Below are 56,681 nucleotides of genomic sequence, written 5' to 3'. Positions count from 1 at the left end.
GCTGCCATTGATCAAACGCCTGGGTATCCAGCTGATCAGCGTCACCGGCAATCCACAGTCGCCATTGGCGAAGGCTGCGGAGGTCAATCTCAATGTGCATGTCGAGCACGAAGCCTGTCCGTTGAATCTGGCGCCGACTTCTTCTACTACTGCAGCGCTGGTCATGGGCGATGCCCTCGCCGTGGCCTTGCTGGAAGCGCGCGGTTTCACTGCTGAAGATTTTGCCTTCTCGCATCCCGGCGGCGCCCTTGGCCGTCGCCTGCTGCTGAAAGTCGAAAACGTCATGCACGCCGGACAGGAGCTGCCGCAGGTACAACGCGGCACCCTGCTCAAAGACGCGCTGATGGAAATGACCCGCAAGGGTCTGGGCATGACCGCTATTATTGAAGCCGATGGCAAGCTCGCCGGGATCTTCACCGACGGTGATTTGCGCCGCACCCTGGATCGCGCCATCGACATCCGCAGCGCCACCATCGACCAGGTAATGACTGCACACGGCAAGACCGCCCGGCCCGACATGCTCGCCGCCGAAGCCCTGAAAATCATGGAAGACCATCGAATCAACGCTCTGGTAGTCGTCGACGAGGAGGATCGCCCGATCGGCGCCTTCAACCTCTCCGATCTGCTGCGCGCAGGAGTCATGTAATGAGCAACGATCTGCTGCAACGCGGCAAAGCAATCAAACTGGCTGTGTTCGACGTCGACGGTGTGCTCACCGACGGGCGCCTGTACTTCCTTGAAGACGGCAGCGAGTTCAAGACCTTCAACACGCTCGACGGCCAGGGCATCAAGATGTTGATGAATGCCGGCGTGCAGACGGCGATCATCAGTGGTCGCAAGACCCCGGTGGTTGAGCGCCGCGCGAAGAACCTCGGCATCCCGCATCTGTTTCAGGGGCGCGAGGACAAACTGGTGGTACTCGACGGTCTGCTCGCGCAACTGGGCCTAAGCTATGAAGAAGTCGCCTATCTCGGTGACGATCTGCCAGACTTGCCGGTGATCCGCCGTGTAGGGCTGGGCATGGCGGTGGCCAACGCTGCCGATTTCGTCCGCGAACACGCCCACGGCGTTACCCGCGCCCGTGGCGGCGAAGGTGCCGCCCGCGAATTCTGCGAATTGATCCTGCGCGCCCAGGGCCGCCTCGAAGCGGCCAACGCCGCGTACCTGTGAGCCTGACCATGTTTAGCAAAAAGTTTCGCAACTTCCTGCTGTTCGGCTGCATCGCGGCGATTTTCGCTGCGGTCGGCTATTGGAACATCAGCCCGGAACGCTTCCTCGACAAGCCACCGGTTTCGGCTGCCGAGAATCCGATCGACTGGTACGCGACCAACACGCATACCATTCAGTACCTGCCGGACGGCAAGGTGCAGTACGAGATGACTTCCGACAAGGCCGAGCACGTCAAGGCTACCGATGTCACCCTGGTGACCAAGCCTGATTTGAACATGTACCGCGGCACCGACTTCCCGTGGCACGTGACCAGTGAGCGCGGCGAGGTGAATTCCGGCGGTACCGAAGTGGAATTGATCGACTCGGTACGCGTACAGCGCACCGACGAGAAACAGCGCGGCACCCTGATCACCAGCACCCGCATGACCGTGTTCCCGCAGCAGGAATATGCGCAGACTGCGCAACCCGTTAGAATCGAGGGCGCTGGCGGTGTATCGACTGGCGTCGGAATGAAAGCGTACTTGAAGGACAGCAGGATACACCTGCAATCGAACGTAAGAGGACAGTATGAGGCTCGTTAAAACCCTCCCTATTTTGCTCAGTCTGGGCGCAGCACTGGGAAGCGCGAGCGCCTGGTCCCTGCCGAACGATCAGGAGCAGCCGATCCGCATTCAGGCCGACGACGCCCAACTGGACGACAAGAATGGCATCGCCACCTATAAAGGTGACGTGGTCATTACCCAGGGTTCGATGATCGTCAAAGGCAACACCGTGACCATGACTCGCGCGCCCAATGGCGACATCGATGTGGTGACCTCGGTGGGCAACCTGGCCTACTTCGAGCAGTTGCAGACCCAGGGCGACGCCAAACCGGTTCAAGGCTGGGGCGTGACGATTCAATATCACGCTCAGCAGAATCGCGTCGTGCTGATCGACAAGGCCAAGGTTGTCGACAAGGACAACAACACCACCCAAGGCGAGAAAATCGTCTACGACACCGTGAAGAAACTGGCCAGCGCCGGTCGCGCCACGGGCAGCAAGGTCACCGAAGCGCGTCCGCGCATCGACATGGTGATCCAGCCGAAGAAGAAAACCGAAGAGAAATCCCAGTAATGGCAACTCTGAAAGCTCAGCACCTGGCCAAGGCCTATAAAAGCCGCCAGGTCGTGCGTGACGTCAGCCTGTCGATCGACAGTGGGCAGATCGTCGGCTTGCTCGGCCCGAACGGCGCCGGCAAGACCACGTGCTTCTACATGATCGTCGGCCTGGTGCAGGCGGATCAGGGTCGTGTGCTGATCGATGATCTGGACGTCAGCCACCAGCCGATGCACGGCCGCGCCAAGGCCGGTATCGGCTATCTGCCGCAAGAAGCGTCGATCTTCCGCAAACTGTCGGTCGCCGACAACATCATGGCGATCCTCGAGACTCGCCCTGAACTCGACAAGGCCGGTCGGCGCAAGGAGCTGGAAAGCCTGCTGCAGGAATTCCACATCAGCCACATCCGCGACAACCTCGGCATGAGCCTGTCCGGTGGTGAGCGCCGCCGGGTGGAAATCGCTCGTGCCCTGGCCACTGCGCCGAAATTCATCCTGCTCGACGAACCGTTCGCCGGTGTCGACCCGATCTCGGTCGGCGACATCAAGCAGATCATTCACCACCTCAAGGCCAAGGGCATCGGTGTGCTGATCACCGACCACAACGTCCGTGAGACCCTGGATATCTGCGAAACCGCTTACATCGTCAACGACGGTCAACTGATCGCCGAAGGTGATGCCGAGACCATCCTGGCCAACGATCTGGTCAAGGAAGTGTATCTGGGTCACGAGTTCCGCCTGTAAGCGCGACAGCGCTGTATCGATTCAAGGCGCATTTATCCGCTTTAATTGTTACAGCGCTCTAGGCAAACACTTCAGTTTCAGGCATATAATTTGCTTAAGTTTGGCGCTTCGGCGCCCTGTAGTGGATGGCGCAAAGCGCCGGCGAATAAGGTGTTAAGCCCCTGCCATGAAACCATCGCTAGTCTTGAGAATGGGCCAGCAGCTGACGATGACACCGCAGCTGCAACAGGCCATCCGCCTGCTCCAATTGTCGACCCTGGACCTGCAACAGGAGATCCAGGAGGCTCTGGAATCCAATCCGATGCTCGAACGCCAGGAAGAAGGCGACGACTTCGACAACGCCGATCCTCTGGCCGACAACGCCGAACAGAAGCCCGCCGAAATCCAGGAACCCTCCTACCAGGAAACCGCCCCGACGGTGGACAACCTCGAGGATGGCGAATGGAACGAGCGCATCCCCAACGAATTGCCGGTGGATACCGCGTGGGAAGACGTCTACCAGACCAGCGCCAGCAGCCTGCCCAGCAGCGATGATGATGAGTGGGATTTCACCACCCGCACGTCCGCCGGCGAGAGCCTGCAGAGCCATCTGCTCTGGCAACTGAACCTGGCGCCGATGTCCGACACCGATCGCCTGATCGCCGTGACCCTGATCGACTGCATCAACAATCAGGGCTATCTGGACGAAACCCTCGAAGAAATTCTTGAAGCGTTCGATCCGGAACTGGACATCGAGCTCGACGAGATCGAGGCCGTCCTGCATCGCATCCAGCAATTCGAGCCCGCCGGGATCGGCGCCCGCAACCTCAGCGAATGCCTGCTGCTGCAATTGCGCCAGCTGCCCGCGAAGACGCCGTGGCTGACCGAGGCCAAGCGTCTGGTCGCCGATTACATCGACCTGCTCGGCAGTCGCGATTACAGCCAGTTGATGCGCCGGATGAAGCTCAAGGAAGACGAGCTGCGCCAGGTCATCGAACTGGTGCAGAGTCTCAATCCGCGTCCCGGTTCGCAGATCGAGTCGACCGAAGCCGAATATGTCATTCCCGATGTGATCGTGCGCAAGGACAACGAGCGCTGGCTGGTCGAGCTGAACCAGGAATCGGTGCCACGTCTGCGCGTCAATGCCCAGTACGCCGGGTTTGTGAAACGTGCCGACACCAGCGCCGACAACACTTTCATGCGCAACCAGTTGCAGGAAGCCCGCTGGTTCATCAAGAGCCTGCAGAGCCGCAACGAAACCCTGATGAAAGTGGCCACGCAGATCGTCGAACATCAGCGCGGTTTCCTCGAATACGGCGACGAAGCGATGAAGCCATTGGTATTGCATGACATCGCCGAAGCGGTCGGCATGCACGAATCGACGATTTCCCGGGTGACCACGCAGAAATTCATGCATACCCCGCGCGGTATTTATGAGCTGAAATACTTTTTCTCCAGCCACGTCAGCACCTCCGAAGGCGGCGAATGCTCGTCCACGGCGATCCGCGCGATCATCAAAAAACTGGTCGCCGCGGAAAATCAGAAAAAGCCGTTGAGTGACAGCAAGATCGCTGGTTTACTGGAGGCACAAGGCATTCAGGTGGCTCGCCGCACCGTCGCCAAGTACCGCGAATCCCTCGGAATCGCGCCTTCGAGCGAACGCAAGCGGTTGATGTAAGCCACGTTACAGCGTTCCAGTGGCAGGCTTTTCGGCCTGCCGCTTTATGCACTGGCAACGAAGGAGAAGCTGTATGCAAGTCAACATCAGTGGACACCAACTGGAAGTGACCGAACCTCTGCGTTCCTACATCGAGGAAAAACTCGACCGATTGGAGAGGCATTTCGACAAAATCACTAACGTGCAAGTCACGATGTGCGTCGAAAAACTGCAGCAGAAGATCGAAGCCACACTGCATATACCCGGCGGAGAAGTAGTTGCCAACGCAGAAAATACCGACATGTACGCTGCGATCGACTCACTTACCGACAAGCTGGATCGCCAACTCAAAAAGCATAAGGAAAAGACCCAGAGCCTCCTCCAGGGCGCGACCGGTCGTTAACACCCCTATCCCATGATCCGACTTGAAACCATCCTGACCCCCGGCCGTTCCAAAGTGAACGCGCCGGGCGGCAGCAAGAAAAAAGCCCTCGAAGAGATTGCCAACCTGATCCACCGCGAAGTGCCGGATCTGGAGATGCAGGATGTCTTCGACGCGCTGATCGCCCGTGAAAAACTCGGTTCCACCGGTTTTGGCAACGGCATCGCCATTCCCCACTGCCGCCTCAAGGGCTGCACGGCACCAGTCAGTGCCCTGCTGCATCTTAAAGCCCCAATCGATTTCGACGCCATCGACGGCGCTCCGGTGGACCTGCTGTTCGTACTGCTTGTCCCGGAAGCCGCAACCGACGCGCATCTGGAGTTGTTGCGCCAGATCGCCAGCATGCTCGACCGCAAGGAAGTTCGTAAAAAACTGCGCAGCGCCGCGAGCAACGAAGCCTTGTACCAGGTTGTACTGGACGAGCAGAACGGGCACTAATCATGCGCTTGATCATTGTCAGTGGCCGTTCGGGCTCGGGTAAAAGTACCGCCCTGAATGTCCTTGAGGACAACGGCTACTACTGCATCGACAATCTGCCGGCCGGTTTGCTGCCGGAACTGGCCGAGCGTGCGCTGATTCACACGGAACTGGCGCAGCCGCTGGTCGCCGTGTCGATTGATGCGCGCAACCTGCCCAGCCATCTGTCACGCTTTCCCGAATTGCTCGAAGACGTGCGTGCCAAACACATCAAGTGCGATGTGCTGTACCTGGACGCCGATGAAGAAACCCTGCTCAAGCGTTTTTCCGAGACCCGTCGTCGTCACCCGCTGAGCAACGCCAATCGCTCGCTGGCCGAGGCGATTCACGATGAAACCGCCCTGCTCGGCCCGATCGCCGACCTGGCTGACCTGAAAATCAACACCACCAGCCTGAATCTGTATCAACTGCGCGATACCCTGAAGTTGCGTCTGTTGAATCAGCCTGAGCCCGGCACGGCGTTTCTGGTTGAATCATTTGGCTTCAAGCGCGGCATGCCGGTCGATGCCGATCTGGTCTTCGATGTGCGCTGCCTGCCCAATCCGTACTGGAAACCCGAATTGCGCGCTCAGTCCGGCCTTGATGCCCCTGTGGCCGAGTATCTGGCGCAGCAGCCGGATGTCGAAGAAATGTATCAGGACATCTACGCCTACCTGAACAAGTGGCTGCCACGTTTCGCCGCCAGCAACCGCGCCTACGTGACCATTGCCATTGGCTGCACCGGCGGGCACCACCGCTCCGTCTACCTGACCGAACGTCTGGGTCAGGCCCTGCAGAAAACCCTGAAGAACGTCCAGGTTCGCCACCGCGACCTCACCTAAAGGATTCACACCGCGATGCCTGCTCGTGAAATTGAAATCATCAATAAGCTGGGTCTGCATGCTCGGGCATCGGCCAAATTCGTCGGCGTGGCCGGTCAGTACCCAGACTGCACGATCCGGGTGGGACGCAGCCCTGAAACGACTGTCGACGGCAAGAGCATCATGGCAATGATGATGCTCGCGGCGGGTAAAGGCACCAAAATCCATTTGAGCACCGAAGGCGAACAGGCTCAGGAAGCCATGGACGCATTGGTCGATCTGATCGAAAGATATTTCGACGAAGGTGAATAATCCTTGAGGCGGGGACACTGTTCCTCGCCTCCATTCACCCCAACGCCGTATCCATCACCATCATCAGACAAAACCCGATCAGAAGGCCCAGACTCGCCAGCTTGTCATGCCCATGACGGCGCGACTCCGGAATCACTTCGTGGGTCACCACCAGCAACATCGCCCCGGCCGCCAATGCCAGTCCCAGCGGCAACAGCACTTGAGCCAGACTCACCAGCCACGCGCATAACAGTGCAAATACCGGTTCGACCAGCCCAGACGCCGCGCCGATCAGAAACGCCCTGAACCGTGACATTCCCGCCCCGGCCAGCACCAACGCAATCACCAGGCCTTCCGGCACATCCTGCAACGCAATGCCCATCGCCAGACTGTCGGCGTCCGCCATCCCACCGCCGGCAGACACGCCGACCGCCATGCCTTCCGGAATGTTGTGCGCGATGATGGCGAACACGAACAGCCAGATTCGTGGTGGAATCACCGGATGCTCCAGCGTGCCGACGAGCATCTCCGGCGAGGCACCCGAAACGCGCCGATCCACCAGATACAGACCGAACGCGCCGAGCAGGATGCCGAAGCAGATCAGGCCACTGGCGGCCCACGGCGTAAGACCAAGACTCTCCGCCGCAGCAATGCCCGGCACGATCAGCGAAAACGCCGTCGCCGCCAGCATCACCCCGGCACCAAATCCCAGCAAGGTGTCGCTGAGTGCCTGCGGCATGCGCCGGATTACCAGCACCGGCACCGCGCCAAGCGCCGTGCCCAATGCGCAGATGGCACCGCCGTGCAAGGCGCGCAACAGCTTCGATTCCAGATTCAGCCACTGCAAACCGTGGGCGACCAGCAAAGCCATCCCCGCCAGCAGCAACAGCGAGCCCACCGCGTAACGAAACATGCGTCCGCTGCCAATCGCCAGTGTTTCCGTGCCCATAGTCAGCCCTGGATTGTTTTTATTGAAGGCTTAAACCAGTGCGGCGTGATAGCGCGCAGCAACTTCCGGCCAGTTGATCACGTTGTAGAACGCGTTGATGTATTCCGGGCGACGGTTCTGGTAGCGCAGGTAGTAGGCGTGCTCCCAGACGTCGAGACCGAGGATTGGGGTATTGCCGTTCATCAACGGGCTGTCCTGATTGCCGCTGCTTTCCACGACCAGTTTTTTCTCCGGTGTCACGCAGAGCCAGGCCCAACCGCTGCCGAAACGGGTCAGCGCGGCCTTGGTGAAGGCTTCCTTGAAACTGTCGAGTCCGCCCAGTTGCTCATCAATAGCCGTGGCCAGCGCGCCGTCGGGCTTGCCGCCTCCGTTGGGCACCATCACTTCCCAGAACAGCGAGTGATTGGCGTGACCGCCGCCCTGATTGATCACCGCCGCGCGAAGCTTTTCCGGCAGTTGCTGGACGCTGGCGACAAGTTTTTCCACCGGCCACTCGGCGAATTCGGTGCCTTCCACGGCGGCATTGAGGTTGTTAATGTAGGTCTGGTGATGCTTGGTGTAATGGATTTCCATGGTCTGCGCATCGATGTGCGGCTCGAGGGCATCGTAGGCGTAAGGCAAGGCAGGCAAGGTAAAAGCCATTTCAATGGACTCCATACTGATGAGAAGTTGAGGCGCGGCGGGCATTGCCGGTGTCCGGATGCAGCAGGCGCTGGGTGCGCGGGTACTCGCCGTGCTCGCTGATGAAATTCAACAGTTCGACATAGGTCTTGCTGCTCTGGCGCAACGCCGCCTCACGCAGGGCCGGACGCAGGCGTTCGTCCTGAATGGTCTGCAACAAACGCTGATGGATAGCGCACAGGTATTCGGCGCTCTCCTCCGGTTGGTTCAGGCGCAAATGCAGGTCGGCGAGGTTGTGATGAGAGACGACGCAGGCCGCCACCGCTTCGTCGGCATCTGCCCAGCGTTCGAACAACACTTGCGCCAGAGCCAGGGCTTGCAGGTAAGCCTCACGGGCGTCGATCAGTTCGCCCAGCATGAAGCAGCGATTGGCCCGTTCGATCGTGCGTTTCCAGTGCTCCATGGTGAGCCTCCAAAGCGGTTGCGGGGTTTACACGCCGCCGGCGGTGAGTTTCTCGGGGTTGAGCAACTCTTCCAGCTGGCTGCGCGACAGGTCGGTGTGTTCCAGAGCGACGTCGATCACCGCGCGGCCTTCCTTGTAGGCCTGCTTGGCGATTTCGGCGGCTTTCTGGTAACCGATGATGGGATTGAGCGCGGTGACCAGAATCGGATTGCGCGACAACGCTTCTTGCAAGCGCGATTCGTTGACCTTGAAAGTAGCGATTGCCTTGTCACCGAGCAGGCGACTGGAATTGGCCAGCAGTTCGATGCTGCTCAGCAGGTTCTGCGCGATGATCGGCAACATCACGTTCAGTTCGAAGTTGCCGGATTGACCGGCGACGGTGATCACCGAGTCGTTGCCGATCACTTGCGCAGCGACCATCGCGGTGGCTTCCGGGATCACCGGGTTGACCTTGCCGGGCATGATCGATGAACCCGGTTGCAGTGCTTGCAGTTCAATTTCGCCGAGGCCGGCCAGGGGACCTGAGTTCATCCAGCGCAGGTCGTTGGCGATTTTCATCAGCGACACCGCAGTAGCTTTGAGCTGGCCGGAGACAGAGACCGCAGTGTCCTGCGAGCTAATCAGCGCGAACAGATCCTTGCCCGGGGTGAACTGCACATCGGTCAGTTGGCTCAGATGCCGACTGAATCGCGCGGCGAGCTCCGGATGCGCATTGATCCCGGTACCGACCGCAGTGCCGCCCTGCGCCAGCGCTTGCAGGCTCGGCAGCAGGTCCTGCAGATGCGCGATGTTGGCCTTGAGCTGCTGCGCCCAACCGTTGAGCACCTGGCTCATGCGCACCGGCATCGCGTCCATCAGGTGAGTGCGCCCGGTCTTCACATGGTGATGCACTTGCTCGGCCTTGCGCTCGATCACCTGGACCAGATGCAACAGCGCCGGCAGCAATTGTTCATGCAGCGCCAGCGCGGCGCTGACGTGGATGGTGGTCGGGATGATGTCGTTGCTGCTTTGCCCGCAGTTGACATGATCGTTGGCGTTGACCGGCTCGCCGAGCATGCGAGTGGCCAGCGTCGCGATCACTTCGTTGGCGTTCATGTTCGAGCTGGTGCCGGAACCGGTCTGGAAGATATCCACCGGGAAATGCTGCATGAAATCGCCTTCGAGCAGACCTTGCGCGGCATCACTGATGGCTTTGCCCTGGGCCGCGCTGATCTGGTTCAGCTCAACGTTGGCCCGCGCAGCGGCGGCTTTGGCGAGGATCAGCGCGCGGATGAACTGCGTCGGCATCGGCTTGCCGCTGATCGGGAAGTTGTCCACGGCGCGCTGGGTCTGCGCGCCATAGAGCGCATCGACCGGCACCTGCAGTTCGCCCATGCTGTCGCGCTCAATACGTGTCTTGGTCATGCGAATGTCCTTGCAGCAAATCAATGAGAGGAATCGACGGTTGCAACTCGCAAGTGGCGAGCTGCCAGGTGTAGCGTTGCCAGCGCCGCAAGCGGCATTGGCATAGCGACAGACGCTCCATTTCACGCAAGGGGCGCCAGGCTTGATCGAGACAGACGCTGCGCCAGTGCCACGGCAACGCGATGTCGGTGGCGGTATCGAGCAGCAGACGGAAAGACGTTTCGGCGACAGTCCAGGGCGAAGTGGCTGTGCAACAGGACAGATAGCGCCCTTCGGCGAGGTAGTGTTCGATCAGGCGCGGTTCGTCAGGATCCAGCGCGCAACGGATCTGGCGGCTCATCCAGCGCCAGCTTTCGAGGTAGGGCTGCTCGTGCAAGGCAGAACTCATGATCCGGGACTCGTTCGGAGATGAGATTTATTATTAGATGATAATGAGAACCAACACAAGCACTCGAGTTTGCGCTGCTCACTTGTGGGAGCGAGCCTGCTTGCGAATGCGCTGTGTCAGTCAGCACATTTACAACTGATCCACCGCTTTCGCGAGCAGGCTCGCTCCCACAGGGGATTTGTGCGAAGCGAAGAAAAAAGGCGCGCCATCCAGAACGGATGGCGCGCCTTTTTTTGTTGGCGGATTCGCGGCTTAGCTGCCGGCGACAGTCATCCGCTCGATCAACACCGAGCCGGTGCGGATGTTGCTGCGCAGCTCCAGATCATTACCCACCGCGACAATCTGCTTGAACATGTCGCGCATGTTGCCGGCGATGGTCACTTCCTGCACAGCGAACTGGATCTCGCCGTTTTCCACCCAGAAGCCCGCCGCACCGCGCGAATAGTCGCCGGTGACCATGTTCAGGCCGTGGCCCATCAATTCGGTGACCAGCAGACCTCGGCCCATGCGCTTCAACAGCGCTGCCTGATCTTCATCGCCATGGGTGACGAACAGGTTGTGCACACCGCCCGCGTTGGCGGTGCTCGGCATGCCCAGTTTGCGCCCGGAATAGGTGCCGAGGATGTAGGAAACCAACTCGCCCTTCTCGACGAACGGTTTCGCGTAAGTCGCCAGGCCATCACCGTCGTAGGAAGCACTGCCCATGGCGCGCATCAGATGCGGGCGCTCATCAATGGTCAGCCATTCCGGGAACAGCTTTTGCCCGAGGGTGCCTTCGAGAAACGACGATTTGCGATACAGGCTGCCGCCCGACACGGCCGAGAGGAAGCTGCCGAACAGACCGCCCGCCAGTTCGGCGGAAAACAGCACCGGCACTTCGCAGGTCGGCACCGGCCGCGCGCCCAGACGGCTGGCTGCACGTTGCGCGGCACGCTGGCCGATGCTCACCGGATCGGCGAGCAGACTGCCCTGGCGATTGACGTCGTACCAGTAATCGCGCTGCATCTGGCCGTCGGCTTCAGCGATCATCACGCAACTCAGGCTGTGCCGGGTCGATGCGTAACCGCCGATGAAACCGTGGCTGTTGCCGTAAACCCGGCAGCCCTGATGGGTGCTGAGGGTGGTGCCGTCGGCGTTCTTGATCCGCGCATCAGCATCGAACGCCGCCGCCTCGCAGAGCAAAGCCTTCTCGATGGCCTGCTCCGGGGTGATGTCCCATTCGTGGAACAGGTCGAAATCCTGCACATCCCTGGCCATCAGCGCCGCATCGGCCAGACCCGAGGCTTCGTCCTCGGAGGTGTGTTTGGCGATCGCGAGTGCTGCAGCGACGGTTTCACGAATCGCCTCCGGCCCGGTGGCCGAGGTGCTGGCCGAGCCTTTGCGCTGACCGACATACAAGGTAATGCCAAAACCCTGATCACGATTGAATTCAACGGTTTCGACCTCGCGCTGACGCACCGAAGTCGACAGGCCTTGCTCCAGCGACACCGCGACTTCACAGGCGCTGGCGCCCTGGCGCTTGGCTTCGGCGATGATCTGCTCGACCTGTTCTTGCAGTGCCGGCAATGCCTGCGGGCCGACGCTTTGAACTGCACTCATGCTCATCTCCACTCAAATTCTGCTTTCGGCTGGGGTCATCGAGCGACCGGGCCGGACAAGCGGCCCCCGACTGGTTATCATGGCGGCGTTTCTTTGCGGACTGCCACCATGGTTGATTCTTACGACGACTCCCTCGATACGGGAGAAAAAAGCAAATCTCAGGTCAAACGCGAGTTGCATGCGCTGGTTGACCTCGGCGAGCGCCTGACCACACTCAAGCCTGATCTGGTCGCCAAACTGCCGTTGACCGACGCTTTGCGCCGGGCATTGGCCGATGCGCCCAAGCACACCGCGAACATCGCGCGTAAACGGCATTTGCAGTTCATCGGCAAACTGATGCGCGACCAGGACACTGACGCGATTCTGACTCTGCTCGATCAACTCGATGCCTCCACTCGCCAGTACAACGAGCGTTTCCATAATCTGGAACGCTGGCGTGACCGCCTGATCGCGGGCGATGACGCCGTGCTGGAGAAATTCGTCATCGAGTACCCGGACGCCGATCGCCAGCAATTGCGTTCCCTGATCCGTCAGGCCCAGCATGAGGTTGCGCAAAACAAACCGCCTGCTTCGAGCCGCAAGATCTTCAAATACATTCGGGAGCTGGACGAGACTCAACGCGGCCTGCGTTGAAAATCGCCACCGGGTGGCCGTCCTGCGCGCCACCCGAAAGCCCCGCCTCTCTTATGCGCCCGTGCCACCCACGGTAATCGCATCGATTTTCAGCGTTGGCTGGCCGACACCCACCGGCACCGACTGCCCATCCTTGCCACACGTACCCACACCGCTGTCCAGCGCCAGATCGTTACCGACCATCGACACCCGGCTCATCGCCTCGGGGCCGTTGCCGATCAACGTCGCGCCTTTGACCGGTGCGGTGATCTTGCCATCCTCGATCAGATAAGCCTCGCTGGTCGAGAACACGAACTTGCCGCTGGTGATATCGACCTGACCGCCACCGAGGTTGGCGCAGTAAATGCCCTTCTTCACCGAGGCGATGATTTCTGCCGGATCGCTTTCGCCACCGAGCATGTAGGTGTTGGTCATGCGTGGCATCGGCAGGTGCGCATAGGATTCGCGGCGACCGTTACCGGTGCGTGCCACGCCCATCAGCCGCGCATTGAGCTTGTCTTGCATGTAGCCCTTGAGTACGCCGTTTTCGATCAGCGTGGTGCACTCGGTCGGGGTGCCTTCGTCATCGACGCTCAGCGAACCGCGACGGCCGCTCAAGGTGCCGTCATCGACGATGGTGCAAAGTTTGGAGGCAACCATTTCACCCATGCGCCCGCTGTAGGCCGAGCTGCCCTTGCGGTTGAAATCGCCTTCCAGGCCATGGCCGACCGCTTCGTGCAACAGCACCCCGGACCAGCCGGAACCCAGCACCACCGGCAAGGTACCGGCCGGCGCCGGAATCGCTTCCAGATTGACCAGAGCCTGGCGCAGCGCTTCGCGGGCATAACCCATGGCGCGGTCTTCGGCGAGGAAGTAGCGGTAATCGGTACGCCCACCGCCGCCGTGCCCGCCGCGTTCGCGACGGCCATTCTGCTCGACGATGACGCTTACGTTGAAACGCACCAGTGGGCGCACGTCGGCGGCCAGGCCACCGTCGGTGGAGGCCACCAGGATTCGCTCCCAGACCCCGGCCATGCTCACGCTGACCTGCTGAATCCGTGGGTCGAGTGCGCGGGTGGCGACGTCGATGCGTTTGAGCAACTCGACTTTTTCCGCGCGGCTGAGCACTTCCAGCGGGTTATCGGGCGCGTACAGTTGCGCGACGTCCTGGCTGGTGAACGCCTGCACGGTGCCGTTCTGCCCGGCGCGGGAGATCGAACGCGCCGCACGCGCCGCTGCACCGAGGGCCTCGAGGGTGATCGCGTTGCTGTAGGCAAAACCGGTTTTCTCACCGGACTGCGCGCGCACGCCGACACCCTGATCGAGGTTGAAGCTGCCTTCCTTGACGATGCCGTCTTCCAGCGCCCACGACTCGGAAATCTGGCCCTGGAAATACAGGTCGGCGGCATCGATGCCCGGCCCGGCCAGATCGCCGAGCACGCCTTGCAGGCTCTCGATCGTGACACCGCCGGGTGCCAACAGGTGATCACTGACTGAGGACAACAACTCGCTCATAGGTTTACGCCTTAAATTCGTGTTCTGAAGCAGGCCGCTGGGCGCCCTGCGAGAAAAACCGCCGATGACGCGTCACCGGCATGCGCGCCCGGATGGACGCTTGTTCATCGCTGTCGCGGGCGGCCAGCAACACCGCCTCGCCTTGATCCTGCTGGGCCAGCACACTCCCCCACGGGTCGACAATCGCCGCATGCCCGAAGGTCTCGCGTGGCCCCGGATGACTGCCGCCCTGTGCGGCCGCGAGGATATAACACTGTGTTTCGATGGCCCGCGCGCGGATCAGTACATCCCAATGCGCGGCGCCGGTTACGGCCGTAAACGCCGACGGTGCGGTAATCAATTCGGCACCGGCGGCACGCAATTCACTGTACAGCTCCGGGAAACGCAAGTCGTAACACACGCTCAGACCGACTCGCCCCACCGGCGTATCCGCCACCACTACATTACCGCCATAAGCATAGTCATCGGATTCACGGTATTGGCCGCGATTGTCGGCGACATCGACATCGAACAGATGCAGCTTGTCATAGCGCGCGACGATCTCGCCGTATTCATTGATCAACAACGAGCAGGCATTGGCTTTGGCCGTGGGTTGACCCAACGGTGGCAACGGCAATGTGCCGGCGACTATCCATAAGGTGAGGTCGCGGGCGGTCTGTTTCAACCAGGGCAGGATCGGCCCTTCGCCCAAGGCCTCGGCGCGGCCGATATCAGCGACGTCACGACGGCCCATGGCGGCGAAGTTTTCCGGCAGCACCGCGAGTTTCGCCCCGCCGGCGGCGGCCTGTTCAAGCAGGCGTCGGGCCTGGGCCAGATTGGCCGGCACGTCACTCTGGCTGACCATTTGAATCACCGCTAAAGACATGGCGAACTCCCAAAGAGGTATTTGGCCATGCTACTCCATCGCTTCAAGGCCGGGCCGTTCAAAAAGGCTTGTCGAAGGTGATTTTCGGCTCTTTCCATGGGCCTTTGACGGTGTACTTGACGCTGGCGAAGCGCGCGACGCGGTCGCCGATCAGCTTGTCGATGAGGAACAGCGCGCCGCCGACCGCCGGTGCGCCGACGAGCAGCGCGGCGATCGGCAGGTTGTTGGTCACCGGCAGTGTCACCAGCAATTTCGCATCGACCTTGTCACCGACCAGATCCAGCGTGCCGTCCAGCTCAAGATTGCTCGAAGGCCCGGTCAGGCGAATCGGCTCACGTGTCACGTAGACACCATTGTTCGCCACCAGCAGACCTTTGACCCGGTCGTAGCTCAGGCCTTTGCCGAACAGGTCGGAGAAGTCCAGACGCAGGCGCCGGCCGATCGAGTTGAAGTTGAGCAGGCCGAACACCCGCAGCGCCTGAGCACCACCTTCCACTTCAACGAACTGGCCCTTGTTCAGCGAGGCGTCGAGGGTGCCGGAGAAGCGCTTGGTCGCCAGCCACGCCGGCGAGCCCGGCCAACGTCCATCGACATCCATGTGGAATTCTTCACTGGTGACGCTTGGCGCGAAGCCCCAGCCTTTGAGCACGTCGGCCAGATTCTTGCCGCCGACCCGGCCCTTGTACCAACTGCTGGTTGCCCCCGGCGCGCCTTCCCAGCCGCCGTTGCCTTGCAGGAGGATGCCCTTGAGGCCCATGTCGAGGTTGTTCAGAGCGATGCCCTTGGCCGTCGGCCGCACTTTCAGCGACCAGCCACCCACCAGATCGGGGCCGAGGAACAATTGATTGAGGGTGATATCCAGCGCCGGGATTTTCGTCGGGTCGACCGACGCCAATGGATCCGGCGCGTTCTCGTCAGCCTGCACCGCCGGGTCCGGCGCCGGCAGTTTCACGTATAGCAGATTCACCGCAATCGGCACGCCGTTGGCGTCCGGCAGGCTGGCCGTGCCCTTGGCCTGCTGACTATCGAGAGCGAGATTCCATGCGCCGGGCTTGCGATTGATCTGCACCGAGGCCTGATCCAATGTGGTGCCGAGCGCGGTCAATTTGCCGACCTTGATGTCAGCGCTGCTGAGCAGTTGCTTGGCGCTGCCGCCCGGATCCCCGCCAGCGTACTTGCTGGCCAGATCCTGCCACGGCGCGACGTCCAGTTCCGACAGCACCCCGCGTATGCGCAGGCCCTTGGCGCCCGGCAACACCGCTTCGCCAGCACCGAGAAACAGTTCGCCACGGCCATCGGCGAAATTGCTCGGCGGCGCAGCAAAAGTGAAATTGGCCAGTTGATCGTAATTGACCCAGTACCGCCGCTCCTGCCCTTGCAAGGTCATGCGGAATACCGTGTCACGTCCGACATCGGCGGCCATGCCGAACGGCGCTGGCAGATCCACCACCACGCCTTTGAGGCTGGAGCTGACCAGCAACTGGCTGTCGGCCCCTGAAAGATTCAGCTGCAACTGATACGGAATCGTCCCGGACACCGGCAACGGCTGGGTCACGCCGAGCCAGTCGGTGAGCTTTTTGACTTCAACCTGTCCGGATGCGGCGACGCGAGTCTTGATCTGGTTGGGGCTGCCATCAGCGAAGATCTGCGCAGTGACCGGTTTATCGAAGGCCCGTGCAGAGATGTTCTGGCCGCTGAGGCCTTTATTGCTGTCGAAGCGGAAATCGCCCTTGAGCTGGCTCAGTTCCAGTTTCGGTTCGGCCAGTTTCAGCCGCGCGTTGGCAGTTTTGAAATCGACGAGGATTTTCGGTTGCTCGCCCTTGGCCAGCGGAATATCCAGCTTGAGCTTGCCGTTGAGATCACCCGCGCCCTCCCAACCGGCAAAGGTTTCGCCAGTGCCGATCGGCGCGTCCTGAAGAATTTTCAAGCCATCGCCCAGGGCACCGGCAAATGCGCCATCAAGAAACAAATGCGAGTTCTGCCCGGCCGGTACGTGAGGAATATTGACGAAGACATCGCTGACTTGCGTATCGAGCAATTGGCCCTTGCTGGCCCAGATGCGCACGCCGCTGTCCTCGATGAACACGTCACCGCTGACCTTGCTCACGTGCGGCCAGCCCGGCTGAAAGGCCAGTTCGGCGTCATGCACTTTGAAGAACAGGCTGATGCTGCGATCAGCCTCGCCGGCATTCTTGCTCAGCGAGCCCTGATACTGGAAGAAACCCTGATCCACCGCGCCTTTGAGGATCGCTGTGCGTAGCCACTCATCAAGCGCCGGGCTCAACACCGCCGGCAGATATTTCGCGGTATAGCGACCGTCGCCATCGACCAGGCCGACGCGCAGGTCCATGTAGTCTTCCTGGCTATGGTCGAAGTGCAGGCGGATGAGGAAGTCGCCGGCAATCTTGCCCTCCTCGCCCAGCACTTTGAGGTACGGCGCAATCAGGGTGAAGCCATCCTTGTCGAGCTTCCACGTCAGCCGCGCATTGGCTTGCAGGTATTGCCATGGCTTGGCGAAAATCGGATCGAGGTGCAGGACGAAGTCCTTGCTGTCGAGGCGCAACTCACCGCCGTCCAGATTGCCGCTGAGGCTGCCGCTGACATTTCGCGCCGCTGGAGCGCCGTGGTAGGCATCGAAACCGACATTGTCGAGGTTGGCGGCAAAGCCGAATTTGCTGCCATCGGTGGCGGTCGGACGGAAATCCAGCAGGACGTTGCGCAGACCGCCGGTAACCTTCAAACGCTCGACCACTGTGGCGAAACTCTGCGGCAATGGCCCCAGCGCATTGAGCAGCGGCGTGATCGGGGTCAGATCGAGGCGATCGGCCTGCAGATGCCAGAGCTCTTCAGCCTTGGCGCTGGCGCGAGTCTGCTGCACCTGCACATGGGATTCCCAGCGGGTTTCGCCGAAGCTCATCGCCAGTGAATCAAGAGTGACCTTCGCGCCCTCGGCGGTGTTGCGGTAATAGGCGTTGAGCGCCAGATTGTTGATCTGGATTGGCTTGCGCTCGGCGTAGGCACCGGTCACTTGCGGCGCATTCAGGCGCAACGCGGCGCTTTGCAATGCGCCTTCGGCCCAATCGACCCAGAGTTCGCCGCCGGCCTTGATCTCGGAAAAATTCCATTGCTGGGTCAGGCGCTCGGGCAGCCACTTCGACCAGTCGCTCTGCGGCAGGCTGGCATAGCCCTCGATAGCGCTGTTCTGCCACTGATCAGGACGCAACTGGCTGCGCAGGCTCAGCGCCACAGGCTGGCCATCGGGCAAGGTCAGACGCGCGTCGAGACGCTGGCGGCTGGCGCTGGTGCGCAGATTCAGACCGACATAGGTGAGCGTCATGGGCGCGTGGTCGAGCGGTTGCAGGGTCACTTGGCTGTCGAGCACCGACAGTTGCTTGATCATCTGCGAGCGCTGGAACAATTGTGCCGGATCGAACGGTTGATCCTTCTGCACCGGCAGGCCTTCCAGCGCCCAGGTACCGTCTTCGGCTTCCTTGAGGCTGATCTTCAAACCGTTGAGTTCGATATGCGCGAGGCGCACTTCGCGGGCGAGCACGCTGCCCCACATATCCGGCACCACCCGCACGCGGTCGAGGCGCAGAGCGTTGGCACCGTCGCCGACCATCACGTCGTGGGCCAGCAGGATCGGCGCGAAACCGCTCCAGTTGCCTTCCAGCTCACCGATCTGCAAGGGCATGCCGAGGGCGGCGCTGGCCTTGTCTTCGATGTCGGCGCGGTATTCCGCCACCAGAGGGGTCAGCTCGCGGCCGAGGCTGACGTACAACGCCATCAACACCAGAACCAACGCGCACAGGCCCAGCCCCCAGCGGGTGAGTGCGGCCAGAATGCGTGTCAGACGCTCCATGTCAGTTGGCTCCCATGGCAAAAATACTGCGAAAAGCTGAGGCCAGCCGCGTTGAATGAGTGGTGATGCAGGGCTTCAGAGCAGCACCACGTCATATTGTTCCTGGGAATACATGGTTTCCACCTGGAAGCGTATGGTGCGGCCGATAAAGCCTTCAAGCTCGGCGACGTTACCGGACTCTTCATCGAGCAGACGATCGACTACTTTCTGGTTGGCCAGCACCCGATAACCCTCGGCCTGATAGGCCCGCGCCTCGCGCAGAATCTCGCGGAAGATCTCGTAACAGATGGTTTCGGCGGTCTTCAGTTTGCCGCGTCCCTGGCAACTGCTGCACGGTTCGCACAGCACCTGCTCAAGGCTTTCGCGGGTGCGCTTGCGGGTCATCTGCACCAGGCCCAGCTCGGTAATGCCGATGATGTTGGTCTTGGCGTGATCGCGCTCCAGCTGTTTCTCCAGAGTGCGCAGGACCTGACGCTGGTGCTCTTCATCTTCCATGTCGATGAAGTCGATGATGATGATCCCGCCGAGATTGCGCAGACGCATCTGCCGGGCAATCGCCGTGGCCGCTTCGAGATTGGTCTTGAAAATGGTTTCTTCGAGGTTGCGATGACCGACGAACGCCCCGGTGTTGACGTCGATGGTGGTCATGGCTTCCGCCGGATCGATCACCAGATAGCCGCCGGATTTCAGCGGTACCTTGCGCTCCAGCGCGCGCTGGATTTCGTCTTCGACACCGTACAGATCGAAGATCGGCCGCTCGCCCGGATAGTGTTCCAGACGATCGGCGATTTCCGGCATCAGTTCGGCGACGAATTGCGTGGTTTTCTGGAAGGTTTCCCGGGAGTCGATGCGGATCTTCTCGATCTTCGGATTGACCAGGTCACGCAGGGTGCGCAGGGCCAGGCCGAGGTCTTCGTAGATCACGCTGGGCGCGGCGATGGTCTTGATCTGCTCGTTGATCTGGTCCCATAGGCGCCGCAGGTAACGGATGTCCATGAGGATTTCATCAGCGCCCGCGCCTTCAGCGGCTGTGCGCAGAATGAAGCCGCCGGCCTCCTTGATGCCTTCTTTGGCCACGCAATCACTGACCACCTGCTTGAGGCGCTCGCGCTCGGCTTCGTCTTCGATCTTCAGGGAAATACCGACATGAGCGGTACGCGGCATGTACACCAGATAACGCGAAGGAATCGACAGTTGTGTGGTCAGGCGTGCGCCTTTGGAGCCGATCGGGTCTTTGGTGACTTGCACCACCAGACTTTGGCCTTCGTGCACCAGCGAACTGATGCTTTCCACCGCCGGGCCTTCACGCAGGGAGATTTCGGCGGCGTGAATGAAAGCCGCACGATCGAGGCCGATGTCAACAAATGCCGCCTGCATGCCCGGCAGCACACGAACGATCTTGCCTTTATAGATGTTGCCGACGATCCCGCGTTTCTGCGTGCGCTCGACGTGGACTTCTTGCAGCACACCGTTTTCGACCACCGCCACGCGCGACTCCATCGGCGTGATGTTGATCAGAATCTCTTCACTCATGGCAGGATCTCGTTCAGGCATGTTCACGATAGTGGCCGCATCTGGATTCGTACGACGCTCAGGGCGTGTTCAGGTTTTGCCAACAGGGTATGCCGAAATGGCCCAACACCTCGCAGGTTTCGCACAACGGCAAGCCGACCACCGCCGAATAGCTGCCTTCGAGCCCGGCGACAAACACCGCACCCAGGCCCTGAATGCCATAGCCGCCGGCCTTGTCGCGCGGTTCGCCACTGGCCCAGTAGGCGCCGGCCTCATCACGGCTGATGCTGCGGAAACGCACCCGACTGCGCACCACCCGCGACTCGCAGCGCTCACCTTCGAGCACGGCGATGGCGGTCAGCACTTCGTGTTCGTTGCCGGACAACATCATCAGCATGGCGCATGCATCGGCTTCGTCCACCGGTTTGCCAAGAATTTTGCCGTCGAGCACCACAGCGGTGTCGGCGCCAAGCACGCAGAACGGCTGATCAGAGACGACCGAACGGCGACCGGCCTCAGCCTTGCCACGCGCAAGGCGTTCGACATAGGCCGAAGGGGATTCTTCAGGAAGCGGGGTTTCGTCGATGTCCGCGCTGATGGCAGAGAAATGCACGCCGATCTGCGTGAGCAATTCACGGCGGCGCGGTGAGCCGGAGGCGAGGTAAAGCAGTTTCATCAAAACATCTCCCTGTTCAGTGCCCTGCTTCACCGGCTCAATAGATTCTGTAGCGTCGGCACATTCCGCGAAGGGCGAAGCTGACCCACGGCCAGAGCAAGGCACTGACCAGCGCCGGCAAGACCAGCGCCGGCAAGACCAGCGCCAGGGTTGGCTGACGGTTGCCGGTCAGAGCGCTTAGCCACAGTTGCGCCAACTGTGCGAGGCCGAAGATCACCAGGATCACCAGGCACTGCTGCCACATCGGGAACATGCGCAGGCGCTGCTGCAATGACAACACGAGGAAAGTAATCAGGGTCAGGATCAGCGCGTTCTGTCCGAGCAAGTCGCCCTGCAGGACATCTTCGGCCAGCCCCAGACAGAACGCCGTGACCATGCCGACCGTGTGCGGCATGTACAGCGCCCAGAACGTCACGAGCAAGGCCAGCCACAGCGGGCGGAGGATTTCCATGAAGATTGGCAACGGCGATACGCTGAGCAGGATGCCGACGAAGAACGTCAGCCAGATCATCCAGCCGTTTCCGGATTTTTTCGCGCCGACCATTATTCTCGTCCCCCGGTAGTCGCTGGCGGTTTCGCCGGTGGTTTGCTCGCGGCCGGCGGTTTGGCAGCGGCCGGAGCGGCAGCGGGCGGTTTGCTCGCGGCGGGCTTGGCTGGCGTGGCTGGCGTGGCGGCAGGCGCTGCGGCTTCAGTGGCCGGCGCTGCGGTAGCGGTCGACGGCGTAGCAGGCATGATCAACGGTTTCGGCACGCTGGCCGGCAACATCGGGCCACCGCCGTGAGCGTCGAGCTGTTCCTGGGCCTGGGCGGCGTCATTGGCGCGTTCCTCGGCAGTGCGGCTGTCGCTGAACACCAGCAGCAGGTAGCGACTGCGGTTCAGGGCGGCTGTGGGCACGGCGCGGACGATAGCGAACGGTTGGCCGGAGTCGTGGATGACCTCTTTTACCGTGGCCACCGGATAACCGGCCGGAAAACGCTGGCCAAGGCCGGAGCTGACCAGCAGATCGCCTTCCTTGATGTCGGCTGTGTCGGCGACATGACGCAATTCGAGGCGCTCAGGGTTGCCGGTGCCACTGGCAATCGCGCGCAGACCGTTACGGTTCACCTGCACCGGAATGCTATGAGTGGTGTCGGTCAGCAGCAGAACGCGCGAGGTGTACGGCATCAATTCAACCACCTGGCCCATCAGCCCGCGTGCATCGAGCACCGGTTGACCGAGCACCACGCCGTCGCGCTCACCTTTGTTGATGATGATGCGATGGGTGAAGGGGTTGGGGTCCATGCCGATCAACTCGGCCACTTCGACCTTTTCATTGACCAGTGCGGAGGAATTGAGCAACTCGCGCAGCCGAACGTTCTGCTCGGTCAGGGCCGCGAGCTTTTGCATGCGCCCCTGCAACAGCAGGTTTTCGGTCTTGAGTTTTTCGTTTTCGGCGACGAGCTCGGTGCGGCTGCCGAACTGACTGGCGACCCCTTCCCACAAGCGGCCGGGCAGGTCAGTGATCCAGTAGGCATCCATGAGCACCAGCGACGCTTGCTTGCGCGCGGGCTTGAGCAGGTCGAAACGTGCATCGACCACCATCAGTGCGACCGCGAGCACGGCCAGCACCAACAGGCGCACGCCCAACGAAGGGCCTTTGGTGAAAAGCGGTTTAATAAGCCGCTCCTCCCAGGCAAATGTTCTGTTTATTCATACGGCATCAAACCGGCCTGGATGAAGACTGACAGAAGATAAACGCCAACAGGCAGCACTGCAAAGTGCTGCCTGTGCGTTCACCCACGTATTGCATTCGAAGCTTATTCGCTCGAAAGCAGATCCATGGTGTGCTTATCCATCATTTCCAGCGCACGGCCACCGCCGCGAGCAACGCAAGTCAGCGGATCTTCGGCAACGATCACCGGCAGACCGGTTTCCTGAGCCAGCAACTTGTCGAGGTCACGCAGCAGCGCGCCACCACCAGTCAGCACCAGGCCACGCTCGGCGATGTCGGAAGCCAGTTCCGGCGGCGATTGCTCCAGCGCGCTTTTCACCGCCTGAACGATGGTGGCCAGCGACTCTTGCAGAGCCTCAAGCACTTCGTTGGAATTCAGGGTGAATGCGCGTGGAACGCCTTCGGCCAGGTTGCGACCGCGAACATCGACTTCGCGTACTTCGCCGCCCGGGTAGGCCGTACCGATTTCCTGCTTGATGCGCTCAGCGGTGGATTCACCGATCAGGCTGCCGTAGTTGCGGCGCACGTAGGTGATGATCGCTTCGTCGAAACGGTCGCCGCCGACACGAACGGATTCGGCGTAGACCACACCGTTCAGGGAGATCAGGGCGATCTCAGTGGTACCACCACCGATGTCCACGACCATCGAACCGCGCGCTTCTTCAACCGGCAGGCCGGCACCGATCGCAGCAGCCATCGGCTCTTCGATCAGGAACACTTCACGGGCACCGGCGCCAAGGGCCGATTCACGGATGGCGCGACGCTCAACCTGGGTGGACTTGCATGGAACGCAGATCAGCACACGAGGGCTGGGCTGCAGGAAACTGTTTTCGTGAACCTTGTTGATAAAGTACTGCAGCATCTTTTCGCAGACGCTGAAGTCGGCGATCACGCCGTCCTTCATCGGACGAATGGCAGCAATGTTGCCCGGCGTACGGCCGAGCATGCGCTTGGCCTCGGTGCCGACAGCGACGACACTTTTCTGGTTACCGTGTGTCCGAATGGCCACAACCGATGGCTCATTCAGGACGATACCGCGCTCGCGCACGTAAATAAGGGTGTTGGCAGTGCCCAGGTCAATGGAAAGATCGCTGGAAAACATGCCACGCAGTTTCTTGAACATGGGAAAGGGACCCTAGGCAACGCGTGGGTAAAAAAGTGCGGCAAACTCTAACAACGACAGGGATTTTGGGCAAGGCGCCAATATGTTAAATTGGCCGCTTTTCTGTGCACCAAGCCCCACAATCGCGGCCTTATGACCGTAGAAGTGCGGTAGTGTTCCGACAATCTAACACACGGACGCCGTCCGTTCTGTTTTCCACTGGAGAATCCCGATGGCGCTAGAACGCTCCGACGTGGAAAAAATCGCGCATCTGGCCTGCCTTGGCCTCAACGATGCCGATCTTCCGCACATTACTTCCGCCCTCAACAGCATTCTCGGGCTGGTCGACGAAATGCAGGCCGTTGATACCGACGGTATCGAGCCGCTGGCCCACCCCCTGGAAGCCAGTCAGCGCCTGCGCGCCGACGTGGTGACCGAGACGAATAATCGCGAGGCCTACCAGTCCATCGCACCAGCGGTCGAAAACGGCCTGTATCTGGTTCCGAAAGTCATCGACTAAAGGGAAAGAGCCTGCAATGCATCAAATGACTCTGGCCGAGATCGCCCGCGGTCTCGCCGATAAAAAGTTTTCCTCCGAAGAGCTGACCAAAGTGCTGCTGGCGCGTATTACCCAGCTCGATCCGCAGCTCAACAGTTTCATCAGCCTCACCGAGGATCTGGCCATCGAGCAGGCGAAAGCCGCCGATGCACGCCGGGCCAACGGTGAGAGCGGCGCCCTGCTCGGCGCGCCGATCGCCCACAAGGATCTGTTCTGCACCCAGGGCATCCGCACCAGCTGCGGCTCGAAGATGCTCGACAACTTCAAGGCTCCATACGACGCCACCGTAGTCGCGAAACTGGCCGCTGCCGGCGCGGTGACCCTGGGCAAGACCAACATGGACGAATTCGCCATGGGTTCGGCCAACGAGTCGAGCTGGTACGGCGCAGTGAAAAACCCGTGGAATCTGGAACACGTACCGGGTGGTTCGTCCGGTGGTTCGGCGGCGGCAGTTGCCGCTCGTTTGTTGCCAGCCGCCACGGCCACTGACACCGGCGGTTCGATCCGTCAGCCGGCGGCGTTCACCAACCTCACCGGCCTGAAGCCGACCTACGGTCGCGTTTCGCGCTGGGGCATGATTGCCTACGCTTCCAGCCTTGATCAGGGCGGCCCGTTGGCGCGCACGGCCGAAGACTGCGCGATCCTGCTGCAAGGCATGGCCGGCTTCGACCCGAACGATTCCACCAGCATCGATGAGCCGGTTCCGGATTACTCCGCCAGCCTGGGCGATTCGCTGCAAGGCCTGCGCATCGGCGTGCCGAAGGAATACTTCAGCGCCGGTCTCGACCCGCGCATTGCCGAGCTGATCCAGAACAGCATCCAGCAGTTGCAGAAGCTCGGTGCGGTGATCAAGGAAATCAGCCTGCCGAACATGCAGCACGCCATTCCGGCCTACTACGTGATCGCCCCGGCAGAAGCGTCTTCCAACCTGTCGCGTTTCGACGGCGTGCGTTTCGGCCATCGCTGCGAGAACCCGGAAAACCTCATCGACCTGTACAAACGCTCCCGTGGCGAAGGCTTCGGCGCGGAAGTACAGCGCCGGATCATGGTCGGTGCCTACGCGCTGTCCGCCGGTTACTACGACGCCTACTACCTGAAAGCGCAGAAGATCCGTCGTCTGGTGAAGAACGATTTCATGGCTGCGTTCAATGAAGTCGACATCATCCTCGGCCCTACCACGCCAAACCCGGCGTGGAAACTCGGCGCGAAGAACAGCGACCCGGTCGCTGCCTATCTGGAAGACGTCTACACCATCACCGCCAACCTCGCCGGCCTGCCGGGCCTGTCGATGCCGGCCGGTTTTGTCGACGGTCTGCCGGTGGGCGTGCAGTTGCTCGCGCCGTACTTCCAGGAAGGCCGTTTGCTCAACGTTGCGCACCAGTATCAGTTGAACACTGACTGGCACACCCGCACCCCAACCGGCTTCTGAGGAGACACACATGCAATGGGAAGTCGTGATCGGGCTGGAGATTCACACTCAGCTCACCACCCGGTCGAAAATCTTTTCCGGTAGTTCCACCACGTTCGGTTCCGAGCCGAACACCCAGGCCAGCCTGATCGATCTGGGCATGCCCGGCGTGCTGCCGGTGCTCAACCAGGAAGCGGTGCGCATGGCGGTGATGTTCGGTCTGGCGATTGACGCCGAGATCGGCCAGCACAACGTGTTCGCCCGCAAGAACTACTTCTACCCGGACCTGCCGAAGGGCTACCAGATCAGCCAGATGGAATTGCCAATCGTTGGCAAAGGCCACCTGGACATCGCCCTCGAGGATGGCACGGTCAAACGCGTCGGCATCACCCGCGCGCACCTGGAAGAAGACGCCGGCAAGAGCCTGCACGAAGAATTCAACGGCGCCACCGGCATCGACCTGAACCGTGCCGGCACGCCGCTGCTGGAAATCGTTTCCGAGCCGGACATGCGCAGCGCCAAGGAAGCCGTGGCTTACGTCAAGGCGATCCACGCGCTGGTGCGCTACCTGGGCATCTGCGACGGCAACATGGCCGAAGGCTCGCTGCGTTGCGACTGCAACGTCTCGGTACGCCCGAAAGGCCAGGTCGAGTTCGGCACTCGCTGCGAGATCAAGAACGTCAACTCGTTCCGTTTCATCGAGAAGGCGATCAACTCCGAGATCCAGCGCCAGATCGAGCTGATCGAAGACGGCGGCAAAGTGATCCAGCAGACCCGCCTGTACGATCCGAACAAGGACGAGACCCGTCCGATGCGTTCGAAAGAGGAAGCCAACGACTACCGTTACTTCCCCGATCCGGACCTGCTGCCGGTGGTCATCGAAGAGTCGTTCCTCGGTGAAGTGCGTGCCACCCTGCCGGAACTGCCACCGCAAAAGCGCGAACGCTTCCAGAGCCAGTTCGGTCTGTCGGCCTACGACGCCAACGTGCTGGCCACCAGCCGTGAACAGGCGGATTACTTCGAGAAAGTCGCAGCCATCGGTGGCGACGCGAAACTGGCGGCGAACTGGGTGATGGTCGAGTTGGGCAGCCTGCTCAACAAGCAGGGCCTGGACATCGAAGACTCGCCAGTCTCCGCCGAGCAACTGGGCGGCATGCTGCAGCGCATCAAGGACAACACCATCTCCGGCAAGATCGCCAAGGTGGTGTTCGAAGCGATGGCCAACGGCGAAGGCAGTGCTGACCAGATCATCGAGAAGCGCGGCCTCAAGCAAGTCACCGACACCGGCGCGATCTCCGCCGTGCTCGATGAAATGCTCGCGGCCAACGCCGAACAGGTCGAACAGTACCGCGCGGCAGACGAAGCCAAACGCGGCAAGATGTTCGGCTTCTTCGTCGGCCAGGCCATGAAAGCCTCGAAAGGCAAGGCCAACCCGCAGCAGGTGAACGAACTGCTGAAAAGCAAGCTCGAAGGCTGACCACCAATGGAGCCAGATCCAAAGCCTGGCTCCATTCCCTGTGGAAGGGACCTGTGGCGAGGGGATTTATCCCCGTTGGGCCGCGAAGCGGCCCCAATTGCTGAGCTTGATTTGCACCAGATAAATCGAGTTCTCAGTTTTGGGACTGCTGCGCAGTCCAACGGGGATACATCCCCTCGCCACAGGTCACTCCTACATTTGATCCGGGATACCTTTGAATGAAGCGTCTGTTGCTGAGCAGCGCCCTGCTCTCCCTGCTGGCCGGTTGCGCCAGTACCGACACCATCGACCCGCACGGTTACGACCAGACCGGCGTCGCCTCCTACTATGGAGCCAAACATCACGGTAAACGCACCGCCAGCGGCGAAGCGTTCAACCAGCATTCCCTGACCGCCGCCCACCGCCAGTTGCCGTTCGGCACGCGGGTGAAGGTCACCAACCTGAAAAATGATGAATCAGTCGTGGTCCGCATCAATGACCGTGGCCCGCACACCCGTGGCCGGCTGATCGATCTGTCGCGCGAGGCCGCCGATGAAATCGGCATGCTGCGCAGCGGCACCGCACGGGTTCGCGTGCAGGCCCTGGACTGATGGAGCGCCGACCATTTTCGGACTAGCCGATCTGCCGCTGATCAACGTCGTCGAATTGTTCAGTGGCCTGGTTCTTTTGATCATCGGCGCCGAGCTGATGGTGCGCGCCGCCGTGCGTCTGGCCGAGCGCCTGCATGTGCGTCCGCTGATCATCGGCCTGACCATCGTCGCCCTCGGCAGCAGCGCCCCGCAAATGGCCGTGAGCCTGCAAGCGGCGCTGACCGACAACCCGGACATCGCCGTCGGCAGCGTGGTCGGCAGCGGCATCTTCAACATCCTCGTAACCCTTGGTCTGTCGGCACTGATCATTCCGCTGCGCGTGTCGCGGCAACTGGTGCGCCTGGATATCCCGCTGATGATCGGCGCCAGCCTGCTGGTATTCATCCTCGCCTGGAATAAAGATCTCGGGCGTTTCGACGGCGTCCTGCTGCTCGGGGCGTTGGCGCTGTACCTTGGCTTGTTGTTCCGCCAGTCGCGACACTCGACCCGCCCCCATACCGAACGCCCGAAGGATACGCAGCAATCCTGGCTGATCAGTGTGCTGATGATTCTCGCTGGCCTGGCCATGCTGGTGTTCGCCGGGCGTTTGCTGCTTGGCGCCGCCGTGGTCGTGGCCACCGACCTGGGCCTGTCCGAACGGGTCATCGGCCTGACCGTGGTCGCGGTCGGCACCTCGCTGCCGGAGCTGGCGACCTCGCTGATCGCCGCCCTGCGCGGGCAGCGTGATATTGCCGTGGGCAACGTGATCGGCGCCAACCTGTTCAACCTGCTCGGGGTGCTGGGGCTGACCGCGCTACTCGCACCGACGCCGCTTTCCGTTTCCCCGAATGCGCTGGATTTCGACTTGCCGGTGATGCTCGGCGTCGCTGCGCTGTGTCTGCCAGTGTTTTACTCGGGCTATCGCGTGACCCGGGCCGAAGGCTTGCTGCTGCTCGGTTTGTATCTGGTCTACGGACTGCATGTGGTGTCGTTCACCACCGGCATGCCGCTGGCCGGCAAACTCGAGCGCTTGATGCTGTTTTATGTCCTGCCGGCGCTGCTGACGTTTCTGCTGTTCACGTCGATCCGCGCCTGGCGTCGCCAACACCACAAGAGAGATGTGCCATGAGCGAGTCGAAGCAGTCCGGGGTTGAAATCCGTCGTCAGGTCATGGGCGATGCGTTCGTTGATCGCGCCCTGGGCAACGCCACCGAGTTCACCCAGCCGTTGCAGGATTTCGTCAATGAACACGCCTGGGGTGGCGTGTGGAATCGCGAAGGTTTGTCGCTGAAAACCCGCAGCCTGATCACCCTCGCCGCGCTGACCGCGTTGAAGTGTCCGCAGGAGTTGAAGGGCCACGTGCGCGGTGCCCTGAACAATGGCTGCAGCGTGGAAGAGATTCGCGAAGCGCTGCTGCATTGCGCGGTGTATGCCGGCGTGCCAGCGGCGATCGATGCGTTTCGCGCGGCGCAGGAAGTGATTGATACCTACCAGAAACCTGAGTGATTCAGTGCTGCTGAAATAGCTTTCGCGAGCAGGCTCGCTCCCACATCTGGAATGCATTTCAAATGTGGGAGCGAGCCTGCTCGCGAAGAGGCCCTGACAGACACTGCAAATCCTTGGTCAGATCCACCCACCCCACTGCAACACAAAGATCCCGACGTTGGTGGTAATCGCCGCCATCAACGTGGTCATCACGATAATCGCCGCTGCCAGCTCATGATTGCCCTGCGCCGCCCGGGCCATGACGAAACTTGCCGCCGCCGTCGGGCTACCGAAGTAAAGAAACAGAATCCCCAGTTCCGCCCCGCGAAAGCCCCACAACCACGCGCCCACGGTTGCCAGTAACGGCAGACCGACCATCTTCACCAGGCTGGAGCTGAGCGCCATCTTGCCGCTCTTGCGCAACGCCGCCAGCGACAGCGTGCCGCCAATGCAGATCAACGCCAGCGGCAAGGTGGTCTGCGCCAGATACTGACCGGAGGTCTCCAGCCATCCCGGCAAACCGATCTTGAAATAGGCGAACGGCGCTGCCGAAATCACGCTGATGATCAGCGGGTTGCTGAACACGCTTTTGCAGATGCTCCACGGATCGGACTTGATCACCGGGCTGTACACCGCCAGCACGATGGTCGACAGCGTGTTGTAGAACAGGATCACCAGCGCCGCGAGAATCGCCCCGAGGGAAATGCCGTAATAGCCGTACATGCTCGCCGCCAGCGCCAGACCTATCACGCCGTTGTTGCCGCGAAACGCGCCTTGGGTGTAGATGCCGCGATCCTCACGCGGACACTTGAAAATCGCCCAGCCCCAGGCCACGGCGAAACTCACCAGCGTTGCTAGGGAAAAGTAGATGAGTAGCGAGGGTTGCAGTGCGGCGTGCAGGTCGGCGTGGAGGATGCCGAGGAACAGCAGCGCCGGCATGGTCACGTTGAACACCAGCGACGAGGCGGTGTGGATGAAGTTGTCGTTGATCCAGTCGATGCGCTTGAGCAGCACACCGAGAAACAGCATGGCAAACACCGGCGCGGTGATGTTCAGGGTTTCAAGAAAGATTGCCAGCATGCCGGAGAGCCTTGGGTGAGCGTCGATAGGGGGCTAATGATAAGCCACTTTCACCCTGATCGTTCCCACGCTCTGCGTGGGAATGCAGCCCCGGGACGCTCTGCGTCCCAAAGCGTGACGCGGAGCGTCACATGAGGCATTCCCACGCAGAGCGTGGGAACGATCACAGGCACCGCAAGTCCTCCGGCGTCTGGCAGATCGCTTTCGCGAGCAGGCTCGCTCCCACATTTGCAATGCATATCCCTGTGGGAGCGAGCCTGCTCGCGAAGAACGATGACGCGGTCTCAGGTAATCGGCGCCGGGTTGAACAAGGTGATGTCGTTATGCAGCTTGTGCTTCTCCGCCCAGGTCTGTTGCTTGCCACTGGCAACATCCAGGTAATAGTGAAACAACTCCCAGCCCAGTTCTTCGATGGTCGCGCGCCCGGTGGCAATGCGTCCGGCATCAATGTCGATCAGATCCGGCCAGCGCTGCGCCAGTTCAGTCCGCGTCGATACCTTGACCACCGGCGCCATGGCCAGCCCGTAAGGCGTGCCGCGACCGGTGGTGAACACGTGCAGGTTCATCCCCGCCGCCAGTTGCAGCGTCCCGCAAACAAAGTCGCTGGCCGGCGTCGCGCAGAAAATCAGGCCCTTGTGCTTGAAACGCTCGCCCGGGCCGAGCACGCCATTGATCGCGCTGCTGCCGGACTTGACGATCGAGCCCAGCGACTTCTCGACAATGTTCGACAACCCGCCCTTCTTGTTGCCCGGCGTGGTGTTGGCGCTGCGATCGGCTTCGCCCTTGGCCAGGTAACGGTCGTACCAGTCCATCTCGCGCACCAGCTCTTCGGCGACGGTTTGCGTTTGCGCCCGCGACGTCAGCAGGTAGATCGCATCGCGCACTTCGGTGACTTCGGAAAACATCACCGTCGCCCCCGCGCGCAACAGCAAGTCTGAGGCATAACCCAGCGCCGGGTTGGCGGTGATGCCGGAGAACGCGTCGCTGCCGCCGCACTGCATACCGAGAATCAGCTCGGAGGCCGGCACGGTTTCGCGACGGCGCTGGTCGAGTTTCTTCAAGCGCACTTCGGCCAGCTCCATGATCTGTTCGATCATTTCGGTAAAGCCGTGACTGGAATCCTGCAAGCGGTACAGCCACGGATCGCTGAGATCCACCGAGGCATCGTCCTCGTGCATCACCTGCCCGGCCTGCAATTTCTCGCAGCCCAGACCGATCACCAGCGCCTCGCCACCCAGGTTCGGGTTGCGCGCCAGATTGCGCACGGTACGAATCGGGATATAGGCGTCGGTGGCGGTAATCGCCACACCGCAGCCATAACTGTGGGTCAGTGCCACCACGTCATCGACGTGCGGGTACTTCGGCAACAACTCTTCCTTGATGCGCTTGACCGCATGATCGAGCACGCCGGTGACGCACTGCACGGTGGTGGTGATGCCGAGAATGTTGCGCGTGCCGACGGTGCCGTCGGCGTTGCGATAACCCTCGAACGTGAAGCCTTCCAGCGGTGCCTGCGCATCCGGCACATCGGTGGACAGCGGCAAGCTGTCCAGCGGCGGCGCGGTCGGCATGCGCAGTTGATCTTCCTTGACCCAACTGCCACGACGGATCGGCTGCAAGGCATAGCCAATGATCTGCCCATAACGAATCACCGGGCCGCCTTCGGGAATATCCTCCAGGGTGACCTTGTGGCTCTGCGGTACGAAATCCAGGGTGACCAGGCCGTCGGCGAACTCGGTACCGGCCGGTACGCCCTGATCGTTGACCACCACTACAACGTTGTCCCGCTCGTGCAGGCGGATGTAGCGCGGCGAGTCGGAATGTTCAATCAACTGCATGACGCCGCTCCTCAGGAATGCGCTTGAGACAAATTGCCGGTGGCTTCATTGCCGCCCTTGGCTGGCGGCTCTTTCAACACCACACGCTTGATCGGGCCGACAATCACCAGATAGCTGAACACCGCGACCAGTGCGTTGGCGCCGACAAACACCAGCGCCCACTTGAACGAGCCGGTGGAGCTGATGATGTAGCCGATCACGATCGGCGTGGTGATCGAAGCGATGTTGCCGAAGGTGTTGAACAAGCCACCGCTCAGACCGGCGATCTGTTTCGGCGAAGTGTCGGAAACCACCGCCCAGCCCAGTGCGCCAACGCCTTTGCCGAAGAATGCCAGCGCCATGAAGCCCACCACCATCCATTCCACGTCAACATAGTTGCACGCGACGATGCTGCTCGACACCAGCAGACCGGCGATGATCGGCGCCTTGCGAGCGAAAGTCAGCGAATGGCCCTTGCGCAGCAGGTAATCGGAAATCACCCCGCCAAGCACGCCGCCGATGAAGCCGCAGATCGCCGGCAACGAAGCGATGAAACCGGCCTTGAGAATGGTCATGCCACGCTCTTGCACCAGATACACCGGGAACCAGGTCAGGAAGAAATAGGTGATGCCGTTGATGCAGTACTGGCCCAGATACACGCCCAGCATCATGCGGTTGGTCAGCAGCTGACGGATGTAATCCCACTTCGGACCGTCGGACTTCTTGCCCTTCTGATCCATGTCGACCATGCCGCCGTTGTCAGCGATGTGCTTGAACTCGGCCTCGTTGACCCGTGGGTGTTCGCGCGGGCTGTAGATGACTCTCAGCCACACCAGCGAGAACACGATACCGAGGATACCCATGACGATGAACACGTGCTCCCAGCCGAAGCTGTAGACGATCCAGCCCATCAACGGCGCGAACAGCACGGTGGCAAAGTATTGCGCCGAGTTGAAGATCGCCGAAGCGGTGCCGCGTTCAGCGGTCGGGAACCACGCCGCCACGATGCGCGCGTTGCCGGGGAACGATGGCGCTTCGGCCAGGCCCACCAGGAAACGCAGCATGAACAGCGCAACCACTGCCGTGGACATGCCGAATTCACCGACGAAGCCTTGCAGCACGGTGAACAGCGACCAGGTGAAAATGCTCAGGGCATAGACTTTTTTCGAGCCGAAGCGATCGAGCAGCCAGCCACCGGGAATTTGCCCGGCGACGTAGGCCCAACCGAATGCGGAGAAGATGTAGCCGAGGGTGACGGCGTCAATGCCCAGGTCCTTTTGCAGGCTGGAGCCGGCAATGGCGATCGTGGCACGGTCGGCGTAATTGATCGTGGTCACCAGAAACAGCATGAGCAGGATCAAATAGCGGACGTGAGTCGGCTTGGAGGATTGCATGCAGATGTACTCCCACTGATTATTTTTATGCGGGTAAAACATTCTTTGGTCTTGTGCCGCGCAGGGCCTCAGGCGATGGCCCGGCGCGGGTGCAGCGGGGTTACGATCCGATGTAACTGGTCTTCACGACCGTGTAGAACTCTTGTGCATAGCGGCCCTGCTCACGGGAGCCGTAGGACGAGCCTTTACGCCCGCCGAACGGTACGTGGTAATCCACACCGGCGGTCGGCAGGTTGACCATCACCATCCCGGCCTGGGAGTGGCGCTTGAAGTGGTTGGCGTACTTCAGCGAGGTGGTGGCGATGCCGGCCGACAAGCCGAATTCGGTGTCGTTGGCCATTGCCAGCGCAGCTTCGTAATCGGCCACGCGAACGATGTTGGCCACTGGGCCGAAGATCTCTTCGCGGCTGATGCGCATCGACGCTTCACTGTCGGCGAACAGGGTTGGCGCGAGGAAGTAGCCCTCGGTGTCGCAAGTCACCACACCACCGCCGCTGACCAGACGTGCACCTTCGGACTGGCCGATGTCGATGTACTTCATGTCCTGTTCAAGCTGCGCCTGGGAAACCACCGGACCTATGTCGGTGCCGGCTTTCAGCGCGTGGCCGACCTTGATCGACTTCATGCGCTCGGCCATCGCTTCAATGAACTTGTCGTGAATGCCGGCGGTAACGATCAGACGGCTCGACGCCGTGCAGCGCTGGCCGGTGGAGTAGAACGCGCTCTGCACCGACAGCTCGACCGCTTGCTTGAGGTCGGCGTCGTCGAGAATGATCTGCGGGTTCTTGCCGCCCATTTCCAGCTGCACCTTGGCCTGGCGCGAAACGCAGTTGACCGCGATCTGACGACCCACGCCCACCGAACCGGTGAAGCTGATGCCGTCGACTTTCGGGCTGTTGACCAACGCCTCGCCAACCACGCGACCGCTGCCCATTACCAGGTTGAACACACCGGCCGGGAAGCCCGCGCGGGAAATGATTTCGGCCAGCGCCCAGGCGCAGCCCGGAACCAGGTCGGCAGGCTTGAGCACGACGCAGTTGCCGTAGGCCAAGGCCGGAGCGATTTTCCACGCCGGGATGGCGATCGGGAAGTTCCACGGCGTGATCAGACCGACTACGCCCAGCGCTTCACGAGTGACTTCGACGTTGACGCCCGGGCGTACCGACGGCACGTAGTCACCGGACAAACGCAGGCATTCACCGGCGAAGAACTTGAAAATGTTGCCGGCGCGGGTCACTTCACCGATCGCTTCCGGCAGGGTCTTGCCCTCTTCACGGGCCAACAGCGTGCCGAGCTCTTCGCGACGGGCGAGGATCTCGCTGCCGACTTTATCCAGCGAATCGTGGCGGGCCTGGATGCCCGAAGTGGAGTACGCCGGGAACGCAGCGCGGGCGGCGTCGATGGCGGCGTTGACCTGGGTCAGGTCAGCCTTGGCGTAATCGCCGATGGTGTCGCTGAGTTCGGACGGGTTGATGTTGGCCGAATAATCGGCACCGGCGACCCATTCGCCATTGATGTAGTTGTCGTAGCGTTTTGCAGTTGTCACAGGGCAGCCCTCAACTCTAAAAGCCTTCACGCAAAAAGCCGCTGATTGCTCAGCGGCCTCGCTTTTCTCGTTTATTGCGCGCCTTGCTTGTCGATCAGCGCGGCGAGCATTTCGTACTCTTCGCCGGTCAGGTCGGTCAGCGGCGCACGCACCGGACCTGCGTCATAGCCGGCGATTTTTGCACCTGCCTTGACGATGCTCACGGCGTAACCGGCCTTGCGGTTGCGGATGTCCAGGTACGGCAGGAAGAAGTCGTCGATGATCTTGCCGACGGTGGCGTGATCTTCGCGAGCGATCGCGTGGTAGAAGTCCATCGCGGTTTTCGGGATGAAGTTGAACACCGCCGAGGAGTAGACCGGCACGCCCAACGCCTTGTAGGCAGCGGCGTAGACTTCAGCGGTCGGCAAACCACCCAGGTAGCTGAAGCGATCACCGAGGCGGCGACGGATCGACACCATCAACTCGATATCGCCCAGGCCATCCTTGTAGCCGATCAGGTTCGGGCAGCGCTCGGCCAGACGTTCCAGCAGCGGCGCGTTGAGGCGGCAAACGTTGCGGTTGTAGACGACCACACCGATATTCACCGATTTGCACACGGCTTCAACGTGGGCGGCAACACCGTCCTGGCTCGCTTCGGTCAGGTAGTGCGGCAGCAGCAGCAGGCCTTTGGCGCCCAGACGCTCGGCTTCCTGAGCGTATTCGATGGCCTGGCGGGTCGAACCACCGACGCCGGCCAGGATCGGCACGCTGGTTGCGCAGGTGTCGACGGCAGTCTTGATGATTTCCGAGTATTCGCTGGCGGCCAGGGAGAAGAACTCACCGGTGCCACCGGCGGCGAACAGAGCCGAAGCGCCATACGGAGCCAGCCATTCCAGGCGTTTGATGTAGCCCGCGCGGTTGAAATCGCCTTGCGCGTTGAAATCGGTCACCGGGAAAGACAGCAGGCCGGCAGAGAGGATGGACTTCAGTTCTTGTGGATTCATTATTCGAACACCCTGGTAGCAACGTTTTATTGTGAGTGGACCGTTCAGCCTTCGCCGAAGTTGTAGGTCATCGTACAACTTAAAAAACAACCGTCAACTGCATTTCATCGTTGGCAGGGCTTTTTTGTCCGACAAAATCACTGCCTATGCTTCTGGAAATCGCTGGAAGGCCCGTCCTTGAAGCATTTGCTCGCGGAAATATCTGGTCTGGATTCGTTTAATTCTGAGGAGACCAGCGGCTCGTAAAGTACGTCGACTGCCACGAAGGATCGTGGCGGACCACTCAAAGGAAGCCGCTATGTCGATGCATTTTGCCGCCCCCACCCTCACCCACGTCGCCCCTGCGCAAGACGATTGCGTGACGCTTCAGCTCTCGCAATTGCCGGACATCCTCACCGTGCAGGTCCCGGATTCCAGCGATTTCGCAGCAAACTGGAGCGTCTACGCGATCCTCGGCAGCGATGCCGAGGAACCTGAATGGGAAGGTGATGAGGTGGACACTGGCGCCTGGGACGACGCCGAGGATGAAATGGAAAAGCTGCTCGACATCGAGGTGCAGTTGCCCAAAGAGGCGCTGCAACCTTACCTGAACCGTGAGGTGGAGCTGCGCTACAAATTTCGTGACGAGTCGAGCATGGAGCCGTATTCGCTGCCGCTGCGAATGCGCATAGAGGCGTAAGACTCAGCTTCGCTGCGCCTGCGCCTCTTCATGGGCCTGGCGCAGTCTTTCACGGCTATTGGTCAGGTGCAGACGCATCGCCGCACGCGCGGCATCGGAGTCCTGACGGGCAATCGCGTCGTAGATTTCCTCGTGCTCGCGGCTCAGGCGGCTCATGTAATGCTGTTGATCATCGTGGGCCAGGCGCGCCGAGTTCAGCCGCGTACGCGGAATGATGCTGGTACCCAGGTGGGTCATGATGTCGGTGAAGTAGCGGTTGCCGGTGGACAGGGCGATTTCCAGGTGGAAAGCAAAGTCCGACGACACCGCATCGCTGGCATGCGAGGCGCTTTCGTTCAGGGCGTCGAGGGCGGCGCGCATGGTTGCCAGTTGCTCGGCACTGCGACGTTGCGCGGCGAGGCCGGCGGATTCGACTTCGAGGCTGATGCGCAATTCGAGAATCGCCAGCACGTCACGCAGGGTGACCACGGTGGCCGGATCGATGCGGAAACCGCTCGGGCTCGGTGTGTCGAGAACGAAAGTGCCGATGCCATGGCGGGTTTCCACCTGACCGGCAGCCTGCAAACGGGAAATCGCCTCGCGCACCACGGTGCGGCTGACACCATGGGCTTCCATGATCGCCGACTCGGTGGGCAATTTGTCGCCACGCTTGAGCAGGCCATCACGGATCTGCTCGCTCAACACCGTCACCAATTCCTGGGCGAGGCTGCGGCGCTTGCGGGGGAGGCGCGGGGTGTCGATCAGCTTTTCCATGGTCTGCATCTTGTCTCGAAAGTTCGGCTTGGCGCCATCATAGCTCAAGCGAGTTGTACGATCACCGGGCAGATCACATTACCCCAATGTGGGAGCGAGCCTGCTCGCGAAAGCGGTGGTTCAGACGACAGATTCGTCGACCAAGATAGCCCCTTCGCGAGCAGGCTCGCTCCCACAGGTGAGTGTTCAGACAGTTATGGCCTGTTCGACCAGACGACCGCTGTCGATCCGCACATGCCGTGGATGGAATCGTTTCAAACTGCTTCGGTGACCGACGCTGACGATGCTCAGACCCGGAATATCGTCAATCAACGCTTGATACAAGGTCGCCTCGTCCTCTTCATCCATCGCCGATGTAGCCTCGTCCATGTACAGCCATTGCGGTGCATAAAGGAGCGCGCGGGCGAAGGCCAGGCGTTGTTGCTCGCCCGGCGAGAGCATGCGCTGCCAGTGATTGGCTTCATCCAGCCGCCCGACCAAGTGCGGCAGACGACAGGTTTCCAGCACCTGTGCATAACGCTCCGGCGCGTAAGTATCGCCCGGCTGTGGATAACTCAGCGCTTCACGCAATGTGCCGATCGGCAGATAAGGCTTCTGCGGCAAGAACAGATAGCGCGCCGCCGGTAAACGAATATTGCCGTGCCCCGCCGGCCACAAATGCCCCATCGCTCGCAGCAGTGTCGACTTGCCGCTACCGGAACGGCCGCTGAGCATCACGCGCTCACCCGGCTCAACGGTCATGTCGGCGTCGGTCAGCAGGTGACGACCATCGGCCAGATCCAGGCCGAGGTTGTGCACCTGCAACTCACTGCCCTGATTCTGCACGTCGATGGTCGGGGTGCGTTGTTCGTTGTCGCTCATGGCCTGACGGAAACTCAGCAGACGATCACAGGTGGCGCGCCACGCGGCGAGATCCGAGTAGGCGGTGATAAACCAGCTGAAATTCTCCTGCACGTTGCCGAACGCCGAGTTGATTTGCATCAGCTCGCCCAGTTCGATCTTTCCGGACAGATAGCGCGGTGCGGCGACGACAAACGGGAAAATGATTGCGATCTGACCGTAGCCGGAGGTGAAGAACGTCAGGCGCTTGGACACGCGCATGATGTCCCAGAAATTGTGCCAGACCAGCCCGAAGCGATTGCTCAAGCGGCGGTTCTCATTCGGTTCGCCGTTGTACAAGGCGATGCTTTCCGCGTTCTCACGCACGCGCACCATGGAAAAACGCAGGTCTGCTTCGAAGCGTTGTTGCTTGTTGTTCAGACCGATCAGACGGCGACCGATCAAATGCGTCAGCCAACTGCCGACCGCTGCATACAACAGCGCACACCAGAACATGTAGCCGGGAATCTCGATGCCGAACACTTCGATACTGCCCGACACTCCCCACAAAATGATCGAGAACGACACCAGACTGACAATCGTGCGCAGCAGCCCGAGGCCCAGGCTCAGGGTGTTGGCGGTGTAAGTGTTGAGGTCTTCGGAAATCCGCTGGTCGGGGTTATCGGTATAACCGCCCTGCTCCAGCTGATAGTAATTCTTGTGGTCGAGCCAGCGCTTGAAGTGCTTTTCGGTCAGCCAAGCCCGCCAGCGAATCGTCAGCATCTGCGTCAGATACAACCGATACACCGCGCCGAGAATCGCCACCGTCGCGATGCCGCAGAAATACAGGATCAACTGCCAGAACGCGGCTTCATCCTTTCTCTGCAAAGCGTTGTAGAAATCCTTGTACCAACTGTTGATCCACACCGAGATCGCTACGCTGAACAGCGTCAGCGCAATTACGGCAATCAGCAACGTCCAGGCCTTGCCCTTCTCTTCGCTGCGCCAGTAAGGCGTGGTCATCGCCCAGATTTTGCGAAAAAACTGCCCGCGCACAGCATCGTTGACCGCGGAATATTCAGCGTTCTGATTCATGGATAAGGCTCGATAGTAAAAAGAACGGACACGCGCCGATCATAGATGATCGGCGCGTTTTATCGCGAGGGCTGGCGATAGTCGTTCAGCGCAGGTTCAGCGACGAACCGGACGCTTCTGCAATTTGCGCTGCAAGGTGCGGCGGTGCATGCCCAGCGCGCGGGCCGTGGCGGAAATGTTGCCTTCGTGCTCGGTGAGCACGCGCTGGATGTGCTCCCATTGCAGGCGATCGACCGACATCGGGTTTTCCGGCACCAGACTGTCGAGGTCGGCATGCTCGGACAGCAGCGCGGCCAGCACGTCGTCGGCATCGGCGGGTTTGCACAGGTAGTTGCAGGCGCCACGCTTGATCGCCTCGACTGCCGTGGCAATGCTCGAATAACCGGTGAGGATCACCACGCGCATTTCCGGATCGAGTTCCAGCAGCTTGGGCAGCAGGACCAGACCGGAGTCGCCGTCCATTTTCAGGTCCAGCGCGGCGTAATCAGGCAGATCGGCCTGGGCGATGGTCAGGCCTTCTTCCGCAGAACCGGCAGTGCTGACGCGAAAGCCGCGGCGGGCCATGGCGCGGGCCATGACGCGGGTGAAGGTCGCGTCGTCGTCGACCAGCAGCAGATGCGGCAGTTCTTCGCCTTCGACTTGGATTTCGTCACTCATGTTGGTCTCCTCGGGCGCCGTGGGGCAGGCGCAGCTCGGTGAGCGTGCCGCCTTCCTCATGACTATAGAGTTTCACTGAGCCGCCGGCGCGTGTCACGCTGGCCTTGCTCAAAAACAGGCCCAGGCCGAAACCTTTGCCCTTGGTGGTAAAAAACGGCTTGCCGATCTGCTCGGCGATGGCCAGCGGCACACCGGCGCCGTGATCGCGAATGCTGATGGTCAAAGTCTCTGCGTCCCAGTCCAGCGTCACCTGTAGGTTTTCCGGGCAGGCGTCGGCGGCGTTATTGAGCAGATTCAGCAAGGCCTGGGTCAGATCCGGCGGCGGCGCCATGCGCGGCACCGCACCCTGGCCAAGACGCTGGAAGCGATAACTGGCTTCCGGGCGCATCAGGTGCCAACGGTTCAGCGCCTCGTCAAGCCAGTCGGTAACGTCCTGCATCTCCACCGCCAGACGCCGATTGGCCTCAGCGGCGCGGACCAGTTGCTGCAAGGTTTCCTTGCACAGCTTGACCTGATCCTGCAGCACTTTCAGATCGTCCTGCAGCAACGCATCGGGGTGATCCTGCTGCATTTCCTTGAGCAGCACGCTCATGGTCGCCAGCGGTGTGCCCAATTCATGCGCAGCACCGGCGGCCTGGGTCGCAACGGCGAGCAGCTGCTGATCGCGCAGGCCTTCTTCGCGGCGAATCGCGCGCAATTCTTCCTGCCGGCGCAGCTCTTCAGCCATACGCGCGGCGAAGAACGTGATGACCGCAGCAGCCAGGGCAAAGCTCAGCCACATGCCGTAGATCTGCAGATTCTCACGGGCGACCGGCAGGGTTTCCAGCGGATAGAAACGCGTCAGCATCAGCGTGTACAGCGCCAGCGCGATACCGGACAGAATCACCGAATAACGCCACGGCAAGGTCACCGCCGCGATGGTCAGCGGCACCAGATAATAGGAAACGAAAGGGTTGGTCGAACCGCCGGAGAAATACAGCAGCGCACTGTGGATCACCAGATCGCAGGCCAGTTGCAGCGCGTATTCGAGCTCGGTCACCGGCCACGATGTGCGCAGGCGCACGGCAGTGAACACGCAGAGCAGAATCGAACAGCCCAGGGTCATCGCCAATTGCACCCACGGCAAAGGCAACAATTGCAGCCAGTAGGCCAGGCCCACGGACCCGGCCTGCGCGGCGAGCACCAGGGTGCGGATGAAAGTCAGCCGCCAGAGGTTCTGGCGAGTGGCGGAAGTCAGTTGTACGGGGGCGAGCATGAGCTCTCCTGATGAGCGCTCCAGGCGGATCGCACGGAGTATAACCAAGGCGCGGGGTTCAGAGGCGAAAGTGCGGCAAACGACCACATGGCGACGATGGAGAATTCATCTGAGTTGAAGAAGATTCCGAGGGCTATTGGAGATCAATTGTGGCGAGGGGATTTATCCCCACTGGGTGGCGGAGCCGCCCCCAAATCATGCGACCTCATTTAACCAGACATACCGCATCAGCCGGATTTGCGACTGCTGCGCAGCCGAACGGGGATAAATCCCCTCGCCACAGAAGCACTCCCCACTGCGCGCAGGCATCTGTATAGAAGTTGTAACTGGGCGAACCGGATCATAGAAGTTAGAGTCTGATGGTTCACGCAGGCCGCGACCCATCACCTGCGCCTCATTCAAGGAGCCTTCATGCACACATTTCGCCGCAGCGCCGCCCTCCTCGCTCTGACCATCGGCAGCGTCGCCAGCCTCCCGGCGCTGGCCGCCGATGAGCTGCACTACAACCAGATTTCCCTGCGCGCCGAAGTCAGCCAGGAAGTGGCCCGCGACCAGATGATCGTGACGCTCTATACCGAAGAGCAGAACACCGACCCGGCCAAACTCGCCGCCGCCATCAGCACCACCATGAACAAGGCCACCGCCCAGGCCAAACAAGTCAAAGACATCACCCTGCGCACGGGCAGCCGCAACAGCTATCCGATCTACGACACCAAAGGCCAGAAAATCACCGGCTGGCGCGAACGCGCCGAACTGCGCCTGGAAAGCACCGACTTCGCCGCCCTGTCCAAACTCACCGGCGAGTTGCTGACCGACCTGAAAATGGGCGGCATGGACTTCGCCATCGCCGACCCGACCCGCAAGGCCAGCGAAGACCAGTTGCTCAAAGAAGCCGTCACCGCCTTCAAGACCCGCGCGCAACTGGCCACCGACGCCCTGGGCGGCAAGGGCTACAAAATCGTCAACCTGAACCTCAACAGCAACGGTTACCCACAACCGTACCTGCGCGCGCCGATGATGATGAAAGCCGCGGCCATGGATTCCGCGCCGGTGACCCCGGAAGTTGAAGCCGGCACCAGCCAGGTCAGCATGACCGCCGATGGCTCGATTGAAGTGCTGATGCAGTGATTTAAGCTTGGCTGAATGAAGGACCGGCAATCAGTAAATGGTTGCCGGTTTTTTTGTGTCCGGGTTTTGTAGTGAATGATCCACCGCTATCGCTGGCAAGCCAGCTCCCACAGGTTGAACGCATTCCCATGTGGGAGCGAGCCTGCTCGCGAAGAACGATGACGCGATCTCAAGCGTGCGGATCAACCCGATCCAGCGCCCGATTCACCGCCAGCTCCGCCAGCATGATGATCTGCTGAATCGCCAGCGCCGTATTGCGCTGCGGACGACCGAGCTGATCGGCGAAATCGCTGGCCAGCGTATTGGCTGAAGCAAGGGATTCACACGCGTGAGCCAGCAGGCTTTCGTTGTCGATGTCGGGCCGGATCAGAAACATCGTGCTGGGTGGAGGGGGTTTGCCGGGTGGCGGGCAGAGATAGAAATCGAGGGCACGCTTGATGGCTTCGCGGTTCTTCGCGAGATCGTCGGCGCGCAGCGCGGCTTCGAGGGGGGTTGAGGTTTCTTCGGGTGGGTCGGGGACTGGTTTGCTCATGCGCTTCACCTATGAGGTTGAGCCATCTCGATGCCGTTTCTCACACGGCGAAGAGGTGGCAGCTTTGTGCGGGGTGAGAAAACCGGTCATAGGCACCCGGCCGGACATAAGCCCGCCCGCACAGAGCCGCCATAACGCACTTGCAGGCAGCAAACTTGCTGGCGGCAATTATGCGGATCTGGGCACTGAATGACTATGAATGTCGGGTTCTCACACCCGATCGCTGAACAACCAGCGACGACCCAAGCCTAGAGAGCGCACGTCCGACGGACAACCTGAAAACCTTGTGGGAAGGTTCGGGTTATTTGGCATCGGAATTAAACAAACTCAAGTCCTCGGGGGCCTGGACGTGCCGCATCGCGAGCAGGCTCACTCCTACAATTGGATCGAGCACAACCTCAAGAAACAGGTCGGCTGTCAGGCCGCCTTCGCGAGCAGGCTCGCTCCCACAGAAAAGCAAAAGCAAAAGATCGCAGCCTTCGGCAGCTCCTACACAATGAGCGCAAGCTCGAGTACCGCTTTTGATCTTGATCCACCGGCGACGTCGGAAGGCTGAGTGGAGGGATTGATCCGGGTGTGGGAGCGCAGCGACCGTCTGGCGCAGCCAGACACAGCGGAAGGAGGTGCAGCGAAGCAAACCGGAGCCGCTGCGCCCGGATCAGTCCCGGAGCGAAGGAACCCGAGCCTGCGAGGGCCGAACGTAGGAGCAAGCCTTTTGGGTTACCTTTTTGGCGTTTGAAAAAGGTGACCCGCCGTAAGGGCGGAACCGTAATCCGCAACACCCGCAGTAACGGATATACACCCAAAACCCCAAGAGCCTGGTCGGCCCACAGGCCGCCAAGGTGCCACCAATCGAAACACCCAGTTGCACCAAGTAAAACTCCCCAATCCCTGCCCCAATCCACCCCACCCTAAGCCACCCCAAAAACCCCTCAACCCCGCCCATCCCCAAGGGTATAAATAAGTAACACCAAGCCCCACCCAAGCGCACCCGACACCTCCAGCGCACCATTTCAGTGCCCCGAATGCACCTTAAAAACCACCCGCAAACGGTCAAATGCGTCAAAAGTTATACGGATGCGACATTAAGGTACGTTCGTGCCACCGTTTAACGCCGCCGACCGCTCTGGATCTTGCATTGGGTATGGGGCCTGCATAAGTATCCGCAGGCACGACTCACGAGGTCGTACCTCACAACTAAAAAATGACAACAAATCATGAGGCCAACATGCTTAAACACGCGGTCATTCCGTTTCTAGTCGGCGCAGGCTTGTTAGCCTCCGCACCTTTCGCCACCGCTGCGACTAACCTGGTGTTCTGCTCCGAAGGGAGCCCGGCCGGTTTTGATCCAGGCCAGTACACCACCGGAACCGACTTCGACGCCTCAGCCGAAACCATGTTCAACCGCCTGACCCAGTTCGAGCGCGGCGGCACCGCCGTGATTCCTGGCCTGGCGACCAAGTGGGACATTTCCGACGATGGCCTGACTTACACCTTCCACCTGCGTGAAGGCGTCAAGTTCCACACCACCCCGTATTTCAAGCCGACTCGTGAATTCAACGCCGACGACGTGCTGTTTACCTTCAACCGCATGATCAACAAGGACGACCCGTTCCGTAAGGCGTACCCGACCGAATTCCCGTACTTCACCGACATGGGGATGGACACCAACATCACCAAGATCGATAAAGTCGACGACCACACCGTCAAGTTCACTCTGAAAGAAGTCGACGCCGCGTTCATCCAGAACATGGCCATGAGCTTCGCTTCCGTGCAGTCCGCCGAATACGCGGCCCAACTGCTCAAGGATGGCAAAGCCGCCGACATCAACCAGAAGCCGATCGGCACCGGCCCGTTTGTGTTCAAGAGCTACCAGAAAGACTCGAACATCCGTTACACCGGCAACAAGGATTACTGGAAACCTGAAGACGTGAAGATCGAGAACCTGATCTTCGCCATCACCACTGACCCGTCGGTGCGTATCCAGAAGCTGAAAAAGAACGAGTGCCAGGTCACCCTGTTCCCGCGTCCGGCCGATCTGAAAGCGCTGAAAGAAGACAAGTCGCTGAAGATGCCGGATCAGGCCGGCTTCAACCTGGGCTACATCGCCTACAACGTGATGGACAAGGTCAAGGGCAGCAACGAGGCCAACCCACTGGCTGACCTGCGCGTGCGTCAGGCGCTGGACATGGCCGTGAACAAGCCGCAGATCATCGATTCGGTTTATCAGGGCGCCGGCCAACTGGCCGTCAACGCCATGCCGCCGACCCAGTGGTCCTACGACACCACCATCAAGGATGCCAAGTACGACCCTGAGAAAGCCAAACAGCTGCTCAAGGAAGCCGGCGTCAAGGAAGGTACCGAGATCGTCCTGTGGGCGATGCCGGTGCAGCGTCCGTACAACCCGAACGCCAAACTGATGGCTGAAATGCTCCAGTCCGACTGGGCCAAGATCGGCTTGAAAGTGAAGATCACCAGCTACGAATGGGGCGAGTACATCAAGCGCTCCAAAGGTGGCGAGAACCAGGCCATGATCATTGGCTGGAGCGGTGACAATGGTGATCCGGACAACTGGCTCAACGTTCTGTTCGGCTGCGACTCGCTGAGCGGCAACAACTTCTCCAAGTGGTGCGACAAGAAGTTCGACGGCCTCGTGAAAGAAGCCAAACGCACTACTGACCAGGGCAAGCGCACCGAGCTGTACAAACAGGCGCAACACGTCCTCAAAGATGCAGTTCCAATGACACCTATCGCTCACTCGACGGTGTATCAACCCATGCGCGCCAACGTGCAGGACTTCAAGATCAGCCCATTTGGCCTGAATTCCTTCTACGGCGTCAGCGTCAGCAAGTAAGACATTGCAACGGCGGCGTTTCTGACGTCGCCGTTGCTTTATCTACCGGGAAAAAAGGAAAAGGCCTACACCCAAATCCGCCGCAGATGATTGCTTCGGTATAGGCGCGTCGACTTTTCCTACGAGCATTAAGGCAATTACGTATTTACTGCCAGAGGCACGGTGCCTACCGTCGCGTACTGACCAGTGTCTGCGTGGGCCACCGGTTTTGCCGTACGTATTGGATTGAGCTCAATGCGACCAGAAAGTCCCGGGACAGGGACCCTGACGCATTGCACAACACTAAAAAGAGGGAGCGTCATGCGCCATACCTTGATTTTTTCCGCACTGTTGGGCGCCGGCCTGTTGGCCGCCACGTCTGCAAGCTACGCCGCCAGCGACAGCCTGGTGTTTTGCTCGGAAGGCAGCCCGGCGGGTTTCGATACCGCGCAGTACACGACGGCCACCGACAACGACGCCGCCGAGCCGCTGTACAACCGCCTCGTCGAGTTCGAAAAAGGCGCGACCAATGTCGTACCGGGCCTGGCGACCAAGTGGGACATTTCCGAAGATGGCCTGAAATACACCTTTCACCTGCGTGAAGGCGTGAAATTTCATACAACCCCTTACTTCAAGCCGAGCCGCGATTTCAACGCTGACGATGTCGTGTTCACGTTCACTCGCATGCTCGATGCGCAACAGCCATTCCGCAAGGCCTATCCCACCGAGTTTCCGTACTTCAACGGGATGAGCCTGAACAAGAACATCGCCAAGGTCGAGAAGACCGGGCCGCTGACCGTGGAGTTCACGCTCAACAGCGTCGACGCCGCGTTCATCCAGAACATCGCGATGAGCTTCGCTTCGATTCTGTCTGCCGAATACGCCGACAAGCTGCTGGCCGACGGCAAGCCGAGCGACATCAACCAGAAGCCGATCGGCACCGGGCCGTTCGTGTTCAAGAGCTACCAGAAAGACTCGAATATCCGTTACACCGGTAACCCGCAGTACTGGGATCCGAGCCGGGTCAAGCTGAAGAACCTGATTTTCGCGATCAACACCGACGCGTCGGTACGTGTGCAGAAGCTCAAGGCCAACGAGTGCCAGATCACCCTGCACCCGCGCCCTGCCGATGTTGAAGCGCTGAAGGCCGACCCGAAACTGCAACTGATTTCCAAGCCGGGCTTCAACCTCGGCTACATCGCCTACAACGTCCGCCACAAGCCGTTCGATCAACTGGAAGTGCGTCAGGCGCTGGACATGGCGGTGAATAAACAGGGAATTCTCAACGCTGTTTATCAAGGCGCCGGCCAACTGGCCGTCAACGCCATGCCACCGACCCAGTGGTCCTACGACGACACCATCAAGGACGCCGCCTACAACCCGGAAAAAGCCAAGGAACTGCTCAAGGCTGCCGGCGTGAAAGAAGGCACCGAGATCACCCTGTGGGCAATGCCGGTGCAGCGTCCGTACAACCCGAACGCCAAACTGATGGCCGAAATGCTCCAGTCCGACTGGGCCAAGATCGGTCTGAAAGTGAAGATCGTCAGTTACGAATGGGGCGAGTACATCAAGCGCACCAAGAACGGCGAGCACGACGTCAGCCTGATCGGCTGGACCGGTGACAACGGGGACCCGGACAACTGGCTGGGCACGCTGTACAGCTGCGACGCCATCGGCGGCAACAACTACTCCATGTGGTGCGACCCGGCTTACGACAAGCTGATCAAACAGGCCAAGGTCGTCACCGACCGCGACCAGCGCACCTTGCTTTATAAACAGGCCCAGCAATTGCTTAAACAGCAAGTGCCGATCACGCCTGTCGCCCACTCGACGGTCAACCAGCCGTTAAGCACCCGGGTCGAAGGATTCAAAGTCAGCCCGTTCGGCCGCAACGTGTTCTCGGGTGTCAGTATCGATTAAACCAACCGATTAGCCGCAATGCTGAGGGGAGCCGTCTACTTCCCTCACGCAAGCGCTTTGCCGAAATTCGCCCATCCGGCTTTTTGCAAACGTTTGCGATGTGTGAACGAGTTCTAAACCAATAACCGGCATACCAAAAAAAGCCGGGATAAAAAGAAAGTAAAGGAGCTTCACCCATGAAACTGAGCAGCACCGCGATACTGGCCCTGGCCATCAGCAGCATCACTGCTACCGCGTACGCCGAACCTGCAAGTCAGGAGTTCGTCCCTACCACATTGGCCGGCAGCAGCGCCCAAAGCGAGGCCAAAGGCTTTATCGATGGACAAAGCCTGGGCGGTACAACCCGTAACTGGTATGCCAACGAATTGCGTCGTCGCGACGACCGTTTCAGCTACGTGAAAAACAGCGACAAGAACACCACGCCTACCGTTCGCACTCCGACGCCACGCCGAATCAACTGGGTGCAAGGCACCATCGTCAACTACACCTCGGGCTTCACCCAAGGCACCGTGGGCGTGAGCACCGAAGTCGCCGCTTACAACGCCATTGTGCTGGATCGTGATCGCAAGGACATCGCCGGCGGCTCCAACCGTACTCTGGCGGATTCCGACGGCGACGCCGTTGACCAGTGGAGCAAACTGGGTCTGGCCAACGTCAAGTTCCGCGTGTCGAACACTACCCTGACTGCCGGCCGCCAGAACTTCAGCACGCCGATCGTTGATGTCATCGGCAACCGACCGCTGCCTTCGAGCTTTGAAGGTATCAGCCTGCACAGCGAGGAATTCAACAACCTGTCGTTCGACCTGGGCGGTTTCGACCGCGTATCGCCGCGTACCGAGCAGAGCCTGTCGAAATTTCGCACCGAGTATTCAGCCACTGGCGTGGAGACCGACAAGGTTTACGTTGCCGGCGTCAACTACCAACCGTTCAAGAGCCTGAAAACCAGCTTTTACGGTTCCAACGTGGAAGACTTCTGGAACCAGTACTACTTCGGCGCAACCCACGAACTGGGTGACAGCCAGGTGCTGAGCCTGACCACCGGTCTGAACTACTACAAGACCGTCGACGAAGGCAAAAAGCTGATGGGCAACATCGACAACGATACCTACTCGCTGTCGCTGGGTCTGACTCACCAGGCCCACAGCCTGACGTTCTCGTATCAGGAAGTTAACGGTAACGAGTACTTCGACTACCTGCACGAAACCAACGGCATCTACCTGGCCAACTCCCTGCTGTCGGACTTCAACGGCCCGAACGAGAAGTCGTTCCAGATCGCCTACGGCATCAACATGGCCGAATACGGGGTGCCAGGCCTGAAGTTCAACATCTACCAGGCACGCGGTTGGGGCATCGACGGTACTCACTACCGCGGCACCGCCTACACCGATCCGGGCGCCAAGCGCGGCGACCTGAGCCTGATGGATGGCGAGTCTCATTATGAATACGGTGTCGGGGCTTCCTACGCTGTGCAAAGCGGCCCGCTCAAAGCCACTGCGATTCGCGCGACGTACACCACGCACCGCGCCAGCGAGCATCAGGCTGACGGCAACATCAACGAGTTCCGCCTCGTAACCACCATCCCGTTCAACATTCTGTAAAAACGCCAACCGACGGCTGACTCATGATGAGTCGGCCGTTCGGTTTTCTGTCTTCAACCGATTGCAGAGGGTTATCGATGAAAATGCTTCCCCTACGTGCGGCCATCGCGGCTGCGTTGCTGAGTGTCGCTGTCGGCGCCTCGGCCAAACCCTTGGTGGTCTGCACCGAAGCCAGCCCGGAAGGCTTCGATATGGTCCAGTACACAACTGCAGTCACGGCGGACGCTGTGGCCGAAACCATCTTCAATCGCCTGGCCGATTTCAAGCCCGGCACCACCGAAGTGATCCCGGCGCTCGCCGAGTCTTGGGACATCAGCGAAGACGGCCTGACCTACACGTTCCACCTGCGCAAAGGCGTCAAGTTTCACACCACCGAATATTTCAAGCCGACCCGCGACATGAACGCCGACGACGTGGTCTGGAGCTTCCAGCGTCAGCTGGACCCGAATCACCCGTGGCACAAACTGTCGAGCGTGGGCTTCCCGTACTTTGAGAGCATGGGCTTCAAGGAACTGCTCAAAAGCGTAGAAAAAGTCGACGACAACACAGTCAAGTTCACCCTGACCCGTCGCGAAGCGCCGTTCCTGGCCGACATCGCCATGGCGTTCTCGTCGATCTACCCGGCCGAGTACGCCGACCAGTTGCTCAAGGCCAACAAGACTGGCGACCTGAACAACAAGCCGATCGGCACCGGCCCGTTCATCTTCCAGCGCTACGCCAAGGATGCCCAGGTGCGCTTCAAGGCCAACCCGGATTACTTCCGTGGCAAGCCACCGGCCGACGCGTTGATCCTGGCGATCGCCACCGACAACAACGTGCGCCTGCAAAAGCTCAAGGCCAACGAGTGCCAGATCGCGCTGTATCCGAAACCGGATGACATCCCGAGCATCAAGAAAGACAGCAAGCTGAAAGTCGACGAGCTGGACGCGATGACCGTTTCGTACATCGCCATGAACACCCAGCACAAGTACATGAGCGACGTACGCGTGCGCAAAGCCATCGACATCGCGTTCGACAAGGAAGCCTACGTCAACGCACTGTTCGGCAAGGGCAACGCGTCGGTGGCGGTCAACCCGTACCCGCCGACCCTGCTCGGCTACAACCATGACCTGAAGAACCCGCCACGCGACCTCGACAAGGCGCGCGCGCTGCTCAAGGAAGCCGGGGTTCCGGAAGGCACCACCTTCACCCTGTTCACCCGCAACGGCGGCGGTCCGACCAACCCCAACCCGATGCTCGGTGCGCAGATGATGCAGGCTGACCTGGCTAAAGTCGGGATCAAGATCGACATCCGCGTGATGGAATGGGGCGAAATGCTCAAGCGCGCCAAGGCCGGCGAGCACGACATGGTTTCGGCCGGATGGGCGGGCGACAACGGCGACCCGGATAACTTCCTGACGCCTATGCTCAGTTGCGAGGCCGCCAAGAACGGCGAAAACTACGCACGCTGGTGCAACGAGAAATTCCAGGCACTGCTGGATGAAGCGCGGGCTAAAGTAGATCCGGCCGAACGCGCCGCGCTCTACGAACAGGCTCAAGTGCTGTTTAATCAGGACCAGCCATGGATCAGCATGGCCCATACTCGGATGTTCACTGCAATGCGCAACAATGTAGAGGGCTACCACATCAGCCCTCTCACCACTAATAACTTCGCCACCACCCAGGTGAAGTAGATAAGAAACGCCCGGTGCTCCTGACCTATGGAACACCGGGCACGCCTAACCGGCTGATGAGGTACCACACAAGATGTTTAGTTTTATTGCCCGCCGACTGGGGTTGTTGATCCCCACGTTTTTCGGCATCACCTTGCTGACTTTCGCGTTGATTCGCATGATTCCGGGCGACCCCGTGGAAGTGATGATGGGCGAACGTCGGGTCGACCCCGAAATGCACGCTCAGGCAATGGAACGCCTGGGGCTGAACAAGCCGCTGTATGCCCAGTATCTGGACTACATCGGCAAACTGGCTCAAGGCGATCTCGGTGAGTCGTTGCGTACCCGTGAAAGCGTGTGGACCGAGTTCACCTCTCTTTTCCCGGCGACCCTGGAACTGTCCATGGCCGCCCTGCTGTTCGCTGGCATCCTCGGGCTTCTGGCCGGGGTGATCGCGGCACTCAAACGAGGATCGCTGTTCGACCACGGGGTGATGGGCATCTCGCTCGCGGGCTATTCGATGCCGATCTTCTGGTGGGGCCTGATCCTGATCATGTTCTTCTCGGTGAGCCTGGGCTGGACTCCGGTGTCCGGGCGCATCGACCTGCTGTATGACATCGAGCCGAAAACCGGCTTCATGCTGATCGACACGCTGCTGGCCGATGACGTCGGCGCGTTCTTCGACGCCCTGCATCACCTGATCCTGCCGGCGATCGTGCTCGGCACCATTCCGCTGGCGGTAATCGCGCGGATGACCCGTTCGTCGATGCTCGAAGTGCTGCGCGAAGACTACATCCGCACCGCCAAGGCCAAAGGCCTGTCGCCGTCGCGCGTGGTGTTCGTGCACGGTCTGCGCAATGCGCTGATTCCGGTGCTGACCGTGGTCGGCCTGCAGGTCGGCACGCTGCTGGCCGGTGCGGTCCTGACCGAAACCATCTTCTCCTGGCCCGGCATCGGTAAATGGCTGATCGAAGCCATCGGCGCCCGGGACTATCCGGTGGTGCAAAACGGCATCCTGTTAATCGCCTGCCTGGTGATTCTGGTCAACTTCGTGGTGGACATCCTCTACGGCTTTGCCAACCCACGCATCCGTCATCAGCGCTGAGGTCAATACCCATGAGCACTCCAACATCCTCAGTAGCCACCGCCACGTCCGCCGTGGATCAAAGCCTGCTGTACCCGTCGCCGTACAAAGAATTCTGGCAAGCGTTCTCGAAGAACAAGGGCGCCGTTGCCGGCCTGCTGTTCATGCTGCTGATCATTTTCTGCGCGATCTTCGCGCCGTGGGTCGCGCCGCATAACCCGAGCGAGCAATACCGTGACTTCCTGCTGACGCCGCCGGCGTGGCTCGAAGGCGGGCAGATGCAGTTCCTGCTCGGCACCGACGAACTCGGCCGTGACCTGCTGTCGCGTCTGATCCAGGGTTCGCGCCTGTCGCTGCTGATCGGCTTGTCGTCGGTGGTGATGTCGTTGATTCCGGGGATCCTGCTGGGTCTGTTCGCCGGTTTCTTCCCGAAAGTGGTCGGCCCGACCATCATGCGTCTGATGGACATCATGCTCGCCCTGCCATCGCTGCTGCTGGCCGTGGCGATCGTCGCCATCCTCGGCCCTGGCCTGATCAACACCGTGATCGCGATTGCCGTGGTTTCCCTGCCGTCCTACGTGCGTCTGACCCGTGCTGCCGTCATGGGCGAACTGAACCGCGACTACGTCACCGCCGCGCGTCTGGCCGGTGCCGGTCTGCCGCGCCTGATGTTCATCACCGTGCTGCCCAACTGCATGGCGCCGCTGATCGTGCAGGCAACCCTGAGCTTTTCTTCGGCGATTCTCGATGCCGCTGCACTGGGCTTCCTCGGCCTCGGCGTACAACCGCCAACCCCTGAGTGGGGCACCATGCTGGCCTCGGCCCGCGACTACATCGAACGCGCCTGGTGGGTGGTAAGTCTGCCTGGTCTGACCATTTTGCTCAGCGTGCTGGCAATCAACTTGATGGGCGACGGCCTGCGCGATGCGCTGGACCCGAAACTCAAGAACGCCGCCTGAGGAGATTCAAATGTCACTGCTAGAAATCAAGAATCTCAACGTCCGCTTCGGCGACAAGACCGCGACCCCGGTGGTCGACGGCCTAGACCTCAAGGTCGACAAGGGCGAAGTACTGGCCATCGTTGGCGAGTCGGGTTCGGGTAAATCCGTGACCATGATGGCGCTGATGGGCCTGATCGAGCATCCCGGCATCGTCACCGCCGACTCGCTCAGCTTCGACGGCAAGGACATGCTCAAGCTGAGCAATCGTCAGCGTCGGCAGATCGTCGGCAAAGACCTGTCGATGGTCTTCCAGGACCCGATGACCGCGCTGAACCCGAGCTACACCGTCGGTTTCCAGATCGAGGAAGTGCTGCGCCTGCACCTGAAAATGTCCGGCAAGCAAGCGCGCAAGCGTGCCATCGAACTGCTGGAAAAAGTCGAAATTCCCGGCGCCGCCAGCCGTATGGACGCCTACCCGCATCAACTGTCGGGCGGTATGAGCCAGCGTGTCGCGATCGCCATGGCGATTGCCGGCGAGCCGAAACTGTTGATCGCCGACGAACCGACCACCGCGCTGGACGTGACGATTCAGGCGCAGATCATGGATCTGCTGCTGGCGTTGCAGAAAGAGCAGAACATGGGCCTGGTGCTGATCACTCACGACCTCGCGGTCGTGGCGGAAACCGCCCAGCGCGTCTGCGTGATGTATGCCGGCCAGGCGGTTGAAGTCGGTCAGGTGCCGCAACTGTTCGACATCCCGGCGCACCCGTACAGCGAAGCGCTGCTCAAGGCGATTCCCGAGCACAGCCTCGGCGCCTCACGCCTGTCGACCTTGCCGGGCATCGTCCCGGGCCGCTACGACCGTCCGCAGGGTTGCCTGCTGTCGCCGCGCTGCCCGTACGTGCAGGACAACTGCCGCACCCAGCGTCCGGGCCTTGATCCGAAAGCCAACAGCCTCGCCCGCTGCTTCTACCCGCTGAACCAGGAGGTGGCGTAATGGCCGTCGTACTTACCGCCCGCGACCTGACCCGTCACTACGAAGTCTCCCGTGGCCTGTTCAAGGGCCACGCCACCGTGCGCGCGCTCAACGGCGTGTCTTTCGAACTGGAAGCCGGCAAGACCCTTGCCGTGGTAGGCGAATCCGGCTGCGGCAAATCCACTCTCGCCCGCGCCCTGACGCTGATCGAAGAGCCGTCGTCGGGCTCGCTGCAGATCGCCGGTCAGGAAGTTGCCGGCGCTGACAAGGCCGAGCGCAAGCAACTGCGCAAAGACGTACAGATGGTGTTTCAGAGCCCGTACGCGTCGTTGAACCCACGGCAGAAAATCGGTGATCAACTGGCCGAGCCGCTGCTGATCAACACCAAGCTGTCGGCCACCGAGCGTCGCGAGAAAGTCCAGGCGATGATGAAGCAGGTCGGCTTGCGCCCTGAGCATTACCAGCGCTATCCGCACATGTTCTCCGGCGGTCAGCGCCAGCGTATCGCTCTGGCGCGGGCAATGATGTTGCAACCGAAAGTGCTGGTGGCGGACGAACCGACTTCGGCGCTGGACGTGTCGATTCAGGCCCAGGTGCTGAACCTGTTCATGGATTTGCAGCAGGAGTTCAACACCGCCTACGTGTTTATCTCGCACAACCTGGCGGTGGTGCAGCACGTGGCCGATGACGTGATGGTGATGTACCTCGGCCGCCCGGTAGAACTGGGACCGAAAAACGACATCTACGAGCGCCCGCTGCATCCGTACACCCAAGCGCTGCTGTCGGCGACCCCGACGATTCACCCGGACCCGAACAAGCCGAAAATCAAGATCGTCGGCGAACTGCCCAACCCGCTGAACCCGCCACCGGGCTGTGCTTTCCACAAACGCTGCCCGTACGCCACCGAGCGTTGCACCACGGAAGAGCCGTTGTTGCGTGAACTGGATAATCGGCAGGTGGCTTGCCACTACGCCGAGCAATTCCTCGACGGCGCGGCGTAGGCCCACGAAATATCTCATGTGGGAGCGAGCCTGCTCGCGAATGCGGTGTAACAGTCACCAACATTGTCGACTGAAATGACGCTTTCGCGAGCAGGCTCGCTCCCACAGGGAGTTCGTGTTGATTCAAGAATTCATGCGATAACAAAACCCCTTCCACCTCGATTGCGCATCAGTCGAGGCCCAAGGGGTTTTTCTTTGCCCGGCGATCTACGTCTGGCTATCGCCTTCGTCATCCGGGTCATCGGTATCCGGATCGTCCGTGGTCGAGTCGTCGTCATCGGCGCTGCCACCCTGATTCATATCCCCCGGCTCCGACTCGGACTTGGCCAGCATCAGCCCGCTATGCCCGACCTGCCCATTGAACGCCTGAGATTCGTGATCCTCGCACTCGGCCCAAGCCGTTGCGGTGCCGAGGGACAGCATCACCATCACTTTCAACAACATCAAAAACCGTAGCAATCTGCTTTTCATGGCCGACTCCATCCTGTTGCGCTAAGACATGCTTGCCGGACTGGCTCCGTGTGAAATCTAGTTGCGATCCGACCGGCTCACCACTTAGGACGCGACCGCGCAGGCAGAAATGCCATCGATCGCCAGATTGCTTTCGAATAACCCCGATAACCGAATCAGCTAAGCGCCGCGCGTGGCCTGCCAGGTCAGTGGAATGGAGATCAACACCAGCAGCGCACTCATCACCCAGACGCTGTGCCCGCCAAACTCGCCATAGAGCTGCCCACTGAGCACCGGGGACAACAGCGCGCTGGCACTCCAGCTCATGAAGAACAAGCCGAAGTACTGACCGCTCTTGCCGCTCTGGGCAAACTGCATCGCCAGTACATTCAACGGCGGCATGAACAAGGCCTCGCCCAGCGTCCAGATCAGTGTCGACAGACAGACAAAAGCCAAGCCGGAACCGAACGGCAACATGCCCAATCCGCAGGCCAACAGCACACTGCCGACGATCATTTGCCAACGCGAGCCCCAACGCTCGACCGAGTGCGACAGCGGGATTTGCAAAGCGATCACCAACAGCGCATTGAGCCCGAACTGCCAACCGATCGCTTCGGTGCTCAGGTGGTAGTAATCACGCAGATAATTGCCAAGCGTGCTGTACACCGTGTCGAACGCGATGCCGAGCACGGCCGTCGCCGCCAGCAGCCAGAGGAACGGCTTGTCGCGATACGGCAGGCTTGAGCCATCGGTCGATTCGTCTTCAACCACCAGCACCGGCCGCCACCACGTCGTGCGCACGAACCACAGCAACGCCAGCATCGTCATCGCCGCACTGGCAAAAAATACCCAACGAAAATCCGCCTGCGCCAACACCCCACCGGCCACCCCGGCAGCGGCCATGCCCAGATTACGCGCGACCCGGCTCAGAGCCTGCGCACGCGAGCGTTGCGCGACCTCGCAATACTCCATGATCAGGCGCTGATGCAACGTCCGAATCGCGCCGTCGATGACACCGCTGAGCAACAACAAACCGGCCAGCCACGGCACCTGCGTC

The 56,681-nt window shown here is 60.6% G+C and carries 54 protein-coding genes (2 of these 54 running past the window's edge); 28 read left to right on the top strand and 26 right to left on the bottom strand.

What is annotated here, in order from left to right:
• The 10 genes from AAEZ10_RS19555 to AAEZ10_RS19510 all read left to right on the top strand — a co-directional run.
• Nucleotides 1–646 carry the 3' portion of a KpsF/GutQ family sugar-phosphate isomerase gene (locus AAEZ10_RS19555; protein ID WP_024011623.1) on the top strand. The gene continues 329 nt to the left of window position 1, outside the view, so only the last 646 of its 975 coding nucleotides appear in the window; its start codon lies beyond the left edge, outside the window; the stop codon is at nucleotides 644–646.
• Entirely contained in the window at nucleotides 646–1,170 is a 525-nt protein-coding gene (locus AAEZ10_RS19550) for a KdsC family phosphatase (protein WP_016771677.1), read from the top strand. The genes AAEZ10_RS19555 and AAEZ10_RS19550 overlap by 1 nt, the downstream gene beginning before the upstream one ends.
• A gap of 8 nt (nucleotides 1,171–1,178) precedes the next feature.
• The gene (lptC, locus tag AAEZ10_RS19545; RefSeq protein ID WP_024011622.1) at nucleotides 1,179–1,751 is read left to right on the top strand and encodes an LPS export ABC transporter periplasmic protein LptC; all 573 of its coding nucleotides are present in this window, start codon (nucleotides 1,179–1,181) and stop codon (nucleotides 1,749–1,751) included.
• The gene (gene lptA, locus AAEZ10_RS19540; protein ID WP_073473782.1) at nucleotides 1,738–2,283 is read left to right on the top strand and encodes a lipopolysaccharide transport periplasmic protein LptA; all 546 of its coding nucleotides are present in this window, start codon (nucleotides 1,738–1,740) and stop codon (nucleotides 2,281–2,283) included. Before lptC ends, lptA begins: the two co-directional genes overlap by 14 nt.
• Nucleotides 2,283–3,008: an LPS export ABC transporter ATP-binding protein gene (gene lptB / locus AAEZ10_RS19535; RefSeq protein ID WP_024011621.1), complete on the top strand. Its 726-nt coding sequence runs from the start codon at nucleotides 2,283–2,285 to the stop codon at nucleotides 3,006–3,008. Before lptA ends, lptB begins: the two co-directional genes overlap by 1 nt.
• A 166-nt stretch (nucleotides 3,009–3,174) precedes the next feature.
• A complete protein-coding gene (locus AAEZ10_RS19530) occupies nucleotides 3,175–4,665 on the top strand; it encodes an RNA polymerase factor sigma-54 (protein ID WP_016771682.1) in 1,491 nt (496 codons plus the stop codon).
• Nucleotides 4,666–4,738: 73 nt separating this feature from the next.
• The gene (gene hpf / locus AAEZ10_RS19525) at nucleotides 4,739–5,047 is read left to right on the top strand and encodes a ribosome hibernation-promoting factor, HPF/YfiA family (RefSeq protein ID WP_073473786.1); all 309 of its coding nucleotides are present in this window, start codon (nucleotides 4,739–4,741) and stop codon (nucleotides 5,045–5,047) included.
• Nucleotides 5,048–5,059: 12 nt separating this feature from the next.
• Nucleotides 5,060–5,524, top strand: a complete 465-nt coding sequence (ptsN, locus tag AAEZ10_RS19520) for a PTS IIA-like nitrogen regulatory protein PtsN (protein WP_350570563.1) — start codon at nucleotides 5,060–5,062, stop codon at nucleotides 5,522–5,524.
• 2 nt (nucleotides 5,525–5,526) lie between these two features.
• Nucleotides 5,527–6,384: an RNase adapter RapZ gene (gene rapZ, locus AAEZ10_RS19515; protein WP_016771684.1), complete on the top strand. Its 858-nt coding sequence runs from the start codon at nucleotides 5,527–5,529 to the stop codon at nucleotides 6,382–6,384.
• A 15-nt stretch (nucleotides 6,385–6,399) separates the two neighbouring features.
• Nucleotides 6,400–6,675, top strand: coding sequence for an HPr family phosphocarrier protein (locus AAEZ10_RS19510; RefSeq protein WP_024011619.1), 276 nt, complete (start codon nucleotides 6,400–6,402; stop codon nucleotides 6,673–6,675).
• 34 nt (nucleotides 6,676–6,709) lie between these two features.
• Here the strand turns inward: AAEZ10_RS19510 and AAEZ10_RS19505 are convergent, their stop codons facing one another.
• From AAEZ10_RS19505 to pmbA, 6 genes are all read right to left on the bottom strand, one after another.
• Complete coding sequence (locus tag AAEZ10_RS19505; RefSeq protein WP_350570560.1) at nucleotides 6,710–7,603, bottom strand: ZIP family metal transporter; 894 nt, start codon at nucleotides 7,601–7,603, stop codon at nucleotides 6,710–6,712.
• A gap of 30 nt (nucleotides 7,604–7,633) precedes the next feature.
• Nucleotides 7,634–8,245, bottom strand: a complete 612-nt coding sequence (locus AAEZ10_RS19500) for a superoxide dismutase (RefSeq protein ID WP_243242890.1) — start codon at nucleotides 8,243–8,245, stop codon at nucleotides 7,634–7,636.
• A 1-nt stretch (nucleotide 8,246) separates the two neighbouring features.
• Nucleotides 8,247–8,687, bottom strand: coding sequence for a DUF2753 family protein (locus AAEZ10_RS19495; protein WP_073473792.1), 441 nt, complete (start codon nucleotides 8,685–8,687; stop codon nucleotides 8,247–8,249).
• Between the two features lie 27 nt (nucleotides 8,688–8,714).
• Nucleotides 8,715–10,091 (bottom strand): class II fumarate hydratase, encoded by a 1,377-nt coding sequence (locus AAEZ10_RS19490; RefSeq protein WP_350570558.1) that lies wholly within the window; start codon nucleotides 10,089–10,091, stop codon nucleotides 8,715–8,717.
• A complete protein-coding gene (locus AAEZ10_RS19485; protein ID WP_016771690.1) occupies nucleotides 10,072–10,479 on the bottom strand; it encodes a hypothetical protein in 408 nt (135 codons plus the stop codon). Before AAEZ10_RS19485 ends, AAEZ10_RS19490 begins: the two co-directional genes overlap by 20 nt.
• Before the next feature lie 252 nt (nucleotides 10,480–10,731).
• Nucleotides 10,732–12,078 (bottom strand): metalloprotease PmbA, encoded by a 1,347-nt coding sequence (pmbA, locus tag AAEZ10_RS19480; protein WP_024011613.1) that lies wholly within the window; start codon nucleotides 12,076–12,078, stop codon nucleotides 10,732–10,734.
• Between the two features lie 108 nt (nucleotides 12,079–12,186).
• Between pmbA and yjgA the strand changes: the two genes are divergently transcribed.
• Nucleotides 12,187–12,711, top strand: coding sequence for a ribosome biogenesis factor YjgA (gene yjgA / locus AAEZ10_RS19475; RefSeq protein WP_016771692.1), 525 nt, complete (start codon nucleotides 12,187–12,189; stop codon nucleotides 12,709–12,711).
• A 51-nt stretch (nucleotides 12,712–12,762) separates the two neighbouring features.
• On the opposite strand, the gene tldD is transcribed toward yjgA, so the two are convergent.
• The 8 genes from tldD to mreB form a co-directional block, all read right to left on the bottom strand.
• A complete protein-coding gene (gene tldD / locus AAEZ10_RS19470) occupies nucleotides 12,763–14,205 on the bottom strand; it encodes a metalloprotease TldD (RefSeq protein ID WP_016771693.1) in 1,443 nt (480 codons plus the stop codon).
• A gap of 4 nt (nucleotides 14,206–14,209) precedes the next feature.
• A complete protein-coding gene (locus AAEZ10_RS19465; protein WP_350570555.1) occupies nucleotides 14,210–15,070 on the bottom strand; it encodes a carbon-nitrogen hydrolase family protein in 861 nt (286 codons plus the stop codon).
• A 58-nt stretch (nucleotides 15,071–15,128) separates the two neighbouring features.
• Nucleotides 15,129–18,932: a YhdP family protein gene (locus AAEZ10_RS19460; RefSeq protein ID WP_350570553.1), complete on the bottom strand. Its 3,804-nt coding sequence runs from the start codon at nucleotides 18,930–18,932 to the stop codon at nucleotides 15,129–15,131.
• A gap of 75 nt (nucleotides 18,933–19,007) precedes the next feature.
• A complete protein-coding gene (rng, locus tag AAEZ10_RS19455) occupies nucleotides 19,008–20,465 on the bottom strand; it encodes a ribonuclease G (RefSeq protein ID WP_016771696.1) in 1,458 nt (485 codons plus the stop codon).
• A gap of 58 nt (nucleotides 20,466–20,523) precedes the next feature.
• Nucleotides 20,524–21,120 carry a Maf family protein gene (locus tag AAEZ10_RS19450; RefSeq protein WP_252877449.1) on the bottom strand — a complete coding sequence of 199 codons (597 nt, stop codon included), beginning with the start codon at nucleotides 21,118–21,120 and terminating at the stop codon, nucleotides 20,524–20,526.
• A 37-nt stretch (nucleotides 21,121–21,157) separates the two neighbouring features.
• Complete coding sequence (gene mreD / locus AAEZ10_RS19445; RefSeq protein ID WP_350570550.1) at nucleotides 21,158–21,664, bottom strand: rod shape-determining protein MreD; 507 nt, start codon at nucleotides 21,662–21,664, stop codon at nucleotides 21,158–21,160.
• A complete protein-coding gene (gene mreC / locus AAEZ10_RS19440; protein ID WP_371915158.1) occupies nucleotides 21,664–22,728 on the bottom strand; it encodes a rod shape-determining protein MreC in 1,065 nt (354 codons plus the stop codon). The genes mreD and mreC overlap by 1 nt, the downstream gene beginning before the upstream one ends.
• Before the next feature lie 188 nt (nucleotides 22,729–22,916).
• Complete coding sequence (gene mreB, locus AAEZ10_RS19435) at nucleotides 22,917–23,954, bottom strand: rod shape-determining protein MreB (RefSeq protein ID WP_002555108.1); 1,038 nt, start codon at nucleotides 23,952–23,954, stop codon at nucleotides 22,917–22,919.
• Between the two features lie 211 nt (nucleotides 23,955–24,165).
• Here mreB and gatC point away from each other — a divergent pair, with 211 nt between their 5' ends.
• The 6 genes from gatC (at nucleotide 24,166) to AAEZ10_RS19405 (ending at nucleotide 29,452) form a co-directional block, all read left to right on the top strand.
• Complete coding sequence (gene gatC / locus AAEZ10_RS19430; protein ID WP_024011606.1) at nucleotides 24,166–24,453, top strand: Asp-tRNA(Asn)/Glu-tRNA(Gln) amidotransferase subunit GatC; 288 nt, start codon at nucleotides 24,166–24,168, stop codon at nucleotides 24,451–24,453.
• Between the two features lie 16 nt (nucleotides 24,454–24,469).
• Nucleotides 24,470–25,921 (top strand): Asp-tRNA(Asn)/Glu-tRNA(Gln) amidotransferase subunit GatA, encoded by a 1,452-nt coding sequence (gene gatA, locus AAEZ10_RS19425; RefSeq protein WP_042608774.1) that lies wholly within the window; start codon nucleotides 24,470–24,472, stop codon nucleotides 25,919–25,921.
• A 10-nt stretch (nucleotides 25,922–25,931) separates the two neighbouring features.
• Entirely contained in the window at nucleotides 25,932–27,377 is a 1,446-nt protein-coding gene (gene gatB / locus AAEZ10_RS19420; protein WP_280075054.1) for an Asp-tRNA(Asn)/Glu-tRNA(Gln) amidotransferase subunit GatB, read from the top strand.
• Between the two features lie 218 nt (nucleotides 27,378–27,595).
• Nucleotides 27,596–27,967, top strand: a complete 372-nt coding sequence (locus AAEZ10_RS19415) for a septal ring lytic transglycosylase RlpA family protein (protein WP_024011604.1) — start codon at nucleotides 27,596–27,598, stop codon at nucleotides 27,965–27,967.
• 97 nt (nucleotides 27,968–28,064) lie between these two features.
• A complete protein-coding gene (locus AAEZ10_RS19410; protein ID WP_241664651.1) occupies nucleotides 28,065–29,075 on the top strand; it encodes a calcium/sodium antiporter in 1,011 nt (336 codons plus the stop codon).
• On the top strand, nucleotides 29,072–29,452 hold the full coding sequence (locus tag AAEZ10_RS19405) for a carboxymuconolactone decarboxylase family protein (protein WP_073473805.1): 381 nt from the start codon (nucleotides 29,072–29,074) through the stop codon (nucleotides 29,450–29,452). The genes AAEZ10_RS19410 and AAEZ10_RS19405 overlap by 4 nt, the downstream gene beginning before the upstream one ends.
• Nucleotides 29,453–29,569: 117 nt before the next feature.
• Here the strand turns inward: AAEZ10_RS19405 and AAEZ10_RS19400 are convergent, their stop codons facing one another.
• From AAEZ10_RS19400 to kdgD, 5 genes are all read right to left on the bottom strand, one after another.
• A complete protein-coding gene (locus AAEZ10_RS19400) occupies nucleotides 29,570–30,511 on the bottom strand; it encodes an AEC family transporter (protein WP_350570545.1) in 942 nt (313 codons plus the stop codon).
• Between the two features lie 284 nt (nucleotides 30,512–30,795).
• On the bottom strand, nucleotides 30,796–32,349 hold the full coding sequence (gene garD, locus AAEZ10_RS19395) for a galactarate dehydratase (RefSeq protein WP_016771706.1): 1,554 nt from the start codon (nucleotides 32,347–32,349) through the stop codon (nucleotides 30,796–30,798).
• 11 nt (nucleotides 32,350–32,360) lie between these two features.
• The gene (locus AAEZ10_RS19390) at nucleotides 32,361–33,722 is read right to left on the bottom strand and encodes an MFS transporter (protein WP_071174407.1); all 1,362 of its coding nucleotides are present in this window, start codon (nucleotides 33,720–33,722) and stop codon (nucleotides 32,361–32,363) included.
• A 100-nt stretch (nucleotides 33,723–33,822) separates the two neighbouring features.
• On the bottom strand, nucleotides 33,823–35,268 hold the full coding sequence (locus AAEZ10_RS19385; protein ID WP_110646345.1) for an aldehyde dehydrogenase family protein: 1,446 nt from the start codon (nucleotides 35,266–35,268) through the stop codon (nucleotides 33,823–33,825).
• A 71-nt stretch (nucleotides 35,269–35,339) separates the two neighbouring features.
• Nucleotides 35,340–36,251, bottom strand: coding sequence for a 5-dehydro-4-deoxyglucarate dehydratase (kdgD, locus tag AAEZ10_RS19380; RefSeq protein ID WP_007915340.1), 912 nt, complete (start codon nucleotides 36,249–36,251; stop codon nucleotides 35,340–35,342).
• A 298-nt stretch (nucleotides 36,252–36,549) separates the two neighbouring features.
• Here kdgD and AAEZ10_RS19375 point away from each other — a divergent pair, with 298 nt between their 5' ends.
• On the top strand, nucleotides 36,550–36,930 hold the full coding sequence (locus AAEZ10_RS19375; protein WP_350570542.1) for a hypothetical protein: 381 nt from the start codon (nucleotides 36,550–36,552) through the stop codon (nucleotides 36,928–36,930).
• A 3-nt stretch (nucleotides 36,931–36,933) separates the two neighbouring features.
• On the opposite strand, the gene AAEZ10_RS19370 is transcribed toward AAEZ10_RS19375, so the two are convergent.
• The 4 genes from AAEZ10_RS19370 to AAEZ10_RS19355 all read right to left on the bottom strand — a co-directional run bounded on the left by AAEZ10_RS19370 (nucleotide 36,934) and on the right by AAEZ10_RS19355 (nucleotide 41,509).
• Nucleotides 36,934–37,683, bottom strand: coding sequence for a FadR/GntR family transcriptional regulator (locus tag AAEZ10_RS19370; protein WP_206075018.1), 750 nt, complete (start codon nucleotides 37,681–37,683; stop codon nucleotides 36,934–36,936).
• Nucleotides 37,684–37,869: 186 nt separating this feature from the next.
• Nucleotides 37,870–39,597, bottom strand: a complete 1,728-nt coding sequence (locus AAEZ10_RS19365; protein WP_350570539.1) for an ABC transporter ATP-binding protein/permease — start codon at nucleotides 39,595–39,597, stop codon at nucleotides 37,870–37,872.
• Nucleotides 39,598–39,693: 96 nt separating this feature from the next.
• Nucleotides 39,694–40,254: a response regulator transcription factor gene (locus tag AAEZ10_RS19360; protein WP_003221630.1), complete on the bottom strand. Its 561-nt coding sequence runs from the start codon at nucleotides 40,252–40,254 to the stop codon at nucleotides 39,694–39,696.
• A complete protein-coding gene (locus AAEZ10_RS19355) occupies nucleotides 40,247–41,509 on the bottom strand; it encodes an ATP-binding protein (RefSeq protein WP_016771713.1) in 1,263 nt (420 codons plus the stop codon). Before AAEZ10_RS19355 ends, AAEZ10_RS19360 begins: the two co-directional genes overlap by 8 nt.
• Nucleotides 41,510–41,920: 411 nt before the next feature.
• Between AAEZ10_RS19355 and AAEZ10_RS19350 the strand changes: the two genes are divergently transcribed.
• A complete protein-coding gene (locus tag AAEZ10_RS19350) occupies nucleotides 41,921–42,637 on the top strand; it encodes an SIMPL domain-containing protein (RefSeq protein WP_073473817.1) in 717 nt (238 codons plus the stop codon).
• 169 nt (nucleotides 42,638–42,806) lie between these two features.
• On the opposite strand, the gene AAEZ10_RS19345 is transcribed toward AAEZ10_RS19350, so the two are convergent.
• Nucleotides 42,807–43,169 (bottom strand): DUF6124 family protein, encoded by a 363-nt coding sequence (locus AAEZ10_RS19345; RefSeq protein WP_350570536.1) that lies wholly within the window; start codon nucleotides 43,167–43,169, stop codon nucleotides 42,807–42,809.
• Between the two features lie 199 nt (nucleotides 43,170–43,368).
• On the opposite strand from AAEZ10_RS19345, the gene AAEZ10_RS19340 reads away from it, so the two are divergent.
• The 9 genes from AAEZ10_RS19340 to AAEZ10_RS19300 all read left to right on the top strand — a co-directional run bounded on the left by AAEZ10_RS19340 (nucleotide 43,369) and on the right by AAEZ10_RS19300 (nucleotide 55,174).
• Complete coding sequence (locus tag AAEZ10_RS19340; RefSeq protein WP_151551839.1) at nucleotides 43,369–43,725, top strand: hypothetical protein; 357 nt, start codon at nucleotides 43,369–43,371, stop codon at nucleotides 43,723–43,725.
• Between the two features lie 672 nt (nucleotides 43,726–44,397).
• Nucleotides 44,398–46,023, top strand: a complete 1,626-nt coding sequence (locus AAEZ10_RS19335; protein ID WP_350570534.1) for an ABC transporter substrate-binding protein — start codon at nucleotides 44,398–44,400, stop codon at nucleotides 46,021–46,023.
• Nucleotides 46,024–46,323: 300 nt separating this feature from the next.
• Nucleotides 46,324–47,922 carry an ABC transporter substrate-binding protein gene (locus AAEZ10_RS19330; RefSeq protein ID WP_273527902.1) on the top strand — a complete coding sequence of 533 codons (1,599 nt, stop codon included), beginning with the start codon at nucleotides 46,324–46,326 and terminating at the stop codon, nucleotides 47,920–47,922.
• Between the two features lie 176 nt (nucleotides 47,923–48,098).
• On the top strand, nucleotides 48,099–49,520 hold the full coding sequence (locus AAEZ10_RS19325; protein WP_273527903.1) for an OprD family porin: 1,422 nt from the start codon (nucleotides 48,099–48,101) through the stop codon (nucleotides 49,518–49,520).
• 77 nt (nucleotides 49,521–49,597) lie between these two features.
• Entirely contained in the window at nucleotides 49,598–51,193 is a 1,596-nt protein-coding gene (locus AAEZ10_RS19320) for an ABC transporter substrate-binding protein (protein WP_073473823.1), read from the top strand.
• Nucleotides 51,194–51,266: 73 nt separating this feature from the next.
• Nucleotides 51,267–52,277 (top strand): ABC transporter permease subunit, encoded by a 1,011-nt coding sequence (locus AAEZ10_RS19315; RefSeq protein WP_016771720.1) that lies wholly within the window; start codon nucleotides 51,267–51,269, stop codon nucleotides 52,275–52,277.
• Nucleotides 52,278–52,288: 11 nt separating this feature from the next.
• Nucleotides 52,289–53,215 carry an ABC transporter permease subunit gene (locus tag AAEZ10_RS19310; RefSeq protein WP_016771721.1) on the top strand — a complete coding sequence of 309 codons (927 nt, stop codon included), beginning with the start codon at nucleotides 52,289–52,291 and terminating at the stop codon, nucleotides 53,213–53,215.
• A gap of 10 nt (nucleotides 53,216–53,225) precedes the next feature.
• On the top strand, nucleotides 53,226–54,194 hold the full coding sequence (locus tag AAEZ10_RS19305; protein WP_016771722.1) for an ABC transporter ATP-binding protein: 969 nt from the start codon (nucleotides 53,226–53,228) through the stop codon (nucleotides 54,192–54,194).
• Nucleotides 54,194–55,174: a peptide ABC transporter ATP-binding protein gene (locus AAEZ10_RS19300; protein ID WP_016771723.1), complete on the top strand. Its 981-nt coding sequence runs from the start codon at nucleotides 54,194–54,196 to the stop codon at nucleotides 55,172–55,174. The genes AAEZ10_RS19305 and AAEZ10_RS19300 overlap by 1 nt, the downstream gene beginning before the upstream one ends.
• A gap of 207 nt (nucleotides 55,175–55,381) precedes the next feature.
• Here AAEZ10_RS19300 and AAEZ10_RS19290 read toward each other — a convergent pair whose 3' ends face one another.
• The gene (locus tag AAEZ10_RS19290; protein ID WP_339100552.1) at nucleotides 55,382–55,645 is read right to left on the bottom strand and encodes a hypothetical protein; all 264 of its coding nucleotides are present in this window, start codon (nucleotides 55,643–55,645) and stop codon (nucleotides 55,382–55,384) included.
• A gap of 159 nt (nucleotides 55,646–55,804) precedes the next feature.
• Nucleotides 55,805–56,681, bottom strand: partial view of an MFS transporter gene (locus tag AAEZ10_RS19285; RefSeq protein WP_479685216.1) — the 3' portion only. The gene runs 305 nt beyond the window's last position; only the last 877 of its 1,182 coding nucleotides appear in the window; its start codon lies beyond the right edge, outside the window — the gene reads right to left on this strand; the stop codon is at nucleotides 55,805–55,807.

The sequence above is a fragment of the Pseudomonas sp. H26/SER47-MNA-CIBAN-0231 genome, assembly GCF_040310465.1.
In the GTDB taxonomy this organism is placed as follows: Bacteria; Pseudomonadota; Gammaproteobacteria; order Pseudomonadales; family Pseudomonadaceae; genus Aquipseudomonas; species Aquipseudomonas atacamensis.
This window is presented reverse-complemented; position numbering and strand designations above follow the sequence as displayed.

Coding starts and splice junctions, on each gene's coding strand:
- AAEZ10_RS19550 (WP_016771677.1), top strand. CDS start 646: ATGAGCAACGATCTGCTGCAACGCGGCAAAGCAATCAAACTGGCTGTG.
- lptC (WP_024011622.1), top strand. CDS start 1,179: ATGTTTAGCAAAAAGTTTCGCAACTTCCTGCTGTTCGGCTGCATCGCG.
- lptA (WP_073473782.1), top strand. CDS start 1,738: ATGAGGCTCGTTAAAACCCTCCCTATTTTGCTCAGTCTGGGCGCAGCA.
- lptB (WP_024011621.1), top strand. CDS start 2,283: ATGGCAACTCTGAAAGCTCAGCACCTGGCCAAGGCCTATAAAAGCCGC.
- AAEZ10_RS19530 (WP_016771682.1), top strand. CDS start 3,175: ATGAAACCATCGCTAGTCTTGAGAATGGGCCAGCAGCTGACGATGACA.
- hpf (WP_073473786.1), top strand. CDS start 4,739: ATGCAAGTCAACATCAGTGGACACCAACTGGAAGTGACCGAACCTCTG.
- ptsN (WP_350570563.1), top strand. CDS start 5,060: ATGATCCGACTTGAAACCATCCTGACCCCCGGCCGTTCCAAAGTGAAC.
- rapZ (WP_016771684.1), top strand. CDS start 5,527: ATGCGCTTGATCATTGTCAGTGGCCGTTCGGGCTCGGGTAAAAGTACC.
- AAEZ10_RS19510 (WP_024011619.1), top strand. CDS start 6,400: ATGCCTGCTCGTGAAATTGAAATCATCAATAAGCTGGGTCTGCATGCT.
- AAEZ10_RS19505 (WP_350570560.1), bottom strand. CDS start 7,603: ATGGGCACGGAAACACTGGCGATTGGCAGCGGACGCATGTTTCGTTAC.
- AAEZ10_RS19500 (WP_243242890.1), bottom strand. CDS start 8,245: ATGGCTTTTACCTTGCCTGCCTTGCCTTACGCCTACGATGCCCTCGAG.
- AAEZ10_RS19495 (WP_073473792.1), bottom strand. CDS start 8,687: ATGGAGCACTGGAAACGCACGATCGAACGGGCCAATCGCTGCTTCATG.
- AAEZ10_RS19490 (WP_350570558.1), bottom strand. CDS start 10,091: ATGACCAAGACACGTATTGAGCGCGACAGCATGGGCGAACTGCAGGTG.
- AAEZ10_RS19485 (WP_016771690.1), bottom strand. CDS start 10,479: ATGAGTTCTGCCTTGCACGAGCAGCCCTACCTCGAAAGCTGGCGCTGG.
- pmbA (WP_024011613.1), bottom strand. CDS start 12,078: ATGAGTGCAGTTCAAAGCGTCGGCCCGCAGGCATTGCCGGCACTGCAA.
- yjgA (WP_016771692.1), top strand. CDS start 12,187: ATGGTTGATTCTTACGACGACTCCCTCGATACGGGAGAAAAAAGCAAA.
- tldD (WP_016771693.1), bottom strand. CDS start 14,205: ATGAGCGAGTTGTTGTCCTCAGTCAGTGATCACCTGTTGGCACCCGGC.
- AAEZ10_RS19465 (WP_350570555.1), bottom strand. CDS start 15,070: ATGTCTTTAGCGGTGATTCAAATGGTCAGCCAGAGTGACGTGCCGGCC.
- AAEZ10_RS19460 (WP_350570553.1), bottom strand. CDS start 18,932: ATGGAGCGTCTGACACGCATTCTGGCCGCACTCACCCGCTGGGGGCTG.
- rng (WP_016771696.1), bottom strand. CDS start 20,465: ATGAGTGAAGAGATTCTGATCAACATCACGCCGATGGAGTCGCGCGTG.
- AAEZ10_RS19450 (WP_252877449.1), bottom strand. CDS start 21,120: ATGAAACTGCTTTACCTCGCCTCCGGCTCACCGCGCCGCCGTGAATTG.
- mreD (WP_350570550.1), bottom strand. CDS start 21,664: ATGGTCGGCGCGAAAAAATCCGGAAACGGCTGGATGATCTGGCTGACG.
- mreB (WP_002555108.1), bottom strand. CDS start 23,954: ATGTTCAAGAAACTGCGTGGCATGTTTTCCAGCGATCTTTCCATTGAC.
- gatC (WP_024011606.1), top strand. CDS start 24,166: ATGGCGCTAGAACGCTCCGACGTGGAAAAAATCGCGCATCTGGCCTGC.
- gatA (WP_042608774.1), top strand. CDS start 24,470: ATGCATCAAATGACTCTGGCCGAGATCGCCCGCGGTCTCGCCGATAAA.
- gatB (WP_280075054.1), top strand. CDS start 25,932: ATGCAATGGGAAGTCGTGATCGGGCTGGAGATTCACACTCAGCTCACC.
- AAEZ10_RS19415 (WP_024011604.1), top strand. CDS start 27,596: ATGAAGCGTCTGTTGCTGAGCAGCGCCCTGCTCTCCCTGCTGGCCGGT.
- AAEZ10_RS19410 (WP_241664651.1), top strand. CDS start 28,065: ATGGTGCGCGCCGCCGTGCGTCTGGCCGAGCGCCTGCATGTGCGTCCG.
- AAEZ10_RS19405 (WP_073473805.1), top strand. CDS start 29,072: ATGAGCGAGTCGAAGCAGTCCGGGGTTGAAATCCGTCGTCAGGTCATG.
- AAEZ10_RS19400 (WP_350570545.1), bottom strand. CDS start 30,511: ATGCTGGCAATCTTTCTTGAAACCCTGAACATCACCGCGCCGGTGTTT.
- garD (WP_016771706.1), bottom strand. CDS start 32,349: ATGCAGTTGATTGAACATTCCGACTCGCCGCGCTACATCCGCCTGCAC.
- AAEZ10_RS19390 (WP_071174407.1), bottom strand. CDS start 33,722: ATGCAATCCTCCAAGCCGACTCACGTCCGCTATTTGATCCTGCTCATG.
- kdgD (WP_007915340.1), bottom strand. CDS start 36,251: ATGAATCCACAAGAACTGAAGTCCATCCTCTCTGCCGGCCTGCTGTCT.
- AAEZ10_RS19375 (WP_350570542.1), top strand. CDS start 36,550: ATGTCGATGCATTTTGCCGCCCCCACCCTCACCCACGTCGCCCCTGCG.
- AAEZ10_RS19370 (WP_206075018.1), bottom strand. CDS start 37,683: ATGGAAAAGCTGATCGACACCCCGCGCCTCCCCCGCAAGCGCCGCAGC.
- AAEZ10_RS19365 (WP_350570539.1), bottom strand. CDS start 39,597: ATGAATCAGAACGCTGAATATTCCGCGGTCAACGATGCTGTGCGCGGG.
- AAEZ10_RS19360 (WP_003221630.1), bottom strand. CDS start 40,254: ATGAGTGACGAAATCCAAGTCGAAGGCGAAGAACTGCCGCATCTGCTG.
- AAEZ10_RS19355 (WP_016771713.1), bottom strand. CDS start 41,509: ATGCTCGCCCCCGTACAACTGACTTCCGCCACTCGCCAGAACCTCTGG.
- AAEZ10_RS19350 (WP_073473817.1), top strand. CDS start 41,921: ATGCACACATTTCGCCGCAGCGCCGCCCTCCTCGCTCTGACCATCGGC.
- AAEZ10_RS19345 (WP_350570536.1), bottom strand. CDS start 43,169: ATGAGCAAACCAGTCCCCGACCCACCCGAAGAAACCTCAACCCCCCTC.
- AAEZ10_RS19340 (WP_151551839.1), top strand. CDS start 43,369: ATGTCGGGTTCTCACACCCGATCGCTGAACAACCAGCGACGACCCAAG.
- AAEZ10_RS19335 (WP_350570534.1), top strand. CDS start 44,398: ATGCTTAAACACGCGGTCATTCCGTTTCTAGTCGGCGCAGGCTTGTTA.
- AAEZ10_RS19330 (WP_273527902.1), top strand. CDS start 46,324: ATGCGCCATACCTTGATTTTTTCCGCACTGTTGGGCGCCGGCCTGTTG.
- AAEZ10_RS19325 (WP_273527903.1), top strand. CDS start 48,099: ATGAAACTGAGCAGCACCGCGATACTGGCCCTGGCCATCAGCAGCATC.
- AAEZ10_RS19320 (WP_073473823.1), top strand. CDS start 49,598: ATGAAAATGCTTCCCCTACGTGCGGCCATCGCGGCTGCGTTGCTGAGT.
- AAEZ10_RS19315 (WP_016771720.1), top strand. CDS start 51,267: ATGTTTAGTTTTATTGCCCGCCGACTGGGGTTGTTGATCCCCACGTTT.
- AAEZ10_RS19310 (WP_016771721.1), top strand. CDS start 52,289: ATGAGCACTCCAACATCCTCAGTAGCCACCGCCACGTCCGCCGTGGAT.
- AAEZ10_RS19305 (WP_016771722.1), top strand. CDS start 53,226: ATGTCACTGCTAGAAATCAAGAATCTCAACGTCCGCTTCGGCGACAAG.
- AAEZ10_RS19300 (WP_016771723.1), top strand. CDS start 54,194: ATGGCCGTCGTACTTACCGCCCGCGACCTGACCCGTCACTACGAAGTC.
- AAEZ10_RS19290 (WP_339100552.1), bottom strand. CDS start 55,645: ATGAAAAGCAGATTGCTACGGTTTTTGATGTTGTTGAAAGTGATGGTG.